40 protein-coding genes and 1 pseudogene (1 of these 41 running past the window's edge) are annotated in these 55,330 nt (G+C 70.5%); 33 read left to right on the forward strand and 8 right to left on the reverse strand.

The window, feature by feature from the left end; all coding sequences use genetic code 11:
• The 6 genes from TsocGM_RS11855 to ilvC all read left to right on the forward strand — a co-directional run.
• Window positions 1-955: the 3' portion of a molybdenum ABC transporter ATP-binding protein gene (locus TsocGM_RS11855; RefSeq protein ID WP_126725582.1), read on the forward strand. It extends 179 nt beyond the left edge of the window; 955 of the gene's 1,134 nt are visible here — the last part of the coding sequence; its start codon lies beyond the left edge, outside the window; its stop codon occupies window positions 953-955.
• Window positions 956-1,044: 89 nt separating this feature from the next.
• Complete coding sequence (locus TsocGM_RS11860) at window positions 1,045-2,862, forward strand: serine/threonine-protein kinase (RefSeq protein ID WP_126725583.1); 1,818 nt, start codon at window positions 1,045-1,047, stop codon at window positions 2,860-2,862.
• An 80-nt stretch (window positions 2,863-2,942) separates the two neighbouring features.
• Window positions 2,943-4,034, forward strand: a complete 1,092-nt coding sequence (locus tag TsocGM_RS11865; protein WP_126725584.1) for an RMD1 family protein — start codon at window positions 2,943-2,945, stop codon at window positions 4,032-4,034.
• A gap of 361 nt (window positions 4,035-4,395) precedes the next feature.
• Window positions 4,396-5,043: a bifunctional 4-hydroxy-2-oxoglutarate aldolase/2-dehydro-3-deoxy-phosphogluconate aldolase gene (locus TsocGM_RS11870; RefSeq protein ID WP_126725585.1), complete on the forward strand. Its 648-nt coding sequence runs from the start codon at window positions 4,396-4,398 to the stop codon at window positions 5,041-5,043.
• A gap of 30 nt (window positions 5,044-5,073) precedes the next feature.
• A complete protein-coding gene (locus tag TsocGM_RS11875; protein WP_126725586.1) occupies window positions 5,074-7,482 on the forward strand; it encodes an FG-GAP-like repeat-containing protein in 2,409 nt (802 codons plus the stop codon).
• A gap of 500 nt (window positions 7,483-7,982) precedes the next feature.
• Window positions 7,983-8,987 carry a ketol-acid reductoisomerase gene (gene ilvC / locus TsocGM_RS11880; RefSeq protein WP_126725587.1) on the forward strand — a complete coding sequence of 335 codons (1,005 nt, stop codon included), beginning with the start codon at window positions 7,983-7,985 and terminating at the stop codon, window positions 8,985-8,987.
• Window positions 8,988-9,060: 73 nt separating this feature from the next.
• Here the strand turns inward: ilvC and TsocGM_RS11885 are convergent, their stop codons facing one another.
• Complete coding sequence (locus TsocGM_RS11885) at window positions 9,061-10,890, reverse strand: hypothetical protein (protein WP_158633512.1); 1,830 nt, start codon at window positions 10,888-10,890, stop codon at window positions 9,061-9,063.
• Window positions 10,891-11,005: 115 nt separating this feature from the next.
• On the opposite strand from TsocGM_RS11885, the gene TsocGM_RS11895 reads away from it, so the two are divergent.
• The 3 genes from TsocGM_RS11895 (at window position 11,006) to TsocGM_RS11905 (ending at window position 12,726) form a co-directional block, all read left to right on the forward strand.
• Complete coding sequence (locus tag TsocGM_RS11895) at window positions 11,006-11,287, forward strand: hypothetical protein (protein ID WP_126725590.1); 282 nt, start codon at window positions 11,006-11,008, stop codon at window positions 11,285-11,287.
• 132 nt (window positions 11,288-11,419) lie between these two features.
• The gene (locus TsocGM_RS11900; RefSeq protein ID WP_126725591.1) at window positions 11,420-11,905 is read left to right on the forward strand and encodes a c-type cytochrome; all 486 of its coding nucleotides are present in this window, start codon (window positions 11,420-11,422) and stop codon (window positions 11,903-11,905) included.
• A 266-nt stretch (window positions 11,906-12,171) separates the two neighbouring features.
• Window positions 12,172-12,726: a Uma2 family endonuclease gene (locus TsocGM_RS11905; RefSeq protein WP_126725592.1), complete on the forward strand. Its 555-nt coding sequence runs from the start codon at window positions 12,172-12,174 to the stop codon at window positions 12,724-12,726.
• 13 nt (window positions 12,727-12,739) lie between these two features.
• On the opposite strand, the gene TsocGM_RS11910 is transcribed toward TsocGM_RS11905, so the two are convergent.
• Window positions 12,740-13,165, reverse strand: coding sequence for a RidA family protein (locus tag TsocGM_RS11910; RefSeq protein WP_126725593.1), 426 nt, complete (start codon window positions 13,163-13,165; stop codon window positions 12,740-12,742).
• A gap of 206 nt (window positions 13,166-13,371) precedes the next feature.
• Between TsocGM_RS11910 and TsocGM_RS11915 the strand changes: the two are divergent.
• From TsocGM_RS11915 to TsocGM_RS27040, 8 genes and pseudogenes are all read left to right on the forward strand, one after another.
• Window positions 13,372-13,701 (forward strand): annotated as a pseudogene (locus TsocGM_RS11915) (FKBP-type peptidyl-prolyl cis-trans isomerase); the annotation flags it as partial.
• A 65-nt stretch (window positions 13,702-13,766) separates the two neighbouring features.
• Window positions 13,767-14,207, forward strand: a complete 441-nt coding sequence (locus TsocGM_RS11920; RefSeq protein ID WP_126725595.1) for a hypothetical protein — start codon at window positions 13,767-13,769, stop codon at window positions 14,205-14,207.
• 297 nt (window positions 14,208-14,504) lie between these two features.
• Complete coding sequence (locus TsocGM_RS11925; RefSeq protein WP_233578778.1) at window positions 14,505-15,428, forward strand: MotA/TolQ/ExbB proton channel family protein; 924 nt, start codon at window positions 14,505-14,507, stop codon at window positions 15,426-15,428.
• A gap of 295 nt (window positions 15,429-15,723) precedes the next feature.
• Window positions 15,724-16,194 (forward strand): ExbD/TolR family protein, encoded by a 471-nt coding sequence (locus tag TsocGM_RS11930; RefSeq protein ID WP_126725596.1) that lies wholly within the window; start codon window positions 15,724-15,726, stop codon window positions 16,192-16,194.
• Window positions 16,194-16,709: an ExbD/TolR family protein gene (locus tag TsocGM_RS11935; protein WP_126725597.1), complete on the forward strand. Its 516-nt coding sequence runs from the start codon at window positions 16,194-16,196 to the stop codon at window positions 16,707-16,709. Before TsocGM_RS11930 ends, TsocGM_RS11935 begins: the two co-directional genes overlap by 1 nt.
• The gene (locus tag TsocGM_RS11940) at window positions 16,706-17,491 is read left to right on the forward strand and encodes a hypothetical protein (protein WP_126725598.1); all 786 of its coding nucleotides are present in this window, start codon (window positions 16,706-16,708) and stop codon (window positions 17,489-17,491) included. The genes TsocGM_RS11935 and TsocGM_RS11940 overlap by 4 nt, the downstream gene beginning before the upstream one ends.
• A 147-nt stretch (window positions 17,492-17,638) precedes the next feature.
• On the forward strand, window positions 17,639-18,697 hold the full coding sequence (locus TsocGM_RS27635; RefSeq protein WP_261341640.1) for a vWA domain-containing protein: 1,059 nt from the start codon (window positions 17,639-17,641) through the stop codon (window positions 18,695-18,697).
• A 976-nt stretch (window positions 18,698-19,673) separates the two neighbouring features.
• Window positions 19,674-19,994, forward strand: coding sequence for an H-X9-DG-CTERM domain-containing protein (locus tag TsocGM_RS27040; RefSeq protein WP_233578779.1), 321 nt, complete (start codon window positions 19,674-19,676; stop codon window positions 19,992-19,994).
• Window positions 19,995-20,066: 72 nt separating this feature from the next.
• Here the strand turns inward: TsocGM_RS27040 and TsocGM_RS11955 are convergent, their stop codons facing one another.
• Together TsocGM_RS11955 and TsocGM_RS11960 are read right to left on the reverse strand one after the other, a co-directional pair.
• Window positions 20,067-21,323, reverse strand: a complete 1,257-nt coding sequence (locus TsocGM_RS11955) for a molybdopterin molybdotransferase MoeA (RefSeq protein ID WP_233578780.1) — start codon at window positions 21,321-21,323, stop codon at window positions 20,067-20,069.
• Between the two features lie 101 nt (window positions 21,324-21,424).
• On the reverse strand, window positions 21,425-21,994 hold the full coding sequence (locus TsocGM_RS11960) for an anthranilate synthase component II (protein WP_126725601.1): 570 nt from the start codon (window positions 21,992-21,994) through the stop codon (window positions 21,425-21,427).
• Between the two features lie 250 nt (window positions 21,995-22,244).
• On the opposite strand from TsocGM_RS11960, the gene TsocGM_RS11965 reads away from it, so the two are divergent.
• From TsocGM_RS11965 to lpdA (TsocGM_RS12015), 11 genes are all read left to right on the forward strand, one after another.
• A complete protein-coding gene (locus TsocGM_RS11965) occupies window positions 22,245-22,880 on the forward strand; it encodes a hypothetical protein (protein ID WP_126725602.1) in 636 nt (211 codons plus the stop codon).
• Window positions 22,881-23,661: 781 nt separating this feature from the next.
• The gene (locus TsocGM_RS11970) at window positions 23,662-24,621 is read left to right on the forward strand and encodes an ABC transporter ATP-binding protein (protein ID WP_126725603.1); all 960 of its coding nucleotides are present in this window, start codon (window positions 23,662-23,664) and stop codon (window positions 24,619-24,621) included.
• A gap of 276 nt (window positions 24,622-24,897) precedes the next feature.
• The gene (locus tag TsocGM_RS11975; protein ID WP_126725604.1) at window positions 24,898-27,669 is read left to right on the forward strand and encodes a hypothetical protein; all 2,772 of its coding nucleotides are present in this window, start codon (window positions 24,898-24,900) and stop codon (window positions 27,667-27,669) included.
• Window positions 27,666-29,159, forward strand: coding sequence for a hypothetical protein (locus tag TsocGM_RS11980; protein WP_126725605.1), 1,494 nt, complete (start codon window positions 27,666-27,668; stop codon window positions 29,157-29,159). Before TsocGM_RS11975 ends, TsocGM_RS11980 begins: the two co-directional genes overlap by 4 nt.
• A 344-nt stretch (window positions 29,160-29,503) precedes the next feature.
• Window positions 29,504-30,358: a menaquinone biosynthesis family protein gene (locus tag TsocGM_RS11985; protein WP_126725606.1), complete on the forward strand. Its 855-nt coding sequence runs from the start codon at window positions 29,504-29,506 to the stop codon at window positions 30,356-30,358.
• 133 nt (window positions 30,359-30,491) lie between these two features.
• On the forward strand, window positions 30,492-31,082 hold the full coding sequence (locus TsocGM_RS11990; protein WP_126725607.1) for a hypothetical protein: 591 nt from the start codon (window positions 30,492-30,494) through the stop codon (window positions 31,080-31,082).
• A gap of 318 nt (window positions 31,083-31,400) precedes the next feature.
• Window positions 31,401-34,217, forward strand: coding sequence for an aconitate hydratase (gene acnA, locus TsocGM_RS11995; RefSeq protein ID WP_126725608.1), 2,817 nt, complete (start codon window positions 31,401-31,403; stop codon window positions 34,215-34,217).
• Window positions 34,218-34,581: 364 nt separating this feature from the next.
• Window positions 34,582-35,595 (forward strand): pyruvate dehydrogenase (acetyl-transferring) E1 component subunit alpha, encoded by a 1,014-nt coding sequence (gene pdhA / locus TsocGM_RS12000; RefSeq protein WP_126725609.1) that lies wholly within the window; start codon window positions 34,582-34,584, stop codon window positions 35,593-35,595.
• Between the two features lie 8 nt (window positions 35,596-35,603).
• Window positions 35,604-36,584, forward strand: coding sequence for a pyruvate dehydrogenase complex E1 component subunit beta (locus tag TsocGM_RS12005; RefSeq protein ID WP_126725610.1), 981 nt, complete (start codon window positions 35,604-35,606; stop codon window positions 36,582-36,584).
• Window positions 36,585-36,708: 124 nt separating this feature from the next.
• Window positions 36,709-38,025: a dihydrolipoamide acetyltransferase family protein gene (locus TsocGM_RS12010; RefSeq protein WP_126725611.1), complete on the forward strand. Its 1,317-nt coding sequence runs from the start codon at window positions 36,709-36,711 to the stop codon at window positions 38,023-38,025.
• A gap of 434 nt (window positions 38,026-38,459) precedes the next feature.
• Complete coding sequence (lpdA, locus tag TsocGM_RS12015; protein WP_126725612.1) at window positions 38,460-39,848, forward strand: dihydrolipoyl dehydrogenase; 1,389 nt, start codon at window positions 38,460-38,462, stop codon at window positions 39,846-39,848.
• Window positions 39,849-40,013: 165 nt separating this feature from the next.
• Here lpdA (TsocGM_RS12015) and lpdA (TsocGM_RS12020) read toward each other — a convergent pair whose 3' ends face one another.
• The 3 genes from lpdA (TsocGM_RS12020) to TsocGM_RS12030 form a co-directional block, all read right to left on the reverse strand.
• Window positions 40,014-41,420, reverse strand: coding sequence for a dihydrolipoyl dehydrogenase (gene lpdA / locus TsocGM_RS12020; RefSeq protein WP_126725613.1), 1,407 nt, complete (start codon window positions 41,418-41,420; stop codon window positions 40,014-40,016).
• A 139-nt stretch (window positions 41,421-41,559) separates the two neighbouring features.
• Window positions 41,560-42,831: a 2-oxoglutarate dehydrogenase complex dihydrolipoyllysine-residue succinyltransferase gene (odhB, locus tag TsocGM_RS12025; protein WP_126725614.1), complete on the reverse strand. Its 1,272-nt coding sequence runs from the start codon at window positions 42,829-42,831 to the stop codon at window positions 41,560-41,562.
• A 643-nt stretch (window positions 42,832-43,474) separates the two neighbouring features.
• Window positions 43,475-44,380, reverse strand: coding sequence for a hypothetical protein (locus TsocGM_RS12030; RefSeq protein WP_126725615.1), 906 nt, complete (start codon window positions 44,378-44,380; stop codon window positions 43,475-43,477).
• Window positions 44,381-45,139: 759 nt separating this feature from the next.
• Between TsocGM_RS12030 and TsocGM_RS12035 the strand changes: the two genes are divergently transcribed.
• A complete protein-coding gene (locus tag TsocGM_RS12035) occupies window positions 45,140-47,161 on the forward strand; it encodes a hypothetical protein (RefSeq protein ID WP_199756767.1) in 2,022 nt (673 codons plus the stop codon).
• Window positions 47,162-47,425: 264 nt separating this feature from the next.
• Window positions 47,426-47,884 (forward strand): hypothetical protein, encoded by a 459-nt coding sequence (locus TsocGM_RS12040; protein ID WP_233578781.1) that lies wholly within the window; start codon window positions 47,426-47,428, stop codon window positions 47,882-47,884.
• Window positions 47,885-47,989: 105 nt separating this feature from the next.
• Here TsocGM_RS12040 and TsocGM_RS12045 read toward each other — a convergent pair whose 3' ends face one another.
• Complete coding sequence (locus tag TsocGM_RS12045; RefSeq protein ID WP_126725616.1) at window positions 47,990-49,477, reverse strand: leucyl aminopeptidase; 1,488 nt, start codon at window positions 49,475-49,477, stop codon at window positions 47,990-47,992.
• A 337-nt stretch (window positions 49,478-49,814) separates the two neighbouring features.
• Between TsocGM_RS12045 and TsocGM_RS12050 the strand changes: the two genes are divergently transcribed.
• From TsocGM_RS12050 to TsocGM_RS12060, 3 genes are all read left to right on the forward strand, one after another.
• The gene (locus TsocGM_RS12050) at window positions 49,815-50,297 is read left to right on the forward strand and encodes a PEGA domain-containing protein (RefSeq protein WP_126725617.1); all 483 of its coding nucleotides are present in this window, start codon (window positions 49,815-49,817) and stop codon (window positions 50,295-50,297) included.
• Between the two features lie 876 nt (window positions 50,298-51,173).
• A complete protein-coding gene (locus TsocGM_RS12055) occupies window positions 51,174-53,354 on the forward strand; it encodes an NfeD family protein (protein WP_126725618.1) in 2,181 nt (726 codons plus the stop codon).
• Window positions 53,355-53,447: 93 nt separating this feature from the next.
• On the forward strand, window positions 53,448-54,920 hold the full coding sequence (locus TsocGM_RS12060) for a DUF1501 domain-containing protein (protein WP_126725619.1): 1,473 nt from the start codon (window positions 53,448-53,450) through the stop codon (window positions 54,918-54,920).
• Window positions 54,921-55,330 lie beyond the last annotated feature (410 nt).

Consider the following 55,330-nt stretch of genomic DNA (forward strand, 5'->3'; position numbering starts at 1 on the left):
CGCGGGGCTGGAACGGCCGGATGCGGGGCTCGTCCGGCTGAGGGGACGGACCCTCTTCGACGGCGATCGGAGGCAGGTCGAGCCGTTGCGGACGCGGGGGATCGGCATGATCTTCCAGCATGATTTGCTGTTCCCGCATCTGGACGCGGCGGCCAATATCCGGTTCGGCCTGACCGGCTGGGAGCGTCGCCGGGCCGACGATCGCCTGGCGGAAGTCGCGGCCCTGTGCGGAGTCTCCCACCTGCTCGGCCGACGGCCGGCGACGCTCTCCGGGGGAGAGCGGCAGCGGGTGGGACTGGCCCGGGCGCTGGCGCCGAGGCCGGGCTTGCTGCTCTGCGACGAGCCGTTTAGCGCCCTGGACCTGGAGGGACGCGACGCGCTGGTCGACCGGTTGCGGCTCCTGCACCGGGCCGAGGGGGTGCCCGTGCTCTACGTCACCCACAGCCCGACCGAGGCGATCGCGCTGGGGGACCGGCTCCTGCTGATCGAATCGGGCCGGGTGATCGCCGACGGCCCGCCGCTGGACGTGCTGGCGAGCCGGTCGGGGATGGGGCTGGTGGGAGTCCGGAACGTGCTGAGAGGCGTGGTGGCCGGGCACGAGGGGGGCTCGTCCCGGGTGGCGATCGACGGCGGGCCGGAGCTGGTCGTACCGAGGGTCGACCAACCGGAGGGGACAGCGGTGGTGGTGTCGATCCGAGCCGACGACATCCTGCTGGCCCTGGGCCCGGTGGCGGGCCTGAGCGCCCGAAACGTGTTGCCGGGAGTGGTGGAGCGGCTGGTGCCGCACGGGGGGGAAGCGGAGGTGGTGGTCGGCTCGGGTCGCGTGCGGTGGATCGTCAGCGTCGTGGCCGAGGCGGTCTCCGCCTTGGCGTTGCAACCGGGCGTCTCGGTCCGGATGATCATCAAGGCGCGCAGCTGTCGGGTCGCCGCCGAGGACCAGCCGTTCGCGCCCTGATCGCTTCCGAGGCGAGACATCCCCGCCTCCCGCCTCCCGCTCGCCCCGATGATGAGCCGTCCCGACCCGACCCGAGCCGAGCCGACTCGATGGACGCCACGAGACCGGACGCCACCCCCACCGAGCCCGACCGCCTGGCCGAGACGATCGACCTCTCGGAGACCCGTTCCCTCGACCGCCTCTCGCGATCCGGGCTCGGCGGCGGCCGAGACGGCCGCTCTATCGGCGACGACCCGGCTCCGCCGCACGTGGAGATGGTCCAGGGCTCGGTCGATCTTTCCGACGAGACAAGGGAGCTGCTGCGCGTCCGGCTGCGAGCGGTGGCTGTCATCCTGCTGGTCGGCTTCACCGCCTTCTTCCTGCGCAACCAGTTGCTCGAGGCCGAGGGGGCCAAACGGTTCTTGGCCGTCGACCTGCTGCACGCGACGACCCTGGTTGTGCAGGGGACGATGGTCGCGCTGCTCGGCCGGCGCCGGGGCTGGCCGCTGCGCCGGCTCCGCCAGTTCGAGCTGTCCATCTTCGGCTCGGCGCTGATGTTCTTCGCCGTCGCGCACTACTCGACAACGACCTACTGGATCGAGCGCGGCGACCGGGTCATCACCCAGGTCATGCGCCTGGGAGATCCGCCGGGGCACGACGAGGTGGCCCGGCTGGTGGGGGTGGCCGCGAAGCTCCTGGGCAGCATCGAGGGAGCGGTCATCTTCTGGATGGTCCTGATGATCCTCTACGGGCTGTTCGTCCCGAACACCTGGAAGCGGGCCGCGCGGATCGTCGGGCTGTTCTTCCTCTCCTCGGGAGTGGTGCAGACGAGCGTGATGCTGACCACCCTGGGGAGCCGGTCGCTGGTGCGAGTGCTGGCGACCTTCGAGCAAATCTCGACCAACGTGTTGATCTTGCTGCTGGGATGGCTGATCGCCGTGTACGGCAGCCATATCATCAACGCGCTGCGTGTGCAGGCGTTCGAGGCCAGGCGGCTCGGGCAGTATTTCCTGAGGGGCCGGCTCGGCGCCGGGGGCATGGGGGAAGTCTACCTGGCCGAGCACCACCTGCTGAAGCGGCCCTGCGCGATCAAGCTCATCCGGCCCGACCGCGCCGGCGACCCGGTTGCGCTGCAGCGCTTCGAGCGCGAGGTGCGGGCCATGGCTCGGCTGTCGCACTGGAATACGATCGAGGTGTACGACTACGGCCGAACCGAAGACGGAACGTTCTATTATGTGATGGAATATCTCCGCGGTCTGTCGCTGGACGAACTGGTCGACCGCCACGGACCGCTGCCGCCGGCTCGGGCGGTCTACCTGCTGCGGCAGGCGTGCGACTCGCTGGCCGAGGCGCATGCCGCCGGGCTGGTGCACCGCGACCTGAAGCCGGCCAACCTGTTCGCCGCGGTGCTCGGCGGCCAGTGCGACGTGGTGAAGGTGCTCGACTTCGGCCTGGTCAAGGCCGTCGGCGGCGATGCGGAGGACTCGCACGTCGAGGGGACCGCGATGGTCGCCGGCACTCCGCTGTACATGTCCCCCGAGCAGGCCACCGGCGACCCCCGGCTCGGCCCCCGGAGCGACCTGTATGCCCTGGGGGCCGTCTCCTACTTCCTTCTGACCGGCCAGCCCCCGCATCAGGGAGACACGCCGCTTCGGGTCATGGCCGCCGTCTCCCGGGAGCCCGCCTCGCCCCCCTCTCGGATCCGCCCCGAGGTGCCCGCCGACCTCGACCGCATCGTCCTCCGCTGCCTGGCCAAGGATCCGATCGATCGCTACCGCTCCGCCGAGTCCCTCGGCCGAGCCCTCTCCTGCTGCTCCTGCGCCTCGGACTGGGACGCCTCCCGGGCACGGTCCTGGTGGGAATCCCACGAGCCCGCCGCTCTCTCCCCCGCGTCGCCCCCCGCCCCATTGGACCCCGACCCCGGCTGATCGACCGATCAGCGCTCCTCTGCCGACCATCGCCAGCCATCCGCCTTCCGCCCCCCGATCCGCCCACCCCTGGACGCTCCATGCTCCCCGACATCCCCATCGACGCCACAATCCATCTGGCTTTCGCCTTCGACCTCGGCTACGAGATCGACCTGGAGCGGGCCCGTCCGCTGCTGGCCGGCGAGGCTGGGGCGCTGGCGCGTCGGCGACGGACGCCGGAGTCGATCCGGTATCGTCCGGCCCCGCTCCGGGTGGCGCTCGACGCCTCGGGCGTGGCCCTGCCGCCGCCGGGAAGGCCTGTCGAGCCCCCTCGGGCGGACCTCTCGCTGTTCGACTTCGGCGCTCTTTCGCTGGCGATCCGGTTCCCCGTGCGCATGACCCCCGACGAGCTGCTCGCCCTGGCCAACGAGCTGGCCGACCCGACACCGCTGACCGCCTCGGCCCGACTGGTGCTGGCCCCCTGGCTGGACCGCATCCGGCCGGTGGTGACCGAGTTCGAGATCAGCGATCTGAGCGAGGAATACGTCATCTTCCAGCTCGGCGAGGCCTCGGCGGACTGGCTCGAGACCCACCGCTCGTGGGTCGCCGGCCTCGTCCGGCTAGAGAGCGAACCCATGTCCCCCGAGCAGGTCGACGAGGCCACCCGGCTGGCGATCTCCTACGCCCCAAACGACGCCATCGTCATCGACTGGGCCGCCGCCGTGGTCGCCGACCGCGACTGCGCCGACACGATCCAGGTCCTGGAGTTCGCCAACGTCCAGCTCCTGGAATTCCGACACATCGACGACCGCCTCGACGACCGCCTCGAGCGCGCCTACGCCACCATCCACCCCGTCCGCCCCCGAATTCGGTTGCCGCTGGTCTGGTCGCCGACCCACAATGACGCGGTCCGGCAGGTGCGCGAGCTGGAGATCGAGGCCACGTCCCTGTTCGAGCGGGCCGATAACGCCCTGAAGCTCATCGGCGACCAGTACCTGGTGCGCGTCTACGACCTCGCCTCCGCCCGCTTCCACCTCCGAGAGTGGCAGAACTCCATCCGCCGCAAGCTGGAAACCGTTGGCGACGTCTACGACCTGCTCACCTCCCAGGCCGGAAACCGCCGGGCGGAATTCCTGGAGCTGGTGATCATCCTCCTGATCGCGTTCGAGATCATCCTGGCCTTCTTCCGCTGAGCCAGATCGGTTGGTGAGAAGCCTCGGCAGCAGGGCGCCGGCCTCGGCCAACCGGGAGATGCGGAGTCGTCCGAGCCGACGCCCTCACCGTCCCGGCGGCGTCCAGAACACGACTCGGCCGTATCCCGCCAGAACCCGCCGGCGGCTCGATCGGGTCGCAAACCCAGCCGCGATCCCCATCCGCATTCGAGATGGCGGCATCTACCGTCACCTTACCAGGGACGGCGGGAGGTGGACCGGACCATGCCCCGGCGGCGATGATGTCGGAGACGATCGGCCGGCCCCCGCCTCGAGCGGAGCCCGAGCCCTCGACCCCGACCGCCTGTACGACCGACCGTCCGCGAGGAGGAGTCCGCCACCGATGTCCCGGGAATCGACGTTGAAGCGTGTACTGGACTGCGGCATCGTCGCCGTGGTCCGATCCGAGTCGGGGGAGCAACTGACCGAGGTGGTCCGGGCGTTGGCCGACGGCGGAGTGACGGCCGCCGAGATCACCTTCACCGTGCCCGGCGCCACCGAGGTCATCCGAGCCGTCCGGGAGGCGATGGGCGACCGCATCGTTCTCGGCGCCGGCACCGTGCTCGATCCCGAGACCGCCCGCGCCGCCCTGCTCGCCGGTGCCGAGTTCCTCGTCTCCCCCACGGTGAACACCGAGGTCATCACGCTTTGCCGACGTTACGACAAGGCGATCATGCCCGGCGCGTTTACCCCCACCGAGGTCCTCTCCGCCTGGGAAGCCGGAGCCGACATCGTGAAGATCTTCCCCGCCGACGTCGGAGGGCCCTCCTACCTGAAGGCCCTCCGCGGCCCGCTGCCTCAGGTCCGCGTCATGCCGACCGGCGGGGTGGATCTGAACACCGCCGAGTCCTTCCTCAAGGCCGGCGCCTGCTGCCTCGGCGTCGGCTCCTCGCTCGTCGAGCCCGCCGCCATCCGATCCGGAGACTTCTCCCGCATCCGCTCCCTCGCCGAGCAATACGTCGCCATCGTCCGACGCTTCCGAGGCGACTGATCCCGGACGGAAGCACCCGAGGGGGACCGCATGCCTCGCACCCGCCCGACTTGCTGGCGAGCCCGGCTCGCCCTGGCGATGTCGCTTCCGCTCCTCCCCGGCTGCCGACCCGGCTCGGCACCGGGGCCGGCCCCCCTCACGACGGGCAGCCCTCCCGCCGCTCCCGCACCGGCCGGCTCCTCCTCCGGATCGCCCACGCTCTCGCCGGCCGAACGGTATCTGGACATCCCGCCCTACGGCACCGAGCTGGTCGACGACAGCGGGTTCACCTCGGCCAGCCGGTACATGCCGCCAGTGTCCGATCGCGGCGACCTGCGGCAAGTCGCCGAGGCCATCCGAGAGCGCGCCCGGCGGGGGATCGCCGAGAACCAGGCACTGCTGGCGGCGATCGATCCGTCCAGCCGCGACGCCCCGCAGCTCCGCGTGAAGTTCCACCGCGAGATCGGCCTCCTGCTCCTTTACGAAGGGCGGTTCGACGAGGCCGAGCGGCGGCTCTCCCTGGCGGCCGAAGCGGCCGAGGATCCGCTCGTGCCCGTCGGCCTGCGGGCGAACCTGGAGGCCCTCCGAGGGGTGGCGGCCCTTCGGCGAGGGGAGACGGAGAACTGCATCGGCTGCATCGGCCCGTCGAGCTGCATCTGGCCAATCGACGAGCAGGCCGTCCACCTGCTGCCCGACGGCGCGGCCGAGGCCGTCGACCGGCTCTCGGCGTATCTTCGGGAGCGTCCCGAGGACCTGGCGATGCGCTGGGTCCTCTCCCTCGCACTGACGGTCCTCGGCCGAGACTCCTCGGGAGTCCTCCCGACTCCCGACGAACCGGCCGACACCGCGATCGGGCGGTTCGACAACGTCGCCGGCCCGGCCGGGCTCTTCGCCTCGGGGCCCGACATGGCCGGCGGCAGCGTCTTCGACGACTTCACCGGAGACGGCCTGCCCGACCTGTTCTGGACCACCTACGAGACGGAAACCGGCGCCCGGCTGTTCGTCAACCAGGGAGACGGCACGTTCGCCGACGTTTCGCTCGAGGCCGGCCTCGACGGCCAGATCCTCGCCGTCAACTGCACTCACGCCGACTTCGACAACGACGGAAATCTCGACGTCCTGCTGCTGCGGGGAGGTTGGGAAAACCCCGCGCCGATGAGCCTGCTCCGTAACCGAGGAGGCGGCCGGTTCGAGGACGTGACCCGGGCCGCCGGCCTTTCCGCTCCGATCGCCAGCCAGTCGGCGGCCTGGGGAGACTTCGACCGCGACGGCCTCCTCGACCTGTTCGTCTGCGGCGAATCCCGGGTCGGGGGCCTCGACGCCGCCGACCTGTTCGTCGACCCCGGGGCGCTCGACGGCGACGACCGTTCCCGCCTCTGCCGGCTCTATCGCAACAACGGCGACGGCACCTTCTCCGACGTCACCGCCCGGGCCGGCGTCGCCAACGGCCGATACGCCAAGGGAGCGTCCTGGGGAGATCTGGACGACGACGGCCTGCCCGACCTGTATGTGTCGAACATGGCGGCCCCCAACCGCCTCTACCGCAACAATGGCGACGGCACGTTCACCGACCTCGCACCCGATCTCGGCGTCGCCGCCCCCCAGGACGGCTTCGCTTGCGGCTGGTTCGACTTCGACAACGACGGCCGGCTCGACCTCTTCGCGACCGACTACTCGGCCGACCTGCTCGAGTTCGTCGCCCACCAGGTCGACAGCCTCTCCCATCACCGCCAGCTCGGCGTCGCCAACCCCGGTTCCGAGAATCCCGTCTCGGCCACGAGGGTCGGCAATCCCCGGCCCCGACTCTACCGGAACAACGGCGATGGCACCTTCACCGACTGTTCCCCCTCGCTCGGCCTCGACCGCATTTGGCTGCCGATGGGCGCCAATGTCGGCGACGCCGACGGCGACGGCTTCCTCGACCTCTACCTCGCCACCGGCCGGCCCGGCTACTCGTACCTGATGCCCAACGTCCTGCTCCGCAACGATGCCGGCCGCCGCTTCCTCGACGCGACCGCCGCCAGCGGCACCGGCCACCTGCAAAAGGGGCACGGGGTCTCTTTCGCCGACCTCGAGGGAGACGGCGACCTCGACCTCTTCGTCCAGCTCGGCGGGGCCGTGCCGGGAGACCGCTCCTACAACGCCCTCTTCCGCAACCCCGGCCGCTCCGGCAACTGGGTGACACTCAAACTGATCGGCACCCGTTCCAACCGATCCGCCCTCGGCGCCCGCATTCGAGTCGACGTCCGAACTCCCGAAGGCTCGACCCGATCCCTCCACCGCCTCGTCTCCGGCGGCCTGAGCTTCGGCGGCAACGCGCTGGCCCAGACCTTCGGCCTGGGAGACGCCGAGGCGATCGAGTCCCTCACCATCCGATGGCCCGTCGCCGGCTCCGGGCCTCAGGTCCTCCGCGACGTGCCGATGGGCCGCACCGTCGAGGTCGTCGAGCCGGCCGATTGATCGATCGGGGGCCGTCCCCTCCCCGTCACCGCCGGCCTCGGACAGCCCTTGCTCGCTCGCGACGCGACCTCCACGAGCGCAACCAGACGACAGCCGATCGCCAGCCGGATGACGACGGACCCTCGGCCGGTCCGTCTGGTCCCCCTCGGCGACCAGAGTCGGAGCCGTCGCCTCCGGAGCGGAGCGACCGCCACCGCGATCTCCCCTCCCTCGACCGGCTTCTCGAGGGGGGTTCGAGGGCTCTGGCACGATCCGGACGTCGCCGAGCCCGGCGACGGGATCCGGCTCGGCCATCGCGAGCTCGCCGTCGGGCACAACGAGGGAGAGCAGGCCGGCCCATCTGGCGATCGGCCCCGCCAATATGGTAAGACGTTGGCCGGGTCGCGCGGCCGCGCGGGCGGTCGTCGACCGCGCGCGAGCGGCCGGCCGACGACGTCGCAGCGCTCCCACCCCATCGTGCACCCCCGCCAGAGTCGCGAAGAGACAGAAGGATCCCGCCCATGCCGGCGACGATGTACTATGACCAGGACGCGGACCTCGGACTGCTCAAGGGCAAGACGATCAGCATCATCGGCTACGGCAGCCAGGGGCACGCCCACGCCCAGAACCTGAGGGACTCCGGCTGCACCGTCGTCGTCGGCCAGCGCCCCGGCTCGAAGAACTACGACCTGGCCGTCGAGCACGGCTTCCAACCCGTGTCGGCCGCCGAGGCCGCCGAGGCCGGCGACCTGGTCAACATCCTGCTGCCCGACGAGGTCCAGGCCGACGTCTACAACCGCGACATCAAGCCCAAGCTCAAGCCCGGCAACCTGCTGCTCTGCTCGCACGGCTTCAACATCCACTTCGGCCAGGTCGAGCCCCCCTCGGGCGTGGATAGCGCCCTGGTCGCCCCCAAGGGGCCCGGCCATCTGGTCCGCAGCGAGTTCGTCAAGGGAGGCGGCGTCCCCTGCCTGATCGCCACCGGCCCCGGCTGCTCGGAGCAGGGCAAGCATCTTGCCCTGGCCTACGCCAAGGGGATCGGCGGCACCCGCGGCGGCGTGCTCGAGACGACCTTCGCCGAGGAGACCGAAACCGACCTCTTCGGCGAGCAGGTCGTCCTCTGCGGCGGCGTCTCCGCCCTGGTGAAGATGGGCTTCGAAACCCTCGTCGAGGCCGGCTACCAGCCCGAGTCGGCCTACTTCGAGTGCCTGCACGAGCTGAAGCTGATCGTCGACCTGATGTATCAGGGCGGCCTGAACTACATGCGCTATAGCATCTCCAACACCGCCGAGTACGGCGACTACACCCGAGGGCCTCGGATCATCACCGAGCAAACCCGCACGGAGATGAGGAAGATCCTCCACGAGATCCAGACCGGCCAGTTCGCCCGGGAGTGGATCCTGGAGAACCGCGCCGGCCAGCCCGCCTTCAAGGCCACTCGCCGGGTCGAGCGCGAGCACCCCGTCGAGGAGGTGGGTCAGCGTCTCCGCGGCTTGATGAGCTGGATCGACGCCAAGACCGTCTGATCCCCCGGCCCTCCTCCCCGCGCCCCTCTCCCCCTCGGGGCGCGGGGTTGGTCGTCGGATCTCCCGATCGTCCTCACCGCCCGCCGTTCCGGCGCCTCTGGAGCTTCTCCAGCAAGGCGGGATCGATCTGCAATCCGCGCCCGTCCCCATCCGACCGGGCCGTCTGGTCGACGGCGGCCTTATCCAGATAGGGCAACATCTCGCCGGTGGGCAGCCGCATCACCTTCGAGCCGTCGGCCTGGGTGAGGATCTGCGTCCCGTCGGGGAGCTGGACCACGCCCGGCTGGCCCGACACCGGGGTTGCGGTCCCCGCCGGTCGAGGGGCGACGGCGGAAGCACCGGGTGCCCCCTCGGGCGGGAGGGCCGGGGAGCCCGGCTCGGGGGCGGCTCCCGCCGAAGGCGCCGGCCGAGGGGCGGGAGCCGTCCCCGGCACGCCCGGCATCGGGACGGCGCCCGGCAGCGTCGGAATCGATCCTGGTGCCGAGGCCGGCGCGGGGGCGGTCGCGCCAGGAGGCCGCACGGGGCGGCCGTCGATCGTCAGCGTGGCCGCCTCCGGCGAGCCGAGCAGCGGAGAGACGGTCTGGAAGTCCAGGTCGGCCGGGACCGACGGGTGGACCGCATCCATCCGGATCTGCTCGTTGATCGCGTATGGGTTCGGCACGAACGGCGTCGGTGAAGGCTGCGCCGGGGCCGTCGCCACGGGGCCGGATCGCTGGGCGGCGAACCCGCCACCGAAGGCCGGCGAGCCGGGCGCCATCCTTGCCGGGGCCGGGGCCGCGGCCGCGGCCGGATACCCCCCGGGGGCGGGGGCGACCATGGGCGCCGGTGCCGGCGCGGCGATCGCGGGGGCGGGAGCCGCGATCGCATCCCCTCGGAGCGACTCGATCCAGTCCCAGAGCAGCCGGTATTCCTGCGAGTTGGGATTGGTAAGGATCGGCCGCTGGTCCGGCCCGTGCGGCATCACGGCGTTGATCAGCAGCGGGCTGTGCTCGGGGGCCTCGCGGTCGACCAGGGCGAGCGTTGCATCTAGGTTTGTTCGGATGAGCAATGCGTTGCGCAAGTCTTTCTGGTCCCGGGCGCGGACGAGCCGGAAGTTGCGGTCCGACAGCTCGTCGTGGCAGCGAGCGCAGCGGGCCTGGAGGACGCGGTGGACCGTCTCGCCGAACTCTTGGAAGCGGCGGACGGCCAGCGGCTCCGGCAGGTCGAAGATCCTTGGAGCCGCGACCGGCCCCTTGTACGCCCGGATCCGGCCGAGGGCCGAGTCGGCCGGGTCGCGCGGGGAACGGGCGCCGCCCATCAGGCCGGCGGCGTCGGCCCCGGTTCGGACGACCTCCGAGTCGCGAGCCGCCTTCGACGCCGCCGAGGCGGCCAGGCTCTTGAGCATCGCCTCGGCCGTCGGGTCGCCGGGGCTCCAGGCCAGCAGGGCCTTGAGCTGCTCGGCGGCCTCGGCCTCCATGCCGAAGGTCAGGCACCAGCGGGCCAGGCGGAGGTGCTCGTCGGGATCGCGGTCGGGGAGGTGGTCGCGCTGGTACTCGTAGGCCTCCCGGAGCGACCCGAAGACCGCCTCGACCCGGGCCTTCGGCTCCCGGACCGGGCCCAGCGGCAGGGTGATGACATAGTCCTCCCGGTCCTCGGCGACCGGGCCCTCGAGGACTCGGACGTTGCCGTCCTTCATCAGCAGCACCGTGCGGGGCGGGCCGGCGTCGGCCGGGCTCGGTGCCGGGGACATCGGGGGCGCCGCGAGGGGTCCCTCGAGCGGCGACGGGACGGCCGACGTCGCCTCACCGTCCTGCGCCGATCGCACCTCCGCGGTCGCGGGCAACGGCCCGGCCACGGCCACGATCGAGAACGCGGACACGGCAACGCCCAGGCCGACAACGGTGGGGGTGATGAGGTTCGACATGGTGGCCGGACCCTATCCCGTCCCCTAGAATCCGTCAAGGCGACCCGACCCCCGAGCCGGCGCGATCCCCGATCGCCCCCGCACCGGCCGGTCGACGACCGGAGACTCCCCCGCCATGACCGACCGCTCCGCCCTGCTCGACGACTTCCTCGGCCAGTCCGTCGTCATCGACCTGACCTCCCCTTACGTCTGCATCGGTACCCTCGCCAACGCCGACGCCGCCTTCTTCGACGTCCGGGACGCCGACCTCCACGACCTCCGGGACGGCCGCTCCACCCGCGAGATCTACGTCTTCGACTCCGCCCGCCTCGGCATCCGCCGCAACCGAGCCCGCGTCCTCATCCGCCGCGACGAGGTCGTCGCCCTCACCCGCCTGGCCGACATCGCCGAGGTGTGACCCGTCGGCGGCAGGCTCGGCCAGGCCAGGCCAGAGGGGCAGAAGACCTGTCGGCGGCATCAACCGACCGACCCTCCCCATCCGCCACCAACCATCCGCCAATCGCCTCAGCCATCCCCCGGGAGCTCGACCGTGGACGACGATCTCGACGCAATGGAAGGCGCCGGCCCATCCGGCTCGAACGGGATGTTCACGACCATCGCCGTGGCGGCTGTCCTCATCCTCGCCGCGCTGACGGCGGGCCTGGTCGCCAACCGTCGCCCGGCCGGCGACCCCGGCGCCCTCGCCGGAGGAGACGCCGAGGCCCTCGTCGCCGAGGGCAAACGCCTCTACGACTGGCGATGCGTCTCCTGCCACGGTCCCTCCGGCCGCGGCGACGGCCCCATCGCCCGGAGCCTCCAGGGTCCCGGCCCCGGCGACCTGACCGACGACGAGTGGACGCACGGCGACGCCCCCGACCAGGTCCTCGCCGTCATCACCAAGGGCGTCCCCGACACCCAGATGGCCGGTTGGGACACCGCCTTCAACCCCGACGAGCTTCGCGCCCTCGCCGCCTACATGTATCGCCTCGCCGGCCGGGAGGTGCCGGAGGATCTGCTCGACGGAGCCGGAGGATGACCGCGGGGGAGGCCGGCCCTCGGCCAGGGAGGTTCGTCGGCTCGGTCGACGGGCGGAGACGGGATTCCTCGTCTCCGCCCTGAGGACGACGGGCACGCCGCCCTCCCTCCGCGCCGAGGGAGGCCCGGTCGCGGTCGAGGCCCCCGTCCCCCACCGATCGCCCCCCGTTCGACCGCCGATCCGCACCGCCGCGAGCCCTGGCCTGTCGGCCGGGTTGTGGCGATAATCGGATCGGACAATCTTGCCTCGAGCCGAGGAGGTGCCCGATGGCCACGGCCGCGCCCTCGACGATCACGGCCGAACAGTTCGGGAAGCGACCGGATCCCGGTCATCCTGAGGAGCTCGTTCGGGGGAGGATCGTCCGCATGCCGCCGCCGAATCGACGACATGGGCAGGTCTGTGGGAATGCGTATTTCTTGCTCAGACTCCACGCCGCCCAGTACGACCTCGGCCACGTCCTGAGCAACGACTCCGGTGTGATCACCGAGCGGAACCCGGACACCGTCCGAGGCGCGGATGTCGCCTTCTACAGCTACTCCCGGCTGCCGAAGGGACCGCTGCCTCAGACCTACGGCCCCGAGGTGCCCGAACTGATCATCGAGGTCCGCTCGCCGGGCGACCGCTGGCCCGAGGTGCTGGCGAAGGTAACCGAGTACCTCAACGCAGGGGTCGTGGTCGTGATCGTCCTCGACCCCGATTCCCGGTCGGCCCAGGTCTATCGAGTCGACCAACCCCCCCGGATCCTCCAGGACGATGACGAGTTGACCGTCCCCGACCTGCTCGGCGACTTCCGCGTCGCCGTCCGCCGGTTCTTCGACTGACGGCCAGCACGGATCAGGTCCCTTCGGAGACGATCGCGTCGGCCTCGATCTCGACGAACGCCCCGGGAAGGATGAGCCGGGCGACCTCGACCATCGTCAGCGCCGGCCGGATGGCGGCGAAGACCTCGGCATGCTCGGCGGCGATCTCCTCAAACTTGGAGATGTCGGTGACATAGATGCGCGTCCGGATCACGTCGGAGGCCGTGCCGCCGAGGGCCTCGATGCTGGCCAGGACGATCGCCAGGGCGCGGCGGGCCTGGGCTCCGGCGGTCGGGGGGAGCGACCCGTCGGCCTCCAGGCCGATCGTGCCGGTCACCGCGATGGTCGACCCGATCCGCACGGCTCGAGCGTAGCCCGCCTTCGGCTCCCAGGGAGAACCGGTCGAGGCCAGCAGCCGAGGGCCGTGGGAAGAGACGGTGACGTGGACGCTCTGGCGCATCGGCGGGGAACCTCTCGGCCTCGGCGGGGATGGTCGGGCATGCGGCCCCGCATCTTCGCCCCAGGCCGTCGGGGGCGTCAAGCTCCTGCCAGGGGCCCGGCACCACGCCGTTGCCCGGGGACCAGGTCGGGGGTACCATCGGGGAAAGATGGCCGGATCGCCCGCCGATCGGCCCAGATCCCGCAATCTTTGGCGAAAGCACGCCGATGGCTGGCAACGCGACGCAGATCGAAGATCGGAAGCAGGGGACCGGGCCGGAGGCGAATCCGGGACAGACGGTTTCGGCCCACTCCCTCGGCACGCTGACCAACGGCACCCGGTTCGCCAGCTCCCGAGACCGCGGCCAACCCTTCTCCTTCCCGCTCGGCGCCGGGAGGGTGATCAAGGGCTGGGACGTGGGTGTGGCCGGCATGCCGGTCGGCGGCCTGCGCAAGCTGACCATCCCCCCCGAGGAGGGGTACGGCGCCCGGGGGGCCGGCGGCGTCAACCCGCCGAACGCGACCCTGATCGTCGCGGTCAAATCGCTGGGCATCAACGATTTCACACATCGTCCCAAGGGCGAGGCGACCCTCCCCGCCACGCCCCAATCGCCGAGGTGGCCATGTCCGAGCAGAACGGGCGAGCGGCCGGCGATCACGTCGAGGCGCTGAGGCGCATCCTCGACGCGAGGGCGGCCGGGCTGTGGTACGTCCGGGGGGACCGGCTGGAGCTGGCGGCCTTCGCCCCGGCGCCGGACATGCCCCGGGAGGTGGCCCGGAGGTTCCGGGACTCGGTCCTCGAGGTCGACCTGGACCGCGCCGACCTCGGAGTCGTCAAGGCCGTGGCCGAACGCTCCGCGGCCGTCTCGGTCGCCGGCCGCTTGCCGGTCGAGACTGGCTCCGGTTACTGGCTCCGCGCCTTCGGCGCCCAGCGATCGGTGGCCGTCCCCCTGTTCGACCCCGCCGGCGCGATCCGGGCCGTCCTCTCCGCCGCCCTGCCGACGCTCGGCCCGCCGGACGACGAGCAGGTCGTCGAGACAATCCGACAGCACGGCTCGGGCTGAACCCAGCACGCGGCGGCCGGAACCGGAATCGGCGAACCGGCCGTCCCTCGGGCCCACCCGAATCGGCGAACGGCCCCGTGACCGTCGCAACGGTGGTCTTCCCCCCCTCCCGCCAACGGCCTCTCCCGGCAAAGTCGGGAGGCTCTGAGCGATTGTGCGGGCGCCCTCGACGACGGCCGGGCGGGCGGCGTTGTCGCCCTGGCGGGGATCGACTAAGCTGGAACGATTGGCGCGGGCCGGTGTTCCATCGCCGAGACCCGCGAGGATCGAGCCGACTCCTCGCCCGACCGACCCGTGGTGGACCGACCCGTGCATCGGATCCTGCGCACTCGATTCGGCCGGCGTGTCGCATTCTCGGCCCCGGCTCCGGCCCTGGTCTTGCTCCTGCTGGCCGTGATCGCGGCGGCTTGCCCCCCCGAGGCGATCGCCCAGGGGGGGCAAGCCGCGATCGCCGGGGACGCCAACGTCGTTCCCTCGGACTCGGCCGCCGATGACGCCGGCTTCGGCACCTCGTTCCTGAAGCTCATGGTCACCTCGACCGGGCCGATCGGCGTGGTGCTGCTGCTCATGTCGTTCTACCTGATCGCCCTGGTGGCCTGGATGTACTTCGAGTACCGCCGGGCCGTCGCGATCCCCGAGCGGCTGACGCGGGACCTGGGCTCGCTGCTGATGCAGCGCCAGTACTCGGCCGCCTTCGAGCGGGTCAACGGCGACGACTCGTTCCTCGGCCGGGTCCTGGCGGCCGGGGTCCGTAAGCTGCCGGGAGGCCAGCCGGCGGCGATCCGGGCGATGCAACTGGTCAATGATGACGTGACGATGGAGATGGAGCATCGCACCGCTTACCTGGCCACCGTTGGCACGCTCGGCCCGCTGATCGGCCTCTTCGGCACGGTCTACGGCATGATCGTCGCGTTCCGGGCCATGTCTTCCCAGGGCCAGCCCGAGACCACCCTGCTGGCCGGCGGCATCTCGACGGCGCTGTTCGCCACGCTGATGGGGATCGGCGTGGCGATCCCGGCGATCACCTTTTACGCGGTCTTCCGCAATCGAATCGCTCGGCTGTCGCTGGAAGTGGAGCTGGCGGCCGAATCGTTGCTGGAGCAGTTCGCCCCCGGCATCCGTCCGCCGCACCCCCTGGCCGCCGGTTCGGGAGGCGGGATGCCCGTGCAGCCGTCCCCACCCCAGGTGCGGACCTCCCTCGGAGGGCCGAAGGAGGAGTGAGCGGAGACGGAGGGCCGACGCGAACCGTCTGACGGCCTCAGGATGTGACAGCGACAGGTTCCGTTCGACGACGGGCGATCGAGACATCCCCACCCCCACCATGGTCCGTCAGATAAGAGGATCGGCCCGGGCTCGTTCCGTACTCACACGACTTCGGGCTCCCCCGAGAGCAAGCCCCCCGGCATCGAGCATTGGGCGAACCTTCCCCTCGAACCATCCGCCTCCGGTCGTCTCGCAATCGCCTCGGCCTCCTGCAGTCAGTCTTCCGGCCTCCTTCCGCCATCCGGGTCCTCTCATGACGAGACGAGATCGCCAGGGCGACCCGTACCGCCTGGACCTGAATCTGACGCCTCTGCTGGACGTGGTCCTGCAGCTGATCACGTTCTTCATGATGCTCGTGCACTTCGGCTCGCAGATCGAGGCGGCCGATCGCGAGGTCCGACTGCCGGTGGCGCCGGCGGCCTTGCCCGGGGCGATGGCGGGAGAAGACCGGCTGGTGGTGGTGATCGACGCGGCGGGCACGCTGATCGCCGGGGGGAGGGAGCGCTCGGCGTCGGAGGCGTCTCGGTGGTGGGCGGAGCAGGCGGCTCGTCGGTTCCGAGGAGCCGCCTCGCTGGGGGAGCCGGCCGAGGAGCTGCCGACGCAGGTGATCGTCCGGGCCGACCGGGACGCCCCCTACGGCGCCGTCCGGTCGGCCCTGGCCGAGGCGCAGGAGAGCGGGTTCGCCCGGTTCAGCCTGGTGGTCATGCTGCAGGAGGGGCGCTGATGCTCGGTCCCGAGGCCATGCTCCGCAGCCGGCGGAAGAAGGCGCCGGAGGAAACCGTCGAGTTCCCGGTGGCTCCCATGCTCGACATGTCGTTCCAGTTGCTGGCCTTCTTCATCCTCACCTTCCAGGCCCCCAGCGGGGAAAGCCGAATCGACCTGTATCTGCCGTCGGCTCCGGCCGCGCTGATCGCCTCGCCGGATGCCTCCCCCGGCCGCACCCGGCCCGGCTCGATGGCCCCGGACCTGGAGACGGACCTCGTCGTCCGAGCCGAGGCCGACGAACTGGGAGACCTGGTCTCCCTGTCCCTGCAAGGCTCGGAGGTCCCCGACGCCGGTGCCCTCCGGGACCGCCTGAGGCGCTACCGGGAGCAGTTGCTGGGAGAGCCGGTCACGATCCGGCTCGTGGCCGACGATCGGCTCCGGTACGAGGAGGCCGCCCGGATCATCGGCGCCTGCTCGGCCGCGGGAGTCGACGCCGTCCGCCTCGCCGGCTCCGACCCGGGGGCGGGCCCATGAGCATCGTGTTCGCCTGCCCTGGCGGAGAGCCGGGGGCCGGGACTCCCTCCTCACCCCGAGCGACCCCTCGGGAGCCGACCCGGATCGGCTGGGCCGTGCGGGGAGGAGCCTTCTGGCTCCTGGTCCTCGCCGGTTGGTCCGCGGCGACGACCCAGGACGATGCTCCGCTGACGGTCGCCGACCTGGACTCCTACCGGACCGCTCTCCGACCGTTCGAGCCGGACGCCCCTCCTCCCGTGGACGTTTCCTTCGGGGAGCTGTGGGAGCGGCCGGAAGAGTTCGAGGGTCGTCGGGTGGCGATCACGGGAAAGGCGGCCCGGCGGTTTCACCAGCCGGCGATCGGAGAGTACCCGCCGCTGGTCGAGCTGTGGCTGTTCTCACCGACCGGCAACCCGACCTGCGTCGTCTACCCCGAGCCCGAGGGGGGCGACCCGACCCCGCTGGGAGGGACGGTCCGGTTCGTCGGCTGGTATCAGAAGCGGCTCCGCTACCGGGCGAGCGACGAGGATCGGCTCGCCCCGCTGCTGGTCGGCCCGACCGCCCCGGAGGTGATCCGGGCCCCCGCCCAAGGCCCCTGGCGGCCCATCGGCCCGTTCCGTCTCGTCGACTGGATGGTCGGGGGGATCGTCGCCGCGGCCGTCCTCTCGGTGATCGTCCGACAGATGCTCTCCCGGCCGGGCCCCCGGCTCAGCCGACGGCAGCGGGAGGAGCTGGAGGGCCCGCCTCCTCGGTTCGTCGACGGTTCGGAGGACTCCTCGAATGACGGGGAGTCACCGGGTTGACGATCGATCGCCGAGGCCGAATGGCGGAGGCCGGAAGGCTTCCAGGAATCGCCAAGGACCGGGAACGCTCGGGGTCGGCCCCCGACCTCGGTGATCGGCCTCCCTCACCTCCTCGTCCCAAGACTCCCGCGACCGAGGTCCATGCCCATGTCCCGGACCATCGAACTCGGCCGATCGCCGTTGACTGACCTGAGGGCGCTGGGAAGCTCGGCGGCCTTCCATGCGGCGCTGCTGGCGCTGTGCTCGCTGATGGTGCTGAGAGCGGTGCTGCCGGACGGCGGGAACGAGGAACCTCCGGGACTGGTCGGGGAGATCGGGCCGGTGGACAACCGGGCGTCGGCGGTGGCACCGGGGGGAGGACCGGGGGACCTGGGGGGAACGCTCTCGGCCGAGCAGCTGGAACGGATGGGGGCCCTGGCCGACATCCAGCCGGCAGCGACCGACCCGGAGGCGCTGGCCGATGCGCTGGTCGACGAGATCCTCGCCCTGCCCGCGGCCTCGGACCCGGCGGCCGAGCCGCTGCCGCTGCCGTCGCTGCCTGGACTCGGCGTCCTGCCCGGCCCCGGCTCCGGAGGAGGAGGCGGGGAAGGGGGAGGGTCGGGAGGCGGCCAGGGGGAAGGAATCGGGGCGGGCACGGAGTTCTTCGGGGCGAAGGATCGGGCGACGTCGTTCGCCTACGTCATCGACCGGTCGGCGAGCATGACCAACCGGGGGTCGATCGACATCGCCAAGCGGGAGCTGCTGGCTAGCCTGAGAAGGCTCCCGTCCGACGCGAGGTTCGGGGTCGTCTTCTATAACGAGAAGGCCACCCCGTTCCTCGACCCCTCGGGCCAGGCCCGACTGATGCCCGCGACCCCGGAGAACAAGGCCCGGTTCGAGAGCCGGCTGGCCGCCACCCCCGCCGACGGCGGCACCAACCACGTGGATGCGCTGATGGCCGGGTTCCGGATGCAGCCGGAGGTCATCTTCTTCCTCACCGACGCCGACCAGATGACCGACCGCGAGGCCGAGCAGCTCATCGAGGCCGCCGGGGCGATCCGGATCCAGGCGATCGAGTTCGGCATCGGCCCCGATACCGGCCTGTCCGTTCCGCTTCGGACCCTGGCCAACGCGACGGGAGGCTCGTACCGCTACATCGACGTGATGACCTTCCCCGATCGGTACTCCTCCCCGGCTCGACCGCCAGCGGCGGAGGAGCCGCGGTGAGCCGACCGGAGGGCGGATCGGGCCTGACCTCCTGGCCAGTCGCGTCTCGGCCCGACGGCGATCACGCCCCGCTCGGAGGAGCAGGCTCCCGCCGATAGCGGCCGAGCCAGGCCGGGGATCGACCTGACCAGACGCCGGGGCGGACCCGACATCCCGCGGGCTCCGCCGCTTCCGACCTCCGCTGACCTCCGCCAGCAGGGGGACCTGCGGACCGGGACCCTGCCGGACGGGAACCCCGGCCGGGAGCCCGACTCAGCTTCCTCCCGATCGACCGAGGCCGGTCCTGTCCGTCCGGCGGGGGCTCCCCCCGGAGCCCGTCCCCCGGAGCGATCCGGGCCGATCGATCCCTGGTGCGCCGATCGGTGCGCCACGGCACGCTCGCCGAGAATGGGCGAAGTCGTTTCGAGGAACGACGTTGTGTCGTCCTCGTTGGGTTCGCTCCGCGCCGAGAACGCCGGGAAGGCGCGACGCGATGGGAGCAAGGTGTCATCCCTGCCCGACGCTCGAGCGCCGGCGTGACGGTGGTGGCCCGGAACGCCTCGCGGACGGGATCGGTACGCTGCGGCCCGCCCAGCGACGGATTTCGGATCTGTCATGGACACACGATCTTGCGCAGATTGATCCCGCGCAACTTGGGTTCGTTCCGCGCCGGGAGTACGGGCGATCGTCCGTGATCCCTGGAAGAGCCGAACCCAATCAATGCAAGAATGGTAGCATCGAATCATCTTGTCAAAGAAGCCGGGCGGAACGGGCCCCTGTCCGTAGTTTCGGGGAGGGTGGGCGCCCGAGTCAGGGAATCCGATCTGGGTGCTCGTGTGGCGGGGGGAGCGCAGGGGGCAAGGGAGGGGTTCGGGTGGATCGCGAGGGCCGACCCGCATCGCTCGGTCCTGAGTTCTGGAGCGAGGGAAGGGGGAGGTCGGTCGGTTCCGCCAGGACGGGACCGAAGCCGGCGGAGCGACCGGCGACGGGAGCGAACGTGCCGTACGACCTGCGCGGCGTCTGCTGGTGGGGAAGCGTCTCGAACTTCACCGGCCTGATGCCGCCGAACACGACCGACCCGGACGTCACTGAGAGCGCGTCGTCCTGCATCGATTCCTACGGGACCAATCCGCCCTGCACGGCGCCGACGAGCCAGTTGCTCCGGGTGAACTTCGCCCGCAGCGAGCACCCCGGCGGCGTGAACGCGGCGTTCGCCGACGGAAGCGTCCGGTTCGTCAAGGAGACGATCGCCATTCCGACCTGGCGGGCGCTGTCGACCACCCGGGGCGGCGAGATCGTCAGCGCCGACCAGTTCTGAGCGCGGGGCCGATTCGAGCCATCGTCTCCCCTCGACGGGCGGGGGCGCCTCGGCGCCTCCGCCCGATCGTCGTTACTGGGAACGGGGGAGAAGGAGGAACGGGACGGGGGTGCCGGCCTCGTAGTCGAAGTCTCCGGCGGGGAAGGAGGCGAATCCGTCGGCGAGGGCGACGGAGCGAAGGTCGGCGGAGCCGGCCCAGTTGATCGGGGAGACGACGGGTCCGCCGTCGAGGTCGGGGGAGGGATCGCGGAGGAGGGCGGGGACGTAAGAGGGGCGGTCGCCTCGGTGGGAGAAGGGCTGCGCCAGGCGGGCGGTGATCGTCTCGGGGGGAGCGCCGGGGAGGCCTCGAAGGACCTTCAGGGCGGGGCAGACGAACAGGAGGAAGCCAACGACGCCGCTGACGGGGTTCCCCGGCAGGCCGAAGACGAGGGTGCCGGGACGGCCGTCGGGCCGGGCCGGGCCGACACCGAAGAGCAGGGGCTTGCCCGGCTTCAGGCGGATCTTGTGGAAGACCGGGGTCATGCCCAGCTCGGCGAGGGTGCCGGGGACGAGGTCGAGCGTGCCGGCCGACACCCCTCCGGTGATGAGCAGCACGTCGTTGGCCAGGCCCCGGGAGAGGACCTCGCGGAGCGGATCGGGCCGGTCGGGGGCGATGGGGGCGACCTCGGGGACGCCGGAGCAACAGCGGACCAGGCCCTCGAGAACGGTGGCGTTGCTGTTTCGAATCTGCCCGGGGCCAGGAACCTGATCGGGCGGGACGAGTTCATCCCCGGTCGAGGCGATGGTGACGACCGGCCGAGGGGAGACGAGAGGATTGGTCCAGCCGACGGAGGCGAGCAGGCCAAGCTTCACGGCGTCGAGCCGGGTGCCGGGGCCGAGCAGGGGATCGCCCTGGCGCATCTCTCGCCCCCGGGGGAGGCGGCCGGCGTCGGGAAGGACCGGCCGGGGCGGGCAGAGGAGGACGCGAGGGCCGTCTCGTCGGGAGTGCTCGACCATGACCACGGCATCGGCGCCGTCGGGCATGGGGGCGCCGGTCATGATCGCGGAGCACTGGCCAGGCCCGATCGCTCGGGTGGGGACCCGGCCGGCGGTGATCTCCTCGATCACCTCCAGCGCGACGGGAACGGGGCCGGAGAGGTCGGCGGTGCGGACGGCGAAGCCGTCGAGCAGGGCCTTGTCGAAGGGAGGGAGGTCGCGGTCGGCGAGAACCGTCTCCGCCAGGGCACAGCCGATCGCCTCCGCCAGGGGGACGCGGCGGGGAGGGAGCGGGGAGGCGTGGTCGAGGACCAATCGCAGAGCGTCCGAGACGGTGAGCATGGCGGAGGTCAACGGGGGAGGATTCCTGACTGATCGGGGATGACCGACTCCGGCTCCTGGGCCCCCAGACCCCGGCCGCCGGCGTCGGAGCCCCGTCATCGGCGGCGGAAGGTTCAGCGCCCGATGAAGTTACGGAGAAGGTCGGTGCCGGCTTCGGTGAGAAAGCTCTCCGGGTGGTACTGGACCCCTTCGAGGGGCCAGCTCTTGTGGCGGATTCCCATGATCTCGTCCTGGTCGGTGCGGGCGACGACCTCGAAATCGGGGGGGACGGTGCCCGGGCGGATGACGAGGCTGTGGTAGCGGGTGGCCTCGAACGGATTGGGGAGGCCTCGGTAGATCCCCTGGCCGTCGTGGTAGATGAGCGAGGTCTTGCCGTGCATGATGCGGTCGGCTCGGACAATCTCGCCGCCGAAGACGTGGCCGATGCACTGGTGGCCGAGGCAGACGCCGAGCAGGGGAACCTTGCCGGCGAAGTGAGAGACGACCGCGTTGGAGATGCCGGCCTCGAGCGGAGTGCAGGGGCCGGGGGAGATGATGATGTGCGTCGGGGACTTCGAGGCGATCTCCTCGGGGGTGGTCTGGTCGTTGCGGACGACCCAGAGATCCAGCGAGGGGTCGATCTCTCCCAGGCGCTGGACGAGGTTGTAGGTGAACGAGTCGTAGTTGTCGATCAGGGCGATCATGCCGGTCCCGTCGAGGAGGCGAGGGGAGGAGTGAGGCGTTTTGATCGTATCATATCGGGCGACCGGCACGACCGGAAGCGGCGGCGGTCGGGCCGGGAGGATCGGAAGGGTCGGGAGCCCGGCGACGGCCGATGGAGAAGGGCGGATGCGGAGGATCCGGCTCGGGTCGGCCGGCAGGATGCCGGTGGGAACGGCCGAATCGGATCGGATCGGATCGGACCGGGACAGGACCGGACAGGAGGACGCCCCGATGCTCGCGAGCCTGACGATCGCCCTGGGATTGGCCGCCGCCGGAGGCCCCCCGTATGGCGGGCCGCTTGGGACGGCGACGCCGCCGCCGATCCCGACGCACCCGGTCGCCGGGATGACCGTGCCCGCCTTCTCTGGCCCAGGACACGCGATCGCCCTCGGCGGAACCGGGCACGGTGACGATCACGGGCTCGCCCACTCCCCCAGCCACGGCCACGGCCACGGTCACGGCGGGGGAGGGTTCATCCTGCCCCCGGGACCGGGGGATGGCTGGGGATTCCCCAACGGGGCGCCGGACGGCTACGGCTGGTACGACCCGGGCGTCTTGCTGCCGATCCGGGAGGACCGGACGACCTCGTACTACTTCCGGCGCTACATGGCGGTGCCGCCGCGGACGATGTTCCTCCCGAGCTACTACAACCCGTTCGTCACCCGGGGCCAGCGGTTTCTTCCGTATGTGGGGATGGGGGGCTGGCACGCCGCTGGCGGCCCGCCGACCGGGTCGGCCGAGACGGCGGTCACCCCCTACAGCGACCTGTCCCGAGAAGTGCCGCGCGTGACGGTCCCCCCGTTCTCGGGAGAGGTGCAAGCGGCTCCGGTGAACAATAGCCAGACGGATCGGATGATCCGGAATTGATCGCGACGATCGCTCGGGAACCGAAGGGCCGGGGGAGCAGGGGAGCGGGATCGATCGCCGGACGAATGTGATCGGCGAGCGATCGAGTTGACGAGACTCCTCCTGTCCCCGGCGAGCGCGAGGGCCGATGGCCCAGATTCCCGAACGATCAAGATGGCGGGATCGGCGATCGGAGCGGGGACACTCGGCCTCGGGGGGCGCGGAAGCGGGGCTCCAGGACGAGACTGGGGAAATCGATCCGATCCTGGGGAAGCCTCCGGAGGCCTGTCTCGATGGCCCCTCAATCCCGATCGCAGGCCTCGCCAAGCTCACGAGCCAATCACCCCAGAGCGCGGGAGAGTTCGATTGTCGGGCGGGGGGGACCTCAATTATGGTAGAGTTCGTCCGTAGCGCAAGCGGCGGATGACCTTGGAGGGTTTCCCCCGAACGCGGGATGATGAGAGGCGCCCGAGGCCGGCTCGAACCCGATCGCGATCCGAAGCGCGATCGAACCAGGAGCCGGGCTTCGTCGTAGGAGTCGTGCCCCTTCGTCCTCCCGGGGCCAGGGGACCCGTTCGGGGTCCTTCGACGGCCCGGGTCGTCTGTCGCGATGGCGCGAGGGGGATGCCGCCGGCAGGGGGGACGATCGGCCGCGATCCCGCCCCCTCTTCCCGACCCGGTCCCGTCCCGTCCCGCACCGCTTGCACCGCGACGCCGCGTATCGAGGTTCGCCCCGGTCCTCCGGCCGGGAAACCGGCGACGCGACGCTCTCATTCGATCCTTGCAGCAGGGCGCCCTTGCGATGAACTCCGACGTCATCATCGAGACCCGGAACCTGACCAAGGTCTACCGCGACTTCTGGGGGCGCCCGAAGGTGCTGGCCCTCAAGGCGCTGGACCTGAAGGTGCACCGCGGCGAGATCTTCGGCCTGCTCGGCCCCAACGGCTCGGGCAAGACGACCACGATCAAGCTGCTGCTTGGCCTGCTCTTCCCAACGGAAGGGGAGGCCTTTCTCTTTGGCGAACCGGCGACGAACGTCGCCAAGAACGAGCGGATCGGCTACCTGCCCGAGGAGTCGTACCTGTACAAATTCCTGAACGCCGAGGAGACGCTGCACTTCTACGGCCGGCTGTTCAAGATCGACCCCGCGGAGCGGAAGAAGCGGGTCGACCAGTTGATCGACATGGTCGGGCTGTCGGCGGCCAAGCACCGGCAGGTGCGGGAGTACTCCAAGGGGATGCAGCGCCGGATCGGCCTGGCCCAGGCGCTGATCAACGACCCGGAGATGATCCTGCTGGACGAGCCGACCTCGGGCCTGGACCCGATCGGCACCTCGGAGATCAAGGACCGGATCCGGGAGCTGCGTGAGCGGGGCAAGACGATCGTGCTGTCCGGCCACCTGCTGGCCGACATGCAGGACATCTGCGACCGAATCGCCATCCTGCACCGCGGCGAGCTGAAGGAGCTGGGGCAGGTCCGCGACCTGCTCACGGTGCAGGACGTTACCCAGATCAAGACGAAGGACCTGCCGCCGGCGGCCCTGACGGAGATCGAGGAGGTCGTCCGACGGCACGGAGCCGAGCTGCTGGGGGTCGACCACCCGACGACGACGCTCGAGGAGCTGTTCCTGCGGATCGTCCGAGACAGCGAGCTGCACCCGGGCCGCCGTCGCGTGGGAGACCGCCCCGGCATGCCCGCCCCTCCGGCCGGCGAGGACGGCTCCTCGGCGCCGACGGCGCCGGCGGCGGGCCGGGCGTCCTGACCGGAGCCGGGCCCGCCGATCCCCGATGGCCGAGGCCGGACGGCGGATGGCCGGGACAGAGCAGGGGCCGGACCCCGCCCCCTGGCCTCCCATCGGTCCTCGGACGCCGTCCCGATCGCCAGAGCCATCGGTCGGCCCGGCGCCGGCCGCCCGACGAGTCGTCGGCGCGTCCGGTCCCGGAACCGGACGGAGGCCGAGCCTCCCGATCACCGTCGCACACAACGCCGAAGTCGATCATCTCCCCGTCCTCATCCGCTTCTGGAGTCTCCCCGAGCGATGTCCGCGCTGAGTCTTTTCCTGCTGCTGGCCTGGGCGCAGGCCGGGGGCGAGCCGGCCGCCGCGGCGGACCCGGCCGCCAGCCCCTCCCCCTCCCAGGGGGCCTCCGCCGAGTCTCCCGACACCTCGGCTCCGGCCGCCGAGGCCGGCGCCAATCCGGTGGCGGCGGCCGCCGGCGGCGCGCTGCCGGTCGTCCAGCCGACCGCCCTGCTGGCCGAGGAGCTGGCCAACTGGCAGAAGTGGGCCCTGCTGATCGGCGACCCGATCCGGACGGTCCCCGTCTGGTGGGGGCCGATCCTGAGCTGGGTGAAGATCGTCTCGCTGGCCGGCCTGCTGGGCTGGGTCGGCGCCTGGGTGATGGCCTCGCTGCGGGGACGCCGGCGGGCCCGAGTGACGATCGGCGGCGCCCGGCCGCTGGACGCGGCGCTGTTGCTGGCGATCCTCATCGGCATCGGCTGCGTGTTCGTCCGCCAGGCACAGCAGTCTGAGCAGTTGCCGCAGGTGGACGTGGCCGGTGTGGCGCTGGCCTCGCTGGTGGGAATGCTCTGCCTGGGGGTCGGCGCGGCCTGGCTGGAAACCGTGCTCTGGTCGGGCATTCTGCGGGAGCGCCGGATCGGAGACGTGCTGGTGCTGGTGGGAATGCACCTGGCGCTGCTGGTGGCGGTGGGCATCGCGCTGAGCATGCCGAGCGGGGCGATGCCGTACCTGGGGGCTCGGCTCGGCTTCCCGCCCGACGCGACGCTGCTGACCCCCGAGGGGGAGCTGACCCCCTCGGGAGTGGTGGCGATCGTGCTCATCGGCGTGCAGATGGCACTGACGCTGATGGGCTTCGTGGTCTTCCTCCGGATCGCGCTGCTGGTGCTGGGGGAGGTGTCGGCGATCCGCCCAAGGCGGCTGTACGCGATGGGCAAGTTCAGCTGGGTGGAGTCGTTCCGCAAGACGCGCATCCCCTGGGCGGTGCTGGCGATCTTCCTGCTGATCCTGGCGTTCACGCACTGGTTCCTCCAGCCTCCCGACTCGCAGCGGCAGGCGGAGCTGAGCCGGCTGTACGTGGGCACGCTGATGCTGCTGTCGTCGGTGCTGCTGACGGTGATGGTGGCGGTGCTGACGCCGATCACGCTGCCCAACGACATCCGGTTCCAGACGATCTTCACGGTCGTGACCAAGCCGGTGCGGCGGCTGGAGATCATCTGGGGGCGGATGCTCGGGTTCATGGGGGTGGTCACGGCGCTGGTGCTGGCGCTGGGGGGCATCAGCCTGCTGTACCTGGAGCGAAACATCGGCGGGCGGATCGAGCAGCTCCGGCAGGAGATCGCCGAGGCCCGGGAGGCGGGCCTGGACAACCAGGCCGGCTTGCTGGAGGCGCAGCTCGACCAGCTCCAGACGCGGAGATCGGCCCGCCTGCCGGTGGGCGGCTCGCTAACGTTCGTCGACTCGCTCGGGGAGCCGAGGATCAAGGGGATCGACGTCGGTCAGGAACTGGAGATCCGCAGCTTCGTCGAGGGGGCGACCCAGGCCGAGGCCTCCTGGCTGTTCGGGCCGATGATTCCGCACCCGGTCGATCGGCTGTTCCCGAACCGCCCCGGCGAGCGGTACCCGATGCTCTCGATGCCCGTGCCGGTGGGCCTGCTGCTGCACGAGGGGACGATCGAGGACCTGGCCAACGACATCTACACCGTGGCCTACGAGCGGGCCGAACTAGAGGCGCGGAAGCAGGGAGCCGAGCCGAGTGAGCTGTCTCGGCTCAACGCCGAGGTCTCCCGGCTGGAGGAGCAGGAACAGGGGCTCCTGCGAGAGTACGAGGCGCTGGTCGCCCGGTACTCGGATCTGGTCCAACAGGCCGAGGCGGCCGGCGATGCTCCCGAGGCGGCCAGGCTTCGGGAACAGGCCGAGGCGCTGCGGTCGCCCGACGTTCCGGTGCAGATGACCTTCACCGTCTACCGGACGACCAAGGGCCGGCCGGGAGAGCCCGTGTACGCCTCGATCCGGGTCGTGCACCCGTTCTCGGCCGAGGCGCCGATGTACCCGGGGAGCCGGGAGAACTCCCCCCTGCTGATCGACCCCCTGGCCCGACGCTTCGGAGGCAATAACCCGCTGATCCCCGAGCTGGTGCACTCCGACACGTTCGACGTGAAGGAGTACTACACCAACAAGTGGGCCTTCCCGGCGTCGATGCTCGTCGGCAGCCAGGGATACCTGACGATCCAGGTGCAGTGCCTCAGCCCGACGCAGTACCTCGGCATGGCCGAGGGGGACCTGTTCCTCGTGGCCAGCCAGGGTTCGTTCCTGGCCAACTACATGAAGGGCCTGGCCGGCATCTGGCTGCAGGCGATGGTGCTGACGGCCATCGGCGTCTGGGCGGGCACGTTCCTGAGCTGGCCGGTGGCGCTGCTGATCACGGTGTTCTTCTTCGCGGCCGGTGAGATCTTCTTCCCGATCCTCAATCAGTTGGCCACCGGCCAGATGATCGGCGGCGGACCGTTCGAGTCGATGATCCGGATGGTGTCGCACTCGAACCAGATGACCGAGCTGGACGCCACGCTCGGCGTGATCCTGGCCAAGTCGCTGGACGCGATCGTCGTGCCGATCATGTCGCTGCTGATCTTCGTCGTGCCCAACTTCTCGGCCATGGATCTGTCGAACCTCGTGGCTGACGGGTTCGCGATCCAGTGGGCGACCCTGGGGGCGAACATCCTCCTGGCGCTGTCCTACGCGGTGCCGTTCTCCATCGCCGCATATTTCATCCTGAAGAATCGGGAGGTGGCCGCGTGAACACGCTCTCCATCCGGTCCAAGCAGATCCTCTACGCCCTGCTCATCGTGGGGATCTTCGCCCTGATGATCCCCTATGGACAATGGCTGCAGCGCGAGAAGCAGGCCAAGGATCTGGGAGAGGCGACCATCGGTCAGGTGGACGCCGGCAGCTTCATGCTGAAGCTGGCGATGATCGGCGGGGCGCGCGGCGTGGTCGCCAACGCCCTGTGGATGCAGGCCCAGGACCTCCAGCGCCGTCAGGAGTGGGACCTGCTGAAGACGAAGGTCGACTTCATCACCAAGCTCCAGCCGCACTTCCTGTCGATCTGGACGTTCCAGGGCTGGAACCTGGCGTACAACGTCTCGGTCGAGTGGGACGACCCGGCGGACAAGTACACCTGGATCAAGAACGGGATCAACTTCCTCCGGGAAGGTGTGGAGAACAACCCGCGCAGCCCCGACCTGGTCTGGGACACGGCCTGGACCTACTACCACAAGATCGGGTTCGCCGACGAGGCGATCATCCTCCGGCAGCTCTTCCACGAGGACCAGGACGAGGAGTTCCGCACCGACCCGATCGACAACCGGGTCTACGACGACAACTTCAAGGTCTCCCGCGGCTGGTTCGAGATGGCCGTCGATCGGGCCGACGAGTTCTCCCGCGTGGCGACCGAGCTCGAAGCGCCGGTCGAGTACGTCGACCCGGTGGAGAACCGCAAGGGACGCCCCGGCGACCTGGCCTTCCGCACCATGCCCGCCCATGCCCAGACCCGATACGCCGCGGCCCTGGAGAAACGGTCCAAGGTGAACGTGCCCGCCCAGTTCGGCGAGAAGGCCCGCAGCGAGTGGGGCCTGGCCGAGCAGGAGTGGCTGAAGTTCGGCGAGTATGAGTTCCGCTCCCCCAACGCCCTGCGGATCCAGGGGGAACTGGTCGCCCAACCGATCGTCATCGGCGACATCCTCCGGCCCGAGGTCATCACCAACCTGAAGACCGATACCCAGTACTGGGCCCAGTTGCTCAGCGAATACGAAGGCAAGGACATCCGCGAGGTGACGCTCGAGGAGGCCGAGCGGCTGACCGAAAACAAGATGGCCTGGACCAATCGCTGGGCCGACCAGAACAACTTCCGCTACTGGATCGAGCGCTGCCGGGCCGAGATGGAGCCCGACGGCGTCCGAGCCCGGCAACTCTTCTATGAGGGGTATCTGGCCTACCTCAACGCCGACTTCCCCAAGGCCGCCGACCTCTACCAGGAGGGCCTCGACCTGTGGAAGACGGTGCTGGACCGCTACCCGACCTACCGTGATGACGACCTGAACCGCAAGGACACCGGCCAGACCGTGCTCCGCTACCGCGAGGCGCTGCTCCAGGCCGGCCGCGAGCTGCCCGAGGACATGCCCTTCGCCGACATGATGGCCGAGGCCGAACTCGATCCGACGCTCGACCCGTTCGACGCCCTCGACATGCTCGGCCCGATCGGCGAGGCCGACGACTCCGGGTCCGAGTGACCCCGGCGTCCTCGCCTGGCGATCCCCCCACCGAGGCCGTCCCCCCGTCCCTCCCCGCCTTGGGTGGACCGGGAGGGCGGCCTCGCCTATTCTAAGAGGCGACGGGGATGGCGGCCGCGGGAGGACCGCGGGCGGGTTCTGGTCGACGAACCGGGTCGGGCCGCTCCCGGAACCCGTGCCGGAGAGCGACCCTCGATCGTCGAGCCCGTCGCGTCCGATGCCCGCGATCGGCGGGCCTCGGAATCGCGACCACGCTCTCTCCTCCTTCTTGCGACCGCCCTCCTCCCGCAGCCGGTAGCCTTCCGACCACCGACACCGCCCACGCACCGAGGCCCCCGCAGCCCATGAGTCACGACGGCCGGCGGACGATCCGAGTCGGGCACAGCCCCGACTCCGACGACGCCTTCATGTTCTACGCCCTGGCCCACGACAAGCTCGACACGGGCGATCTGCGCTTCGTCCACCAACTGGAAGACATCGAGACGCTCAACCGTCGCGCACTGGGCGGCGAGCTGGAAGTCTCGGCCGTCAGCATCCACGCCTATGCGCACCTGGCCGACACGTATGCCTTGCTCTCCTCCGGCTCCAGCATGGGGGACCGCTACGGCCCCAAGCTGATCGCCCGGGAGCCGATCTCGCTCGAGCAGCTCCGCGAGCGGACGCCGACGATCGCCGTGCCCGGCACGCTGACGACCGCCTATCTGGCGCTGCAACTCTGCCTGGGCAAGGATGTGCCGGTCGAGGTCATCCCGTTCGATCAGATCATCCCGGCGGTGATCGACCGGAAGGTGGACGTGGGCCTCATCATCCACGAGGGGCAGCTCTACTACCCGGATCAGGGGTTGCACCAGGTCGCCGACCTGGGCGAGTGGTGGTACGGCGAAACCGGCCTGCCGCTGCCGCTGGGAGGCAACGTGGTGCGCCGGGATCTGGGGCAAGCGACGGTGGAACGCATCGCCGCCCTGCTGAAGCAGAGCATCCAGTACGCCCTGGACCACCGCCAGGAAGCACTCGACTACGCCCTGACCTACGCCCGAGGGCTCGACCCGAACCTGGCGGATCGGTTTGTGGGCATGTATGTGAACGAGTGGACCGTCGACTACGGCGATCGAGGCCGGGAAGCCGTCCGCACACTGCTCAGGAAGGCGGAGGATCGTGGCCTCGTGCCGGGTCCGGTCGACGTGCAGTTCGTCGGCTGATCGGGCAGGGGGGCAAGACGCCGGCTCCCGGTCGAATCTCGGGAAGCGAGCGATCCGGGAGCGGGCGTTCCGATCCCGCGAGGGACGGCCCGGCTGGAACGGAACCAAGGGGCAAGGAGCGGGGAGGACCGTCATGTTCAGCTCTCGATCAATCGTCCGATCGGCCGCTCCGATGGTCCTGGGAGGGGCGCTCGCGCTCCTCGGCCCGGGCGCGACGGCGGCCCGGGGGCAGTGGCTCGTTCCTCCCGGTTTCGGCATCCCGTATGGCGGATACGGCTTCGGGTACGGATATGGTTACGGTCACGGATTTGGGCCAACGCGCGCGGGGGTTGGGTACGGGTTCGGGCCCTCCTGGGGAGCATGGCCGGGGTATGGGGTGGGGTATGGACTCTATCCCAGCGCCTTCAACGTGCTGAACCAGGCCGACGTGCGGGCGGGGCTGGCGTACAATGCCCTGGCAACCGGCCGGGCGGCGCCGTTGGCGGCAGCGGTGGGGCCGTTCGGCTTCGAGGTCGGGCCCTACGGATACGCCGGGGCCTCGTACTTCAACCCGTACTTCTCCTCGGGGCTGACTCCCCTGGCGGTGCGATCGGCCCGAGATGAGCCGCGCTTGCGAGGAGCCGGGCAGGCGGTGCGCTTCCGGCTCGTCCCGATTCCTCCCGCCGCGAACGAGCCGGGAGCGGGCCGAGGGGCTGACCGAAGCCCGAACGCGGATCCTCCCTGAGGCCCGCGATCAACGGCTCGGTCCGCCGGGACCGAAGGCCAGCCAGGGATCTTCTCCGCCAGGACACATCGGCGCCGGGGAATCGTTCCGGATGGGCGAAGCGGGGCCTCGGCGCGGTTCGACCAAGGAGCCCGGAGGGTGTTCCGAGGTCGGGTCATCCCGGTCGGGGAGGGCGGAGCGGGATCGGCCGGATGGGGCCGGACGCCGGGCGGGGCTCCGATCTGGGAGCCCCCGGCGGGGATCGGTATGATGGGGCATCGGGTGCCTCTGGTGCCTCGGACGATCCGGCATGGTCCCCCTTCGAACAGGTTGCCCACGATGGCCGACAGTTTTCAAAGCCGAGCCCCCCTCCAGGTCGACGGCCGCTCGTTCCAGATGTTCCGCCTCGACCGCCTGGCCGGCCAGCAGGGGGTCGACCTGGCCCGCCTGCCGTTCTCACTGAAGATCCTGCTGGAGAACCTGTTGCGCTGCGAGGACGGAGTGACCGTCACCGCCGACGACGTGCTGAAGCTCGCCCGCTGGGACGCCCAGGCCGAACCGAGCGACGAGATCGCCTTCCGCCCGGCTCGCGTGCTGATGCAGGACTTCACCGGCGTGCCGGCGGTGGTCGACCTGGCCGCGATGCGCGATGCGATGGCCCGCCTGGGAGGCAACCCGAAGCGGATCAATCCCCTGCAGCCAGCCGAGCTGGTGATCGACCACTCGGTGCAGGTCGACGAGGCCGGTACTCCCCTGGCCCTGCTGCACAACACCGAGCTGGAGTACAAGCGGAACCAAGAGCGCTACGCCTTCCTCCGCTGGGGCCAGAAAGCGTTGGACAACTTCCGGGTCGTGCCGCCGGAGACGGGGATCGTCCACCAGGTGAACCTGGAATACCTGGCTCGCGTGGTGTTCACCCGAGAGGACGGGGGCGAGTCGATCGCCTACCCGGACACGCTGGTGGGGACCGATTCCCACACGACGATGATCAACGGCCTGGGCGTGCTGGGCTGGGGAGTCGGCGGCATCGAGGCCGAGGCGGCGATGCTGGGCCAGCCGGTGTCGATGCTGGTGCCTCAGGTCATCGGCTTCAAGCTCTCCGGCCGGCTGCCCGAGGGGGCGACGGCAACCGACCTGGTGCTGACCGTGACCCAGATGCTCCGCAAGCGGGGCGTGGTCGGCAAGTTCGTCGAGTTCTTCGGCGACGGCCTGGACCATCTGCCGCTGGCCGACCGGGCGACCATCGCCAACATGGCCCCCGAGTACGGCGCGACGTGCGGCATCTTCCCGATCGACGCCGAGACGCTCCGCTACCTGGAGCTCTCCGGTCGGCCTGCGGAGCAGATCGCGCTGGTCGAGGCCTATGCCAAGGAGCAGGGGCTCTTCCGCACCTCCGGCTCCCCGTCGCCGACGTACACCGACGTGCTGGAGCTGGACCTGTCGACCGTCGAGCCAAGCCTCGCCGGGCCGAAGCGGCCGCAGGACCGGGTGACGCTGGCCGCGGTGAAAGCCGGGTTCTCCGAGGTGCTGGCGCAGATGATCAAGGACTCGCCGACGGCCCTGGCCGCCGCGGCGAAGGCCGGCCGCAAGGCCCCCGAGATCGGCACCGAGGACCGCCTGGAAACCGAGGGGGGCGGCGGCGTCGCGCCGGGATCCGAGGACCCCGACGCCCCGGACGCCCACGCGCACCCGCTGACCAACGGCCACGGGGCGATCACCCACGGCTCGGTGGTGATCGCCGCCATCACCAGCTGCACGAACACCTCGAACCCGTCGGTCATGATTGGCGCCGGATTGCTGGCGAAGAAGGCCGTCGAGCGGGGGCTCAAGCGTAAGCCCTGGGTGAAGGCGAGCCTGGCGCCCGGGTCGAAGGTCGTGACCGACTACCTCGATGACGCGGGCCTGACGGCGGCGCTCGAGGCCCTGGGGTTCCACACGGTCGGCTACGGCTGCACCACCTGCATCGGGAATTCCGGCCCGCTGGCCAAGGAGATCACCCAGGCGATCCAGGAGGACGACCTGGTGACCGTCTCGGTCCTCTCCGGCAACCGGAACTTCGAGGGGAGGATCAACTCGGAGGTCCGCGCCAACTATCTGGCCTCGCCCCCGCTGGTGGTGGCCTACGCCCTGGCCGGGACGATCGACATCGACCTGACCAGCGAGCCCATCGGCATCGGCAGCGACGGCGCTCCCGTCTTCCTGAAGGACATCTGGCCGAGCCAGAAGGAGATCCAGGAGACGATCCTCAAATCGGTTCGAGCCGAGATGTACCGGCGCAAGTATGCGGAGGTCTTCCAGGGAGACGCCCGCTGGCAGTCGCTGCCCACTCCCGAGGGGGACCTCTACGAGTGGGACGACGCCTCGACCTACGTGAAGAACCCGCCGTACTTCCAGGGGATGGGAGTCGATCCCGAGCCGGTGGAGGAGATCCAGGGGGCCCGGGTGCTCGCCCTGCTGGGAGACAGCATCACGACCGACCACATCTCGCCGGCCGGCTCGATCAAGGTGCAGAGCCCCGCAGGCCAGTACCTCCGAGAGCACGGGGTCGAGGTCGCCGACTTCAATTCCTACGGCTCCCGCCGGGGCAACCACGAGGTGATGGTGCGCGGCACGTTCGCCAACGTTCGGCTGCGAAACCAGCTCGCCCCGGGGACCGAGGGCGGCTTCACCCGGCTCTTGCCCGACGGCTTGGTGACGACGATCTTCGAGGCGTCGGAGGAGTACCGCAAGCGCGGCGTGCCGCTGATCATCCTGGCGGGCAAGGAGTACGGCTCGGGCTCCTCCCGAGACTGGGCCGCCAAGGGGCCGAAGCTGCTGGGCGTCCGGGCGGTGATCGCCGAGAGCTTCGAGCGGATCCACCGGTCGAACCTGGTGGGGATGGGGATTCTGCCCTTGCAGTTCCAGGCCGGAGCGTCGGCCAGTTCGCTGGGGCTGACCGGGGAGGAGACCTTCGCGATCGAGGGGCTCAAGGAAGTCCTCGACTCCGGGTTCGCCTCGGGCCGGCAGGTCCGGGTGATCGCCACCCCCTCGGAAGGGGAGCCGGTGCGGTTCTCGGCGACGGTCCGGATCGACACCCCGCAGGAGATCAAGTATTATGAGCACGGGGGGATCCTCCCGTATGTGCTCCGGCAACTCCTCAAGGGGGATCGGGGCTGAGCCTCGGCGGGCCCGGCCATCCCGCCCGAGGACGATCAGGCCCGACACCATCAGCGGTGGAACCGCCGGAGACACCAGACGCCATCCCCGGGCTGGGCCGATCCGGTCGAGCGACGAACCGGGATCGGCGGTCTGCCCCCGCTCCCCCTCGACTGGCAGGGAAGCCTCGCGTTTGAGTAGAATCAGGCGGTTCTTACAGTCAATCCTCCGCCGCCGGCCGGCGATGCCCGGTCGGGCCCGAGCTCGGGTCGCCCCCGCCCCCGGGCGCGACCCCGGGCCCGAGCCGTCTCTGCCCACCCCGCCGCCCGAGGCCGCCGCGCCCCGATCATCCTCCGGACCCGAGACCGAGCAGGAGCTGGAAGATATGGCCCACGCGCAGACCGAAGCCAAGCCGATCGTCGACCGCGAGCAGGCCCTCGACTGGCTCCGCCAGATGCTGGTGATCCGCCGCTTCGAAGAGCGCTCGGCGATGCTCTACCAGCGCCAGAAGATCGGAGGCTTCTGCCACCTGTACAGCGGACAGGAGGCCTGCGCCGTCGGCTCGATCGGCGTGTTGCGCGAAGACGACTACGTCATCACCGCCTACCGCGACCACGGCCACGCCCTCGCCCGGGGGATGGATCCGAGAGCCGGCATGGCCGAGATGCTGGGCAAGGCCGCCGGCTGCTCGAAGGGCAAGGGCGGCTCGATGCACTTCTTCCAGGCCGATCGCAACTTCATGGGCGGTCACGCCATCGTCGGCAGCCACATCCCGCTGGCCGCGGGAATGGCCTTCGCCAGCAAGTACCGCGGCGACGATCGCGTGACCCTCTGCTTCTTCGGCGACGGCGCGATGGACCAGGGGGCGCTGCACGAGGCGTTCAACATGGCCGGCTTGTGGAAGCTGCCGGTCATCTACGTGGTCGAGAACAACCTGATGTCGATGGGAACCCATCTGCATCGCCACTCGGCCGTGCTCGACCTGACCCGTCGCGGCGGGCCGCCCTACGGCTTCGCCGCCAGCGTGGCGGTCGACGCCAACGACATCGAGGCGATGGCCGAGGTGACGCTCGAGGCCGCCAACCGCGCCCGGGCCGGCGAGGGCCCGACGTTCATCGAGGCCAAGACGTACCGCTACCGCGGCCACTCGATGAGCGACCCGATGAAGTACCGCACCGCCGAGGAGCTGGAAAAGGCCCGCGAGCGCGACCCGATCGCGCTGTACGAGGTCGTCCTCCGCGAGCGCGGCTGGGTCGACGACGAGTCGCTCGAACTGATGCAGGAGGAGGTCAAGCGGCTCATCGACGAGGCCATCGCCTTCGCCGAAGAGGCCCCCGAGCCCGCGCTCGACCAGGTCTACACCGACATCACCGTCTCCCCTCACATCCCCCAGGAGTGACCGAGCCGATGGCCGTCATGCAGTATCGCGAGGCGTTGAACCTCGCCATGACCGAGGAGATGGAGCGGGACGACCGCGTCTTCCTCATGGGCGAGGAGGTGGCCGAGTACAACGGCGCCTACAAGGTCAGCCAGGGGATGCTCGACCGCTTCGGCCCGCGCCGGATCATCGACACGCCCATCTCCGAGAACGGCTTCGCCGGCATCGGCATCGGCGCCGCGATGGTCGGCCTGCGGCCGATCATCGAGTTCATGACCTTCAGCTTCAGCTACGTCGCCTTCGATCAGCTGGTCAACAACGCCGCCAACATGCGCTACATGTCCGGCGGCCAGTTCAGCGTGCCGATCGTCTTCCGAGGCAACTCGGGCATCGCCGGCAACCTCGCCGCCACGCACTCGCACCGGCCCGAGGCGCTGTATGCCCACTTCCCCGGCCTGAAGGTGATGATGCCCAGCACCCCCGCCGACGCCAAGGGGATGCTCAAGGCCGCCATCCGAGACGACGACCCGGTCATCTTCATCGAGCATGAGAACCTGCTCGGCGACAAGGCGGAGGTCCCCGAGGACCCCGAGTTCCTCATCCCGATCGGCAAGGCCGACGTGAAACGAGAAGGCTCGGATGTCACCATCCTCACCTACTCCCGGTCGGTACAGACCAGCCTGAAGGCCGCCGAGGCGATGGCCGGGGAGGGGGTGAGTGTCGAGGTGGTCGACCTCCGCACCCTCCGCCCGCTGGACATGGACACCGTCCTCTCCTCGGTCACCAAGACCAATCGCTGCGTGATCGTCGAGGAGGACTGGCCTTATTGCGGCATGGGCGCCGGCATTGCCGATCGCGTCTATCGCGCCGCCTTCGACGAGCTGGACGCCCCCATCCAGCGCGTGACCGCCAAGGACGCCCCCATCCCGTACAACCGCCGGCTCGAACTGGACATCCTGCCGAGCGTGGAGCGGGTGGTCGAGGCGGTCAACGGCGTGCTCTATCGCTGACAGGACGACGGGCCGGGCCCCCCCGGCCGATCCGAGATCCGCAGGGCCCCCTCCGGTCGAGCCGCTCGCCGACCGGAGGGGGCCGCTCGCCGTGAACGATCATCGCATCCCCGGAGCCCCCGCAATGCCCGTTGAAGTGACGATGGCCAAGCTCAGCCCGACCATGGAGAGCGGGCAGCTCGTCAAGTGGAACGTCAAGGTCGGCGACCCGGTCAAGGAGGGGGACGTCCTGGCCGAAATCCAGACGGACAAGGCCGTCATGCCGATGGAGGCGTTCGACGACGGCACCGTCGCGCTGCTGGACGTGGCGGAGGGAGACGAGGTCGCCCTCGGCCAACGCGTCCTGGTGCTGGCGAAGAAGGGGGAGGACCCGGCTCAGGTCGCCGAACAGTTGAAGGAGGGAGACGCCAAGGCGGGTGGAGCGGCGGGGCCGGTGCAAGAAGCCGTCGCGGCCGGAGCCCCCACCGCCGCCGGGTCGGCCTACGGGCACTCGACCGCCGCCAACGGCCAGCAAGCAGGAGACGCCTCCTCCTCCGCTCCCGGCGGCCGGATCCGGTCCAGCCCGCTGGCGAGGAAGATCGCCGAGCGGGCGGGGGTCGACCTCGGCCAGATCCCCGGCTCCGGGCCCAACGGCCGGATCATCCGCCGGGACGTCGAAGCCTTCCTGCGGGACCGAAGCGCCGCCCCCGCCTCGGCCCCGACGGCGGCCCCCGCCCCGAGCATGCCGATGCCCGTGGCGACCGGCCCGGTTCGGCAGACTCAGCGCGTTCCGCACAGCCGGATGCGCAAGACGATCGCCCAGCGGATGCTCCAGGCCAAACAGTCGGCGCCCGAGATCCACGTCACGGCCGACATCCGGATGGACCGGGTCGTGGCGCTCCGGGAGCAGCTCAACGCCCAGCTCGCCAAGCAGAAGATCAAGCTCTCCGTCAGCGACTTCGTGACCAAGGCCGTGGCGATGGCCCTGCGCCAGCACCCGGGTCTGAACGCGACCTACGAGGCCGAGGAAATGGTCCTGCACGGGCAGATCAACATCGGCATCGCCGTGGCGCTGGAGGGCGGGCTGATCGTCCCCGTGCTGCCCGACGCCGACCGGCTCGGCCTGGTCGAGATCCGGCAGGGAACCCTCGCTCTGACCGAGGCGGCCCGCAGCAACACACTCACACCCAAGCAGATGATGGGGTCAACCTTCACCATCTCCAACCTGGGCATGTACGGTGTCAAGCAGTTCGACGCCATCCTGAACCTGCCCGAAGTCGGCATCCTTGCCGTCGGCAGCATCGAGGCCCGGCCGGTCGTCGAAAACGGCCAGCTCGTCGCCGGCCAGGTGATGACCGTCACCCTCACGGCCGATCATCGCGCCGTCGACGGCGCGATGGCCGCCGAGTTCGTCCGCACGCTCAAGGGCTTCCTCGAGGAGCCGGCCTCGATGCTGCTCTGAGCCGCCGCCGACCGCAACGCTCCCCTCGGCGTTCCCGCTCTTGGGAACGCCGGGAGGGGATCTTCCCGCCCCTGCATCGGGTCGAGGATCAACCGGGAGATCCCCGACGTTGCCACCAGAGTTCCCCCCGCAGGGCAAGGCCCAGCAATCGACTCCAGGCGGGAGGAGCCTCGTCTGTACGGCGACGGGCTCGGGCGTCACAATAGGGGAAACATCGAGGCCGGGCGGAGCGGCCCGGCGGAGATCGACCGGCCCCCGGCCGATCGCCCTCCGGAGGGGGCGGCGGCGGGGGTCGTTGGCTTGAACTGATCCGATCGCCTCCCCGGCGACGTCCCCCCTCGGGAGCCGGCTTCCGTCCTGGCCCGAGCCGGGGGAGGGCGATCGATCCCTGCCCCCCGATCGACCGAAGACTTCCCCGACCGAGACGCACATTCATGGCCAACGACTACGAGATCCTCGTCATCGGCGGCGGCCCCGCCGGGTACGCCGGCGCCATTCGGGCCGCCCAGCTCGGCAAGAAGGTGCTCTGCGTCGAGCAGGACAAGCTCGGCGGCATCTGCCTGAACTGGGGATGCATCCCGACCAAGGCCTTGCTGACCAACGCCCACGTCGTCGAGCTGATCCAGAACCACGGCCCGAGCTTCGGCTACACCGGCGAGTCGCGCTGGGACTTCTCCCAGATGATCAAGCGCAGCCGCGACGTGACCACAAAAATGAACAAGGGGATCGAGGGGCTGTTCCGCAAGTACAAGGTCAACCACCTCCAGGGCTCGGCCAGGATCGTCGGCCCGAACGCGGTCCAGGTCGACGGCAAGTCGATCACCGCCGACTCGATCATCGTCGCCACCGGGGTGCACCCGAGAGCGCTGCCGGGGGCCCCCTTCGACGGCCAGACGATCATCTCCTCCAAGGAGGCGATGAACCTGCCGAAGCAGCCGAAATCGCTGCTGATCGTCGGCGCCGGGGCGATCGGCTGCGAGTTCGCCTACTTCTACAATGCGATCGGCACCCAGGTGACGATCGTCGAGATGCTCGATCACCTGCTGCCGATCGAGGACGAGGAGGTCTCGCAGACCCTCCGCAAGAGCTTCGAGAAGCGCGGGATGACCGTCCTGACCGGCTCGAAGACCGCGACGGTCGAGAAGACCGGCTCGGGCGTGAAGGCCACGATCGAGACGCCCAAGGGCCCGCAGCAGATCGAGGCCGAGGTGATGCTCGTGGCCATCGGCGTCGAGGGGAACATCCAGGGGCTCTGGGACGAGTCCAAGGTCAAGATCGAAACGTTCAAGGGTCACATCAAGGCCGACCCGAAGAACGGCTACGTCACCAGCGTGCCGAGCATCTTCGCCGTCGGCGACGTGATCGGTCCGCCCTGGCTGGCTCACGTGGCCCACCACGAGGCGATCTGCTGCGTCGAGCGGCTCTGCGGCGTCTCCGACCGCACCGTCGACTACGACAACGTCCCCGGCTGCACCTACACCGAGCCGGGCGTGGCCAGCGTCGGCCTGACCGAGAAGAAGGCGAAGGAAACCGGCCGTCCGCTTCGGATCGGCAAGTTCCCCTTCATCGCCAGCGGCCGGGCCGTGGCGGCCGACGAACCCGAAGGGTTCGTCAAGCTGATCTTCGACAAGGAGCTGGGCGAGCTGCTCGGCGCCCACATCATCGGTGCCAACGCCACCGAGCTGATCGCCGAGCTGGTCATGGCCCGCAAGCTCGAGGCGACGCAGGAGGAGATCCTCCACGCCATGCACCCCCATCCCACCTTCTCCGAGGCCGTCATGGAGGCCGCCGGACAGGGCCTAGGAGAGTCGGTGCATCTCTGATCGAATCGGATCAAAGCGGAGCGGAGTGATCGGAAGTCGCCGAGAGCACGGTCACAACCGGCTCGAGCCGCTTTCGCACTCCCCCGACGGGTCCGCAGGGCTCGGCCGCAGGAGCCTCCTCCGAAAGGGGGCGGCCCTCCGGCCCGTCGGGATTGGCTCGAAGGATCAGCAGTTGATCGTCCGTTTGTCGACAGCCAGGGCGGCCTCCTTGAGCGTCTCGGAGAGGGTGGGGTGGCCGTGGCAGATGCGGGCGATGTCCTCGGCGCTGCCGGCGAACTCCATGACGGCGACGGCCTCGGCGATCAGGTCTGAGGCGCGGGGGCCGATGATGTGCACGCCGAGCACGCGGTCGGTCTTCGCGTCGGCGATCACCTTGACGATCCCGTCCTTCTCGTCCATCGCCTTGGCGCGACCGTTGGCGAGGAACGGGGCCTTGCCGACCTTGTAGGAGATCCCTCGTTCCTTCACCTGTTCCTCCGTCAGGCCGACGCTGGCGACCTCGGGCCAGGTGTAGATGACGCTGGGGATCGTCTCGTAGTTGACGTGTCCCGGCTTGCCGGCGAGCAGCTCGGCGAAGGCGACGCCCTCCTCCTCGGCCTTGTGGGCCAGCATCGGGCCGGCGATCACGTCGCCGATGGCGTAGATGCTCGGCACGGTGGTGCGGAAGTGCGCGTCGACAACCACCTTGCCGGCCTTCGGGTCGTGCTCGACGCCGACGGCCTCCAGCCCGAGACCCTCGAGGTACCCCTTGCGGCCGACGGAGACAAGAACCTTGTCGCAGTCGAGGGCCAGCGTTTCCCCTCCCTTTGATTCAGCCGAGAGAGTGACCCGGCCGTTCTTCACCTCGGCGCCGGTGACCTTGGTGTCCAGCCGGAACTCGATCCCTTGCTTCTGGAGAAGCTTGAACAACTGATTGCCCAGCTCCTGGTCGACGACGGGGACGATCCGGGGCAGGAACTCGACGACGGTGACCTTCGAGCCGAGCCGCTTCCAGACCGATCCCAGCTCCAGGCCGATGTAGCCGCCGCCGACGACGACGAGGTGCTCGGGCACCCGGTCGAAGCAGAGAGCTCCGGTCGAGTCGACGATCGTCGAGCCGTCGAACTTCAGGAAGGGCAGCTCGATCGGCGAGCTGCCGGTGGCGATGCAGAGGGCGTTGGCCTCGATCGTGCGCTCGCCGCCGTCGTTGAGGGCGATCTTCACCGAGTTCGGCCCGGTGATTGTGGCGGCGCCGAAGACCGGCTCGACCTTGTTCTTGCGGAAGAGGCCGGCGACCCCCTGGGTCAGCTCCTTCACCACCTGGTCCTTCCTCGCCATCATGGCGCCGAGGTCGAGGCCGACCCCGTCGAGGGTGATGCCGTGGCGGGAGAAGCGGTGGCAGGCCAGCTCGTACAACTCGCTGGAGTCGAGCAGCGCCTTGCTCGGGATGCAGCCGACGTTCAGGCAGGTGCCGCCGAGGGTGGCCCGCTTCTCGACGCAGGCCACCTTCATGCCCAGCTGCGCCGCCCGGATCGCGGCCACGTAGCCGCCGGGGCCGGCGCCGATGACGACCAGATCGTAACGGTCCGACACTGCTGGTCCTTTCTGGCGAGAGGAGGCGAAAGGCAGGACGAGACGGGGCGGAAGCCGATCGGAGCGGAGGCGGACAGAGCCGGTCGGGGGACACGTCCGCTCCGATCCGTCCAAGACCCGCCGCCTCCTGCCTCCTCCCCTAGATTTCAAGCATCATCCGCTCGGGATTCTCGATGCACTCCTTGATCCGAACGAGGAAGCTGACCGCCTCCCGGCCGTCGATGATGCGGTGGTCGTAGGAGAGGGCCAGGTACATCATCGGCCGGATCACGATTTGGTCGTCGACCACGACCGGGCGCTTCTGGATCGAGTGCATCCCGAGGATGCCGCTCTGGGGGGGATTGAGGATCGGGGTCGAGAGGAGCGAACCGAAGACACCGCCGTTGGTGATGGTGAAGGTGCCTCCCTGGAGGTCGTCGACGCCAATCGTGTTGTCGCGCGCCTTCTGGGCGAAGCCGACGATGGCCTTCTCGATCCCGGCGAAGGAGAGCGTGTCGCAGTCCCGGATGACAGGGACCATCAGCCCGCGCTCGGTGCTGACGGCGACGCCGATGTCGTAGTAATGATTGTAAACAATCTCAGATCCATCGATCTGGGCGTTCACCGCCGGGAAGGCCTTCAGCGCCTCGACCGCCGCCTTGACGAAGAAGGACATGAAGCCGAGGTTGACCCCGTGCTTCTCCTTGTAGGCGTCCTTGTACTTGCCGCGGAGCGCCATGACGGCCGACATGTCGGCCTCGTTAAAGGTGGTCAGGATGGCGGCGGTTTGCTGGGCCTGCACCAGCCGCTGGGCGATCTTCTGGCGGATCAGGGGGAGGCGCTGGCGCGTCTGCCGGCCGGCTCGGGACGTGCCGGCGGTCGGTGCCGGTGCCGGTGCCGGTGCCGGTGAGGGGGAGGCTTCGGGGGGAGCGGCCCCTCGGGAGTCGATCGCACCGATCACGTCCCCCTTGGTGATCCGACCTCCTCGGCCGGTCCCCTCGACCGAGGCCAGGTCGACGTGCTCCTCCTCGGCCAGCCGTCGGGCCGAGGGGGACGGGGTGCCCGCCATCGGACCGTTGCCGCCGGGAGCCGGAGCGGGAGTGTCCGGGCTGGGGGCCGGGGAGGAAGCGGACCGCGGCCCGGCCGGGGTCGAGGCGGCGACGGGCTCGGGGTTCGAGGCGGCGGCCGGCACGCCGGAGGGGTCGATCGTGCCGACGGTGGCGCCGACCTCGACGGTCTCCCCCTCGGCGACAGCGATCTTCAGCACGCCGTCGGCCGGCGCGGGGACCTCGGTGCTCGCCTTGTCCGTCTCGACCTCGAACAGCGGCTCGCCCGACTTGACCTTCGAGCCGTCGGGCTTCAGCCAGCGCGACAGGATGCCCTCGGTGACGGACTCGCCCGCGCTGGGCACTTTGATCTCGACTACTGCCATCTCGGGGGTCACTCGGTTCGGGGCCTCCCCGGGCCGATCGGTCGCCGGGCCGGGGCGGCGGGATCGGGCCGGGAGCGGCCGTTGCGGGGGCGGTGCGGTTCGATTCGATTCGATTCGATCCAGCGCCGGCGCCGGAGCGGCCCGGTTCGCCGGGCCGGATCGGCCGGCGGATCGGGGCCGGGGCCGAGACCTCGGCGGGGGAGGCGCGCTCGACGATCGGGCCGGCGGCGCCGGGCTCCGTCCAGCATACCAGACGGGAGCCGGCCGGGGCGACGCCCCCCCGAAGGTGATCAGGCCTCGTCGAAGGTCGGCAGGGGATCGGCAGCGAACCGCCCGGTGTCCGAGGTCCCATCGGAAGGTCCGGGAGGGGCTCCGGGGGCATGGCGAACGGCGCCGGGGGAAAACCGGCCGAGCGGGAGCCCTGACGGCGTCTTCGTCGCCTCGGATCCCCTGCGGCAGGAGAGCCGACCCCCAGAGGCGGGCCCCGAGGCGATCGGGAATGCCCCCCGAGGGCGATCTCGACTCGGGGGGCAGGAGGGTGAGTTCGACTCGGGGCCTGGTCGCTTGGCCCAGGCCCCTCACTCCGGCCCGCTCCCCGCTCTTGGGGAGCGGAGGGCGGAGGAGGACCGGCACGCTCGGCCGATCACTTGGCGAGCAGGGCGGCGGTCATGATGAGGGTCGGCCCCCGGGAGGAGGCGTTGGTGGTGGCGACCTGGTAGGTGCCGCTCCCCCCGCCAACCTCGTAGACAACGCGGGGTTCGGCGTCCTCGAGCACGTCTTCGACCAGCAGCGTGTCCCGCTCGTTCCGCAGGTGGACGTCGATGTCGATCGTTTGGGTGTCGCCGGCGGCGATGAAGACATTCACCCCCTTGGCCAGCTTCACGTTGTCGACCGTGATCTGCTGCCCCTGCTCGTAAACGGCCCCCCAGACGGCCCACTGGTTCTCCTCGGTGTTGAAGCCGGCCGTCTCCACGCGATCGACGATGGTCAGGCAGTGGCGGATCAGCTTCGTAGTGGCCTCGACAACGTTCTCGGTGGGCACGTCGATTCCCCCCTGGCGAAGCACCGCCAGGGCGCAGAAGCAGGACTCAGGGGCGTCGTAGAGCGTCACCTCGATCGTATAGGTGCCCGATCGGGGAGGGGTGTACAGGATGGTCGGCTCGGCATCGGTCTTGGTGTCCTCGGCGACGAGGTTGCCGGCCTCGTCGAAGATCTCGATGTCCACGTCGACGGCATCCTCGTCGCCGCCGCCGATGAAGGCATAGGGGCGGCCGCGCTCCAGGTGGCGGTTGAACCCGATGGTGGCGCCGGGGCGGAAGTAGCCGCCCATGAAGCAGACCGTGTTGGGCCCGTCGTAGCCGTAGTCGGACTTATCGCTGATCGCTCGGACGGCCCCCATCACCCGGCCCATCGCCTGGGTCATGTACACGCCGGGGGTCCAGTCGCCAGGCTGGGCCAGGCCCAGCGAGGGAAAGAGTACGACCGCCAGCATCGCCGGCAGGGCCGTTCGGATCCGGGAGCGATGCGAGCGGGTCGACGCGCGGGGCATGGTCTCGGTCTCCTGGGTTCCGGGGTGATTGGTCGGACGTGGGCGGCCGGTTGTGGAGCCGGGACCGCGCCCCACGACAGGGCGAGGTCCCGAGTCACCCCACTCTAACGATTAGTCGAAAACCACGAGCAGTGCTCGCCTCCTCAGTGTTGACATTTTTTTTTACGACGTCATTGCCTGCGCAATCGGGGATACCGACCAGCGATCGGGGGTCGGCCGCCGGAGTTCGGCCGAGGCGGCGATCCCCAACGCCGTGGTCCCGAGCCGATCCGCCGAACTCTGCCGCCGACACTCCCCCGGACGACCCACCGCAGTGCGCCGCGATCCGACGCACGTGGGAGCCCCTCCTGCGACTCCAGACGAGCCAATGCATGACTCATGGATTGCAATCAGACCGCGACTCGATCCGCGCATCGATCCGCACCGGCCCCGGTCGCCGGGCCGCCCAGGTCTGGGCTCGGGGAGCGGTCGAACACCGTCGCGGCAACGGGGACAGATCTTACGAATGAACACAACCGAACGTGGCAGAGGAGAGCGGACACTCCCTGGGCGAACTCCTCGGGGGGAGGTTGACCACCGCTCCTGGTCGTCCGCGATCGGTGGGGAAGGATGGAGCCCCGTCCTCGATCCGCCCTCGGCCGGATCCCCGTGCTGCTCCTCCCCATCGCGTTGCTTCGCCGAGTAGAATCCCTTGCAGCAGCATCCCGAACCCCTGATCGCGCCTGAAGCCCCCTGAGTTCCCGGAGGCTCCCCCCGATCATGTCCCAGACCGACGCCTCCGCCGCTGCGAGGATGCAGCCGAGTCTCGCGTGGACCGTGGTGACCGACGCCCCCCTGAAGGGCCTCGGCCTGATGCGAGAGGCGGGCCGCATCGTCGTCTGGGACGAGGCCGACGGCCTGGCCCTGTTCGACGCGTTCGGGGAGCGCATCTGGGCCAGCCGGGCCCCCGGCCCGATCGTCGCCGGAGCCGTCAGCGATGACGGATCGCTCGTTGCCCTCCTGGGGGAGCCCCGTCGTCTCTGGCTCTTCGGCCCGGAGCTGGAGCTGATCGCCGACCGGGAGGCCGTCGCCGATCCGCTCGGCCTGGCCGTCGACCCGCACGGCCGCTACGTGGCCGTCTCCTCCCGGATGGCTCAGACCCACCTTTACACCCGCTTCGGCCGCAAGTCGGGCGAGTTCGAGACGCTCCAGCCGCTGGCTCACGTCGCCTTCGTGCCCAGCGAGCCCCGCCTCATCGGTGCGGCCGGTCATGGTTCGCTCTTCGGCATCGAGCTGATCCCGGCCGGCCGGGGCCGGCTGGACGCCGAGGTCGCCTGGCGAGAATCCCTGCTTTCCAACGTCGGGCGCCTGGCCGTCACCGGCGACGGCGGCACCATCGTCGCCAGTTGCTTCATTCACGGCGTCCAGCGCTTCGACGCCGACGGCCGGGCCGAGGGTTCCTACCACCTCGGCGGCACCGCCATCCTCGCCCTGCCCGACTACGTCGGCCGCACCATCGCCGCGGCGACTCAGGAAGGGGAGCTGTTCCTGCTCAATCGAGCCGGGAACGTTCGATGGAAGACCGCGCTGCCCCGGCCCGCCATCGCCCTCGATCTCGACGCCCTGGGCCGCTGGCTCGTCTATGGCCAGGCCACCGGAGAGGTTTCCCGGATCGACCTCGAGGAGTCCCGCCGCCGCGCCGTCTCCCCGTCGCGACCGGCCGCCCGATCCGCCGTTGGCCCCTCCCCGATTTCCTCGAGCCCGATGCGGGAGCCGGCCTGGACCCTCCCGGTCGCCGAGAGCGACGAGCGGGCGGAGACGGCGGTGCTCGCCGTGCTCGACGACCCGCCCCGAATCGGCCTGATGACCAGCGCCGATCGCCTCGAACTGTTCTCCACCGACGGCAAGCGCCTTGGCAAAACACCGCCGATCAAGGGGGTCGGCCGCCTGCTCCGCACCGCCCCCGGCTGGATCGCCGCCGCCACCGACCGCGAGCTGCTCCTCTTCGACGCCCGCCGCAACGGCGTCCGCAAGCTCGACGACCTGAACCTCGTCCAGCTCACCCACCTGGAGATCCGCCCCGACGACTTCGGGCTCGCCGCCGTCCAGGAGCGCGACCGAGTCGGCCGAGCCACCATCGCCGGCCGCTGGATCTGGCGTCGGGAGATGGACTCCGGGATCGAGGAACTCGCCCTCGCCCCCGACGGCCTGACCGCCGTGACCACCGACGACGGGCGCCTCATCCTGCTCGACCCCGCCGGCACCCCCGTTCCCGGCCCCAGCGCGGCCTTCGGCGAGCCCCTGGCCGTCGTGTCCGCCCCCGAGGGCTCCCCCGCCGACCTCGCCGTCGTCACCCTCGCCCGCCAGCGTCAGGTCCTCCGGGGCCACGACCGAACGGGCCGGGTCCTGTGGGAATCCCCCGTCCCCTGGATCTCCTGGCGGCTGGATCGGGTCGGGGCCTCGGCCGTCGTGTCCGCCCCCGACGGCCGCGCCATCGCCTTCGACGGCACCGGCCACGCCTGCTCCAGCACGAGGGACGCCGCTCCCCCCGGCTGCTGGGCGGAGGCCCCCGACGGCGTCGTGCTCCGCGTCGGCCGGCGCGGCCCCCACCTCATCTGCGACGACCTTGCCGGCCGGGTTCGCTGGCGGGCCCTCTGCGAATCCCCCCGCGGCCCGCTCGCCGCCGGCCGATCCGGCGTCGCCGCCCTCCTCGGCCGCGACCTGGCCTGGTTCCCCCACCCCAACCTCGCCACCCCCGCCCACCCCGGCGCCGCCGAGCCCCGCGATCCGTACCTCCCGTGATGCGACGATCCGACGATCGCCGACCCGTGTGGCCCGCTCGCCTCGGGGCCCCGATTTGCCCGTTGGCGCCGGCACCGTTCCGGGATAGGATGGGCACATCCCCCCCGTTCGGGTGCGTGCAAACAATCAGTCAGACGGTTCTGCCTGATCAGCGGCTCGGCGGTGTTGTCTCACAGCGGAACGCCGGAATCTTGGCGACAGGAAACCTCACGGTTATGATTCCCTGACGAGCAGCGAGCGGGCCAGGACGGCCTGGAGGTCACGATGGCTCCCTGTAGCGCACCGTCCGTGGACATGCATCAGCCCCCGACGCCGCTGAGCCTCCTCGCCGAGGGTGAGGAGGAAGCCCGCCGGTACAAGTGGATCATGAGCGAGAAGGCCGGCCGGGATCTCGGCGACTGGGCGATTCGCTGCTGGGTCCGCGAGCACTGGAACGGATTCCTTCGAGAGCGATGGCTTGAGCACCTCCAGGGCCGGGCCTTCTGGATCGAGCTCGACCGGGAAGACTACGGCCTCCTCCAGCGAGCCTTCCGCGACTCCTCGCCGCTGTTCGACGAGATTTTCCGCCGTATCAAGCGCGGCGACGAGAACCTCGAGATCCTCAACTGGGCCCTTGACGAAGGGGTTTCCACCGAGGAAGTCATCAAGATCCTCGAGGCCATCGACATCAACAGCCGCCGCATCGAGTGCCAGTTCGCCCTCAAGCTCTCCCAGGCGAGCTGAGCGGAACGCGGCGTGGACCCCCTCTCGGCGCATCGCCGCGGCGCCTCCCCCCGGGGACGGGGCCGGTCGATCTCCCGGGCCCGGCCCTCCGGGGCTGCGATCGCCTCACGGCTCGCCTGCCTCCTCCGCCATCCGGACGAGGGTCCGCACGAAGCACCCCGTCCCCCCCGCATCTCGGGCGGGGGAATCCGACTCCGCCCAGGCCGGCCCGGCGATGTCTAGGTGCGCCCACGGCCTCCCGCCGACGAATTCCTCCAGGAACTTGGCCGCGACGATCGCGCCTCCCCACTTCGACCCCACGTTCTTCAGGTCCGCCACCGGGCTCTTGAGCGACTCCCGGAAGTCCCCGTCCATCGGCAGCCGCCAGACCCGCTCCCCCACCGCCGTCGCCGACTCGCGCACCAGCTCCGCCGTCTCGTCGTCGTTGGCGAACAGCCCGGCCACCTTCGTCCCCAGGGCCACCACGCACGACCCGGTCAGCGTCGCCAGGTCGACCATTCGGGTCGGGGCCTGCTCCGCCGCGAAGCTCAGGGCGTCGGCCAGGATCAGCCGCCCTTCGGCGTCGGTGTTCATCACCTCCACCGTCTTGCCGTTGCGCATCGACAGCACGTCGCCCAGCTTCATCGCCCGGCCGCCGCTCATGTTCTCCACCAGGGCCAGATAGCCCCTCACGTTCACCGGCAGCCGGAGTCGGGCGATCGCCGTCATCGCCGCGGCCACGATCGCCGCGCCGCTCATGTCCGCTTTCATGTCTTCCATCGACGCGGAGGGCTTGAGCGACAGCCCCCCCGAGTCGAACGTCACCCCCTTGCCCACCAGGGCCAGGTGCGGGGCCTCCGGCCCGGCGCCGTTCCAATGCAGCGTCACGAAGCTCGGCGGCTCGTCCGATCCCGCCGCCACCCCGAGCAGACCGCCGAACCGCTCGCGTCGGATCCGGGCCTCGTCCCAGACCTCCACCTCCAGGCCCGCCGCCCCCGCCTCGATTCGGATCCGGTCGGCCAGCAACCGGGGCGTCTTCCGAGCCGGAGGGAGGTTGACCAGTTCCCTCGCCAGGTTGATCGCCCGGCCGACGATCGCCCCCCGGGCCATCGCCCGATCGACCAGAGCGGGATCCGCGGTCGACCCCGGCGGCAGGATCAGCCGAAGCTCCTCGAAGGCGTACCGGGCGGGCTCCGATTTCGCCAGGCCCGGCCCGGCCGTCCCCACGATCGCCCCCTGCACCAGGCGCGACGCCACCTCGGCCGGCATCCCGGCCTCCGGCAACACGAGGCCCACCGCCCCCCTCGGCCGGCCCCCGAGCCGCTTGCCCACCAGCACCCCCAGGTCGAACGCCGAGCCGGCGTCGAACGCCTCCCTCGGCCCGAGCCCCGCCACCAGCAGCGACGCCGCCCGGATCCCGCTCATCCCGTGCAGGGCCGACGCATCCCCCGGGCTCGCGGAGAGGTCCTTCGACTCGACCAGGTTCGCGAACAACTCCCGGGCGGCCGGCTCGCGCACCCAGGCCGGCGGCGCGGGGCCATCCTCGAACAATCCGGTCACGAGCCAGGCCACGTCGGCCCCGGCGGGGTCCTCGGCGACAATCCGGATCTGCATCGCTCGGCGTTCCTTCCGTCTCGGTCGGGGGGGAGTTCGGGAGCGTCATGATCCCCTCCGCGCCTCCCCGCGCCAAGCCGGCTTGCCCGGCGGGGCGGCTCCCGCTAGAATCCGCCCGCTTGCCGCGCCCCGAGGGACCGGAACCGAGGTTCCGGTCCCCGGTCGTCGGCCAGCGCCGGGCAGCCGACCCTCCCCGCCGATCGACCCTCCCCCGCCCGGAGACCGGAACCGATCGGACGGACCCGCCCCCCTCGGGCGCCCGGGATGGACCTCGGCCTCTCCTCCGGCCGATCCCCCCGCCGCGCCCCTCCGGCCGGGCGCTCGCGGAGGTCGACCGATGCTCACCCGACCGGGCTCCCTCGCCCCCTCTCTCCCCTTCGCCCGCCGGGCCGTCGCGCTGGGGCTGACGCTCCTCGCTCTGGCCTGCTCTGGCTGCGTCGAGCGCCGGTACACCGTCCGCACCGATCCCCCCGGCGCCCTCGTCTTCATCAACGGCGAGGAGGCCGGGATCAGCCCCGTCTCGGTCAATTATGAATACTACGGCGACCGCCGCGTTACCATTCAGGCCGAGGGCTACCAGACGATCCACACCGAGCTCCCCATCCGAGCCCCCTGGTGGGACAACGCCCTCACCGGCTTCGTCAGCGAGAACCTCATCCCCTTCACCCTCCGAGACGAGCGCGAGTTCCGCTTCACCCTCGCCCCGGGCGTCACCCCCCCCACCGGCGATCTCATCGGTCGCGGCCTCCAGCTCCGCCAGGAAGCCCTCCAGCCCGCTCCTCCTCGCCCCGGCCCGTTCCGCCGCTTCTTCGCCTTCTGATTCCGAGTGAGGCCGGGCCCCCCGGACCTCCAGGCCCGTCCCCCCAGGACGGCCCGGGTTCGACGCGATCCCCGATCGGCGGCGACCGTCGACCGGAATCGAACGGGCCCGACTCCCCGTTCCTCGGAAGCGGGGCCTCTCGTCCGGGCCCCGACCCCTGGCCGCTCCAAGAGGGCACCGTAACCAGGGCAGGGGGTCCTCGCCCTGGCCAGTCCGGGGTTCGGCCCGAGCCAGCGGCAGGGGAGGCGGAATCCCGGCGATCGGCTCCCCGAGGCATTCCGAGTCTCCCCGAACCGACCCTCCGCTCCGCAGGGGCCTGGCGAGTCGAGGCCCAGCCCCGGTCGCCGATCGACGGCCCAAGGCCCTCGGAGGATGGATCGGTCCGGGACAGGAGCACGGGGCCAGGTCGGTCGGCGTTCCCCTCGGCGTCGGATCATCGTGAGGGCTCGGGAGCCTCGAAAGCCTCGCCGATCCGGGTGCGAGCCGACCGGAGCTCGGGAGGGCAAGCCGCCCGTGGCACCGAATTTGAACGATCAACCGCCGGGGGAGGCTGAGATCGCGTTGACCCCAGCGGCGGAGGCCGATCGAACGGGCGTCGGCACGCCCCCCGCCTCTCCGGCGACGCGGACGGGGCAATCGTCCTGGACAAAAGGGCCGGAGTTTGACTCCTTCTCGACGCGGGTCTTATAATCAGCCGTACCGAGACCGGGGGTTGAAGGCCCGCGGTCGAATGGACGGAACGGTCTCGCTTCGGCGGGTGGGCCTCGACCCGATCCGCCGACTCGAACTCCTCCCTGCGAGTCGGACCACTGCCCGGGCAGGGATGGGACGCCCGGACGAGTCGACGGAGCCGAGGCCCGGGGGAGTTCGCCACAGATGAGTCCAGACGCTCCCGATCGGTCGGGGTCGCCCCCGGCGACCTCGCGCTGCGCACCGTTCGCGGCCCTGGCGATGCTCCTGGGCACCTCGATCGCGACGGCCGCCCCCCAGGAGCGGGGAGCGCCCCCCGGGCATTTCTTCCGCATCGAGCAGCCGATCGACAGCGACCGGGCCGACCGGCTCCAATCGGCCGTGGAAGCGGTCGTGCGATCGGCCAACGCGAGCGGGGCCGAGCCGGTCCTGGTCTTCGAGATCCGGCCCGGCGACAGCGACTTCGGCATCTGCATGTCGGTGGCCGACTTCATCCTCCGGCGCCTCGCCCGGGCTGAGAAGACCATCGCTTTCGTACCCGAGCCGCTGGCCGGCTACGCGACCTTCATCGCCCTGGCCTGCGACGAAATCGTCCTCGGCCCCGAGGCGACGATCGGGCCGATCACCCCGGACGGCGAGGACGTCAGACCGGGCCTGGTCGGCTTCGCCGAGACGATCGCCCGAGCGAAGGGGCGCCCCCCCGACCTGGTGATCGGCATGCTCGACCCCAACACCGAGCTGCTCCGGGTTCGCACCGCCGACGGCCTCGTTGATTACGTGCTCGAGCCCCGGCTCGAAGCCTATCGGCAACAGCACGCCATCCTCGACTCCCGACCGTTCTGGGAGGCGGGGGCCCGGGGACGGCTCTCGGCCGAGGAGGCTCGCAGCGAGGGGATCGTCCGGGGGTTCGCCGCCGACCGGGCCCAGGTCGCTCGGCTCTACGACCTCCGAGGGCTCAGCGACGCGACCGACCTCGACGCCGACCGCCTCCAGGCCGTCTGGATCCGGATCGCCGGGCCCATTGACACCACCCTCGAGACCTACGTCAGCCGGGAGGTCGCCCGGGCCCGGAAGCGGGGGGATAACCTCGTCGTCCTCCAGCTCGACACCCCCGGCGGTCAGCTCCAGGCGGCCGACGACCTGGCCCAGCGCCTGCTTCGGCTGGAGGGAATGAAAACCGTCGCCTACGTCCGGGACCGCGCCCTGGGGGTCGCCGCGCTGGCCGCCCTGGCCTGCGACGAGATCGTTCTGCACCGCGACGGGAAGCTCGGCAAGGTCGACGCGACCGTCAGCGGCACCCGGGTCGAGCCCCTCTCCGACCGGGACCGGGACGTGGTTTCCGACCGGCTCGCCGACCTCGCCGAGCAGAAGGGATACCCGACCGCCGTGGCCCGGGCCCTCGTCGATCCGGCCGTCGAGGTCATCGAGGCGCTGGACACCCACACCGCCCAGGTCACCCTGATCGACCGGGCGACTCTTGAGGCCGAGCCCGGCCGATTCGTCGAGCAGGGAACGGTGGTCCCGGGGGAATCGGTGCTCACCGCCTCGTCGGAGAACGCCGAGCGGCTCGGGCTCGCCCGCCTCGTGGTGGCCGACGACGAGGAGTTCAAGGCCCTCCTCGGCCTCGGCGACGACGTGGTCCGGCTCCGAGGGCCGAGCTGGGTCGATTCGCTGGTCGGCGTGCTGAACACGCCGATCATGAGCGGCCTGCTGCTGTTCATTGGCTTCTTCATGCTCGTCGTCGAGATGAAGCTGCCGGGCATCGGCCTGCCGGCGATCACCTCCTGCCTGGCCTTCCTCCTCTTCTTCTGGAGCCGATACCTCGGCGGCACGGCCGACGGGCTGGAGATCATCCTGTTCATCGTCGGCCTGCTCTGCCTGGCCCTGGAGCTGTTCGTCTTCCCCGGCTTCGGCGTCTTCGGCATGAGCGGGGTCTTCCTGATCCTCTTCAGCGTGGTGATGGCCAGCCACACGTTCATCATCCCCACCGAGGAGTTCCAGTACCGCCAGATGAGCCGGACCCTGGTTCTGCTCATGCTCTCGATCGCCGGCGTCTTCGTCGGGGCGATCCTGCTGGGTCGGTACTTCCCCTCCCTGCCGCTCTTCGACAAGCTCGTCCTCCGGGCCGACACGAACGCTCCCGACTCCGGTTTCGAGGAGAAGCCGTTCTTCGAGTCCGACTCCCCCTTCGCCTTCCTCCTGGGGGAAACCGGCCGGACCACCACGGTCCTCCGGCCCACCGGGAAGGCTCGGTTCGGCGAGATCATCACCGATGTCATCGCCGAGAGGAACTTCATCGAGCAGGACTCGCTGATCCAGGTCGTGGACGTGCAGGGCTCCCGGATCATCGTCAAGCAGCTCTCCTGACCGCTCCGGCCGGCCCGCTCGGTCGCGCTCCGGTTTACGAGCCCGTTCAACTTCGGTACAACACAGGGACCTCTGGACCCGTGAGGCCCCGCCATGCGCCGACATCCGATCACCCCCGCCGGACTTCCCCGCCACCCGGTCGTCTCTCGACGATTCGCGCTTCAGGCCGGGGCGCTCGGCGTGCTCGGGCTGGGATCGGCCCACCTCAGGGCGCTGCGGGCGGCCGACGTGACCGATCCGGGCTCGGGGGGGGATCGACCCGCGCGATCGGTCATCTTCATCTTCCTCTCCGGCGGCCTCGGCCAGCTCGATAGCTTCGACCTGAAGCCCGACGCCCCGGAGGAGGTCCGCGGCGAGTTCCGCCCGATCGCCACGAGCGTCCCCGGTATCGAGATCTGCGAGCACCTGCCGATGCTGGCCCAGCGGGCCCACCGCTGGGCGCTCGTCCGGTCGCTCACCCACCCCTGGAATGAGCACTCCCAGGGGCACATGACCATGCTCTCGGGCCGGACGATGCTGCCTCCCGGCTTCAACGCCTCTCAGCCCAAGGCGACCGACTGGCCCTCCATCGCCGCCGTCGCTGGCGCCCTGCTCGGGCCCCGGGGGAACCTGCCGCCGGCGGTCGTCCTGCCCGAGCGCCTGGTGCACAACTCCGGCCGCGTCATCCCTGGCCAGTTCGCCGGCCTGATGGGGGCCCGCCGCGACCCCTGGTTCATCGAGGCCTCCCCGTTCGACAACACCTATTACGGCGCCTACCCCGAATACGGCTTCGACCACCAGGAACGCGGCAAGCCCGAACCCCGAAAGGTCTTCCGCGCCCCCAGCCTGGATCTGCCCGACGGGCTCGACGGCGGCCGGCTCCGGAACCGCCTCGCCCTGCTCGACCTCGTCGACTCCCGGCGCCGAGCCCTCGACGCCGCCGCCGAGGCGTCCGCCTTCGACGCCCACCGCTCCTCCGCCGTCTCCATGCTCACCGACCCCTCCGTCCGGGACGCCCTCGACGTGACCGCCGCCCCCGAGGCCGACCGCGATCGCTACGGCGACAACCTCTTCGGCTGGTCCTTGCTGATGGCGAAACGACTCGTCTGCTCCGGCGTCGACCTCGTCCAGGTCAACCTCGGCAACAACGAGACGTGGGACACCCACGGCAACGCCTTCCCGCACCTGAAGGACAAGCTCTTCCCCCCCACCGACCGAGCCGTCTCCGCCCTGCTCGACGACCTGGAGGCCGACGGCCTGCTCGACTCCACCCTCGTCGTCATGGCTGGCGAGTTCGGCCGGACCCCGAAGATCTCCCTGCTCCCTTCCCACTACAAGCTCCCCGGCCGAGACCACTGGGGACGAGCCCAGTCCGTCTTCCTCGCCGGGGGAGGCATCCAGGGCGGCCGGGTGCTCGGCGCCACCGACCGCGTCGGGGGCGAGCCCGTCTCCGACCCCCAGCGCCCCGAGAACTTCGCCGCCACCATCTACCGGGCCCTCGGCCTCCCCTCCACCGCCGCCTGGCACGACGAGCAGGACCGCCCCCACTTCATCTACCACGGCGACCCCTTCCCCGGCCTCTCCTGATCCCGACCAAACCGCCGAGGTCGGGAGCCGTCCGGAGCGTCCCCGAGGTCGCGCCGACCCCACCCGCACCGCCCCGATGCCCCTCCTTCCGAGCCCCTCGGCCGGCCCCCATCGGCGGAATCGCAGACCGGCCCCTCCCCGTTTCGGCGATGATCCCGGAGGCGGAACCGCCTCGATTGCGCCCAAGCTCCCCAGCGCGCCGGGCCGGCCCCCCCCGCTCGATCCCGCTTCGACGGAAGAAAACTCCGCAGGCCCAGGCATCACCCCCGGACGCGGAGCGAACCCATCTATGAGAGGGGGACTGTCAAGCTGCCGGTGCAGGTTCGGTGGGCTCGGGGCCCCGGCACCTCCCCCTCGCCGTCGGCGTCGGTCGGCCTGCCCGTCCCAGACCACGCCCACCAGCGATGCGG

It is taken from the genome of Tautonia sociabilis, assembly GCF_003977685.1.
Lineage (GTDB): Bacteria > Planctomycetota > Planctomycetia > Isosphaerales > Isosphaeraceae > Tautonia > Tautonia sociabilis.

What these genes read in the sequence shown, in the direction of transcription:
- TsocGM_RS11860 (WP_126725583.1), top strand. Translation starts at nt 1,045, where the DNA reads ATGGACGCCACGAGACCGGACGCCACCCCCACCGAGCCCGACCGCCTG.
- TsocGM_RS11865 (WP_126725584.1), top strand. Translation starts at nt 2,943, where the DNA reads ATGCTCCCCGACATCCCCATCGACGCCACAATCCATCTGGCTTTCGCC.
- TsocGM_RS11870 (WP_126725585.1), top strand. Translation starts at nt 4,396, where the DNA reads ATGTCCCGGGAATCGACGTTGAAGCGTGTACTGGACTGCGGCATCGTC.
- TsocGM_RS11875 (WP_126725586.1), top strand. Translation starts at nt 5,074, where the DNA reads ATGCCTCGCACCCGCCCGACTTGCTGGCGAGCCCGGCTCGCCCTGGCG.
- ilvC (WP_126725587.1), top strand. Translation starts at nt 7,983, where the DNA reads ATGCCGGCGACGATGTACTATGACCAGGACGCGGACCTCGGACTGCTC.
- TsocGM_RS11885 (WP_158633512.1), bottom strand. Translation starts at nt 10,890, where the DNA reads ATGTCGAACCTCATCACCCCCACCGTTGTCGGCCTGGGCGTTGCCGTG.
- TsocGM_RS11895 (WP_126725590.1), top strand. Translation starts at nt 11,006, where the DNA reads ATGACCGACCGCTCCGCCCTGCTCGACGACTTCCTCGGCCAGTCCGTC.
- TsocGM_RS11905 (WP_126725592.1), top strand. Translation starts at nt 12,172, where the DNA reads ATGGCCACGGCCGCGCCCTCGACGATCACGGCCGAACAGTTCGGGAAG.
- TsocGM_RS11910 (WP_126725593.1), bottom strand. Translation starts at nt 13,165, where the DNA reads ATGCGCCAGAGCGTCCACGTCACCGTCTCTTCCCACGGCCCTCGGCTG.
- TsocGM_RS11920 (WP_126725595.1), top strand. Translation starts at nt 13,767, where the DNA reads ATGTCCGAGCAGAACGGGCGAGCGGCCGGCGATCACGTCGAGGCGCTG.
- TsocGM_RS11930 (WP_126725596.1), top strand. Translation starts at nt 15,724, where the DNA reads ATGACGAGACGAGATCGCCAGGGCGACCCGTACCGCCTGGACCTGAAT.
- TsocGM_RS11935 (WP_126725597.1), top strand. Translation starts at nt 16,194, where the DNA reads ATGCTCGGTCCCGAGGCCATGCTCCGCAGCCGGCGGAAGAAGGCGCCG.
- TsocGM_RS11940 (WP_126725598.1), top strand. Translation starts at nt 16,706, where the DNA reads ATGAGCATCGTGTTCGCCTGCCCTGGCGGAGAGCCGGGGGCCGGGACT.
- TsocGM_RS27635 (WP_261341640.1), top strand. Translation starts at nt 17,639, where the DNA reads ATGTCCCGGACCATCGAACTCGGCCGATCGCCGTTGACTGACCTGAGG.
- TsocGM_RS11960 (WP_126725601.1), bottom strand. Translation starts at nt 21,994, where the DNA reads ATGATCGCCCTGATCGACAACTACGACTCGTTCACCTACAACCTCGTC.
- TsocGM_RS11965 (WP_126725602.1), top strand. Translation starts at nt 22,245, where the DNA reads ATGCTCGCGAGCCTGACGATCGCCCTGGGATTGGCCGCCGCCGGAGGC.
- TsocGM_RS11970 (WP_126725603.1), top strand. Translation starts at nt 23,662, where the DNA reads ATGAACTCCGACGTCATCATCGAGACCCGGAACCTGACCAAGGTCTAC.
- TsocGM_RS11975 (WP_126725604.1), top strand. Translation starts at nt 24,898, where the DNA reads ATGTCCGCGCTGAGTCTTTTCCTGCTGCTGGCCTGGGCGCAGGCCGGG.
- TsocGM_RS11985 (WP_126725606.1), top strand. Translation starts at nt 29,504, where the DNA reads ATGAGTCACGACGGCCGGCGGACGATCCGAGTCGGGCACAGCCCCGAC.
- TsocGM_RS11990 (WP_126725607.1), top strand. Translation starts at nt 30,492, where the DNA reads ATGTTCAGCTCTCGATCAATCGTCCGATCGGCCGCTCCGATGGTCCTG.
- acnA (WP_126725608.1), top strand. Translation starts at nt 31,401, where the DNA reads ATGGCCGACAGTTTTCAAAGCCGAGCCCCCCTCCAGGTCGACGGCCGC.
- pdhA (WP_126725609.1), top strand. Translation starts at nt 34,582, where the DNA reads ATGGCCCACGCGCAGACCGAAGCCAAGCCGATCGTCGACCGCGAGCAG.
- TsocGM_RS12005 (WP_126725610.1), top strand. Translation starts at nt 35,604, where the DNA reads ATGGCCGTCATGCAGTATCGCGAGGCGTTGAACCTCGCCATGACCGAG.
- TsocGM_RS12010 (WP_126725611.1), top strand. Translation starts at nt 36,709, where the DNA reads ATGCCCGTTGAAGTGACGATGGCCAAGCTCAGCCCGACCATGGAGAGC.
- lpdA (WP_126725612.1), top strand. Translation starts at nt 38,460, where the DNA reads ATGGCCAACGACTACGAGATCCTCGTCATCGGCGGCGGCCCCGCCGGG.
- odhB (WP_126725614.1), bottom strand. Translation starts at nt 42,831, where the DNA reads ATGGCAGTAGTCGAGATCAAAGTGCCCAGCGCGGGCGAGTCCGTCACC.
- TsocGM_RS12030 (WP_126725615.1), bottom strand. Translation starts at nt 44,380, where the DNA reads ATGCCCCGCGCGTCGACCCGCTCGCATCGCTCCCGGATCCGAACGGCC.
- TsocGM_RS12035 (WP_199756767.1), top strand. Translation starts at nt 45,140, where the DNA reads ATGTCCCAGACCGACGCCTCCGCCGCTGCGAGGATGCAGCCGAGTCTC.
- TsocGM_RS12040 (WP_233578781.1), top strand. Translation starts at nt 47,426, where the DNA reads ATGGCTCCCTGTAGCGCACCGTCCGTGGACATGCATCAGCCCCCGACG.
- TsocGM_RS12045 (WP_126725616.1), bottom strand. Translation starts at nt 49,477, where the DNA reads ATGCAGATCCGGATTGTCGCCGAGGACCCCGCCGGGGCCGACGTGGCC.
- TsocGM_RS12050 (WP_126725617.1), top strand. Translation starts at nt 49,815, where the DNA reads ATGCTCACCCGACCGGGCTCCCTCGCCCCCTCTCTCCCCTTCGCCCGC.
- TsocGM_RS12055 (WP_126725618.1), top strand. Translation starts at nt 51,174, where the DNA reads ATGAGTCCAGACGCTCCCGATCGGTCGGGGTCGCCCCCGGCGACCTCG.
- TsocGM_RS12060 (WP_126725619.1), top strand. Translation starts at nt 53,448, where the DNA reads ATGCGCCGACATCCGATCACCCCCGCCGGACTTCCCCGCCACCCGGTC.